The organism is Phenylobacterium sp. (assembly GCF_035475775.1).
Classification (GTDB): Bacteria; Pseudomonadota; Alphaproteobacteria; order Caulobacterales; family Caulobacteraceae; genus Phenylobacterium.
In genome coordinates, this window is record NZ_DATIMC010000105.1 from 1 (window position 1) to 51,708 (window position 51,708).

Annotated in this window: 58 protein-coding genes, 1 tRNA gene, 2 pseudogenes and 1 riboswitch (1 of these 62 only partly in view); of the genes and pseudogenes, 29 read left to right on the top strand and 32 right to left on the bottom strand. The window is 70.4% G+C overall.

Annotated features, from left to right (window positions below):
- The 4 genes and pseudogenes from VLI41_RS13035 to VLI41_RS13050 form a co-directional block, all read right to left on the bottom strand.
- Nucleotides 1-735 (bottom strand): annotated as a pseudogene (locus VLI41_RS13035) (NADH:flavin oxidoreductase/NADH oxidase); the annotation flags it as partial.
- Between the two features lie 156 nt (nt 736-891).
- Nucleotides 892-2,772, bottom strand: coding sequence for an excinuclease ABC subunit UvrC (gene uvrC / locus VLI41_RS13040; RefSeq protein ID WP_325268516.1), 1,881 nt, complete (start codon nt 2,770-2,772; stop codon nt 892-894).
- Between the two features lie 193 nt (nt 2,773-2,965).
- Nucleotides 2,966-4,753, bottom strand: coding sequence for a long-chain-acyl-CoA synthetase (locus tag VLI41_RS13045; protein WP_325268517.1), 1,788 nt, complete (start codon nt 4,751-4,753; stop codon nt 2,966-2,968).
- A 316-nt stretch (nt 4,754-5,069) separates the two neighbouring features.
- Nucleotides 5,070-5,205, bottom strand: a pseudogene (locus VLI41_RS13050) (ClpX C4-type zinc finger protein); the annotation flags it as partial.
- A gap of 343 nt (nt 5,206-5,548) precedes the next feature.
- Here VLI41_RS13050 and VLI41_RS13055 point away from each other — a divergent pair.
- Nucleotides 5,549-6,367 (top strand): hypothetical protein, encoded by an 819-nt coding sequence (locus VLI41_RS13055; RefSeq protein WP_325268518.1) that lies wholly within the window; start codon nt 5,549-5,551, stop codon nt 6,365-6,367.
- Nucleotides 6,368-6,538: 171 nt separating this feature from the next.
- Nucleotides 6,539-6,745: a hypothetical protein gene (locus VLI41_RS13060; RefSeq protein WP_325268519.1), complete on the top strand. Its 207-nt coding sequence runs from the start codon at nt 6,539-6,541 to the stop codon at nt 6,743-6,745.
- Here VLI41_RS13060 and VLI41_RS13065 read toward each other — a convergent pair.
- The gene (locus VLI41_RS13065) at nt 6,723-7,091 is read right to left on the bottom strand and encodes a tetratricopeptide repeat protein (protein WP_325268520.1); all 369 of its coding nucleotides are present in this window, start codon (nt 7,089-7,091) and stop codon (nt 6,723-6,725) included. The genes VLI41_RS13060 and VLI41_RS13065 overlap by 23 nt on opposite strands.
- A 1-nt stretch (nt 7,092) precedes the next feature.
- Nucleotides 7,093-8,928 (bottom strand): phosphomethylpyrimidine synthase ThiC, encoded by a 1,836-nt coding sequence (thiC, locus tag VLI41_RS13070; RefSeq protein ID WP_325268521.1) that lies wholly within the window; start codon nt 8,926-8,928, stop codon nt 7,093-7,095.
- Nucleotides 8,929-8,983: 55 nt separating this feature from the next.
- Nucleotides 8,984-9,091: riboswitch (TPP riboswitch) on the bottom strand.
- 98 nt (nt 9,092-9,189) lie between these two features.
- Here thiC and VLI41_RS13075 point away from each other — a divergent pair.
- The 4 genes from VLI41_RS13075 (at nt 9,190) to VLI41_RS13090 (ending at nt 11,826) form a co-directional block, all read left to right on the top strand.
- On the top strand, nt 9,190-9,639 hold the full coding sequence (locus VLI41_RS13075) for a DUF6491 family protein (protein WP_325268522.1): 450 nt from the start codon (nt 9,190-9,192) through the stop codon (nt 9,637-9,639).
- 82 nt (nt 9,640-9,721) lie between these two features.
- Nucleotides 9,722-10,741 (top strand): D-cysteine desulfhydrase, encoded by a 1,020-nt coding sequence (locus tag VLI41_RS13080; protein WP_325268523.1) that lies wholly within the window; start codon nt 9,722-9,724, stop codon nt 10,739-10,741.
- Entirely contained in the window at nt 10,738-11,439 is a 702-nt protein-coding gene (locus VLI41_RS13085) for an aspartate/glutamate racemase family protein (protein WP_325268524.1), read from the top strand. The genes VLI41_RS13080 and VLI41_RS13085 overlap by 4 nt, the downstream gene beginning before the upstream one ends.
- 111 nt (nt 11,440-11,550) lie before the next feature.
- Nucleotides 11,551-11,826 (top strand): hypothetical protein, encoded by a 276-nt coding sequence (locus VLI41_RS13090; protein WP_325268525.1) that lies wholly within the window; start codon nt 11,551-11,553, stop codon nt 11,824-11,826.
- Nucleotides 11,827-11,851: 25 nt separating this feature from the next.
- On the opposite strand, the gene ypfJ is transcribed toward VLI41_RS13090, so the two are convergent.
- The 4 genes from ypfJ to VLI41_RS13110 form a co-directional block, all read right to left on the bottom strand.
- Entirely contained in the window at nt 11,852-12,706 is an 855-nt protein-coding gene (gene ypfJ, locus VLI41_RS13095) for a KPN_02809 family neutral zinc metallopeptidase (RefSeq protein ID WP_325268526.1), read from the bottom strand.
- Between the two features lie 67 nt (nt 12,707-12,773).
- Complete coding sequence (locus VLI41_RS13100) at nt 12,774-13,148, bottom strand: hypothetical protein (protein ID WP_325268527.1); 375 nt, start codon at nt 13,146-13,148, stop codon at nt 12,774-12,776.
- Nucleotides 13,149-13,199: 51 nt separating this feature from the next.
- On the bottom strand, nt 13,200-13,766 hold the full coding sequence (locus VLI41_RS13105) for a tetratricopeptide repeat protein (protein ID WP_325268528.1): 567 nt from the start codon (nt 13,764-13,766) through the stop codon (nt 13,200-13,202).
- 123 nt (nt 13,767-13,889) lie between these two features.
- On the bottom strand, nt 13,890-14,276 hold the full coding sequence (locus tag VLI41_RS13110; protein WP_325268529.1) for a cupin domain-containing protein: 387 nt from the start codon (nt 14,274-14,276) through the stop codon (nt 13,890-13,892).
- Here VLI41_RS13110 and VLI41_RS13115 point away from each other — a divergent pair.
- Nucleotides 14,275-14,598, top strand: coding sequence for a hypothetical protein (locus VLI41_RS13115; protein WP_325268530.1), 324 nt, complete (start codon nt 14,275-14,277; stop codon nt 14,596-14,598). The genes VLI41_RS13110 and VLI41_RS13115 overlap by 2 nt on opposite strands.
- A 76-nt stretch (nt 14,599-14,674) precedes the next feature.
- Here the strand turns inward: VLI41_RS13115 and VLI41_RS13120 are convergent.
- A tRNA-Leu gene (locus VLI41_RS13120) sits at nt 14,675-14,760 on the bottom strand.
- Nucleotides 14,761-14,924: 164 nt separating this feature from the next.
- Between VLI41_RS13120 and VLI41_RS13125 the strand changes: the two genes are divergently transcribed.
- The 3 genes from VLI41_RS13125 (at nt 14,925) to VLI41_RS13135 (ending at nt 17,540) form a co-directional block, all read left to right on the top strand.
- Nucleotides 14,925-15,257 (top strand): FeoA family protein, encoded by a 333-nt coding sequence (locus VLI41_RS13125; RefSeq protein WP_414692558.1) that lies wholly within the window; start codon nt 14,925-14,927, stop codon nt 15,255-15,257.
- Nucleotides 15,258-17,129 carry a ferrous iron transporter B gene (gene feoB, locus VLI41_RS13130; protein ID WP_325268531.1) on the top strand — a complete coding sequence of 624 codons (1,872 nt, stop codon included), beginning with the start codon at nt 15,258-15,260 and terminating at the stop codon, nt 17,127-17,129.
- Nucleotides 17,130-17,216: 87 nt separating this feature from the next.
- The gene (locus tag VLI41_RS13135; RefSeq protein ID WP_325268532.1) at nt 17,217-17,540 is read left to right on the top strand and encodes a hypothetical protein; all 324 of its coding nucleotides are present in this window, start codon (nt 17,217-17,219) and stop codon (nt 17,538-17,540) included.
- Here the strand turns inward: VLI41_RS13135 and VLI41_RS13140 are convergent.
- The 6 genes from VLI41_RS13140 to hppD form a co-directional block, all read right to left on the bottom strand.
- Nucleotides 17,537-18,043, bottom strand: a complete 507-nt coding sequence (locus VLI41_RS13140; protein WP_325268533.1) for a MarR family winged helix-turn-helix transcriptional regulator — start codon at nt 18,041-18,043, stop codon at nt 17,537-17,539. The genes VLI41_RS13135 and VLI41_RS13140 overlap by 4 nt on opposite strands.
- Nucleotides 18,040-19,044, bottom strand: a complete 1,005-nt coding sequence (locus VLI41_RS13145) for a fumarylacetoacetate hydrolase family protein (protein ID WP_325268534.1) — start codon at nt 19,042-19,044, stop codon at nt 18,040-18,042. Before VLI41_RS13145 ends, VLI41_RS13140 begins: the two co-directional genes overlap by 4 nt.
- The gene (locus VLI41_RS13150) at nt 19,041-19,316 is read right to left on the bottom strand and encodes a hypothetical protein (RefSeq protein WP_325268535.1); all 276 of its coding nucleotides are present in this window, start codon (nt 19,314-19,316) and stop codon (nt 19,041-19,043) included. Before VLI41_RS13150 ends, VLI41_RS13145 begins: the two co-directional genes overlap by 4 nt.
- Nucleotides 19,317-19,382: 66 nt before the next feature.
- Nucleotides 19,383-20,516 carry a homogentisate 1,2-dioxygenase gene (locus VLI41_RS13155; protein WP_325268536.1) on the bottom strand — a complete coding sequence of 378 codons (1,134 nt, stop codon included), beginning with the start codon at nt 20,514-20,516 and terminating at the stop codon, nt 19,383-19,385.
- A complete protein-coding gene (locus tag VLI41_RS13160) occupies nt 20,516-21,520 on the bottom strand; it encodes an isoaspartyl peptidase/L-asparaginase (RefSeq protein WP_325268537.1) in 1,005 nt (334 codons plus the stop codon). Before VLI41_RS13160 ends, VLI41_RS13155 begins: the two co-directional genes overlap by 1 nt.
- Before the next feature lie 51 nt (nt 21,521-21,571).
- On the bottom strand, nt 21,572-22,672 hold the full coding sequence (hppD, locus tag VLI41_RS13165) for a 4-hydroxyphenylpyruvate dioxygenase (RefSeq protein WP_325268538.1): 1,101 nt from the start codon (nt 22,670-22,672) through the stop codon (nt 21,572-21,574).
- A 114-nt stretch (nt 22,673-22,786) separates the two neighbouring features.
- Here hppD and VLI41_RS13170 point away from each other — a divergent pair, with 114 nt between their 5' ends.
- From VLI41_RS13170 to VLI41_RS13185, 4 genes are all read left to right on the top strand, one after another.
- Nucleotides 22,787-23,353, top strand: coding sequence for a DedA family protein (locus tag VLI41_RS13170; protein ID WP_325268539.1), 567 nt, complete (start codon nt 22,787-22,789; stop codon nt 23,351-23,353).
- 29 nt (nt 23,354-23,382) lie between these two features.
- Nucleotides 23,383-23,946, top strand: coding sequence for a demethoxyubiquinone hydroxylase family protein (locus VLI41_RS13175; RefSeq protein WP_325268540.1), 564 nt, complete (start codon nt 23,383-23,385; stop codon nt 23,944-23,946).
- 106 nt (nt 23,947-24,052) lie between these two features.
- Complete coding sequence (locus VLI41_RS13180) at nt 24,053-24,337, top strand: hypothetical protein (RefSeq protein ID WP_325268541.1); 285 nt, start codon at nt 24,053-24,055, stop codon at nt 24,335-24,337.
- Nucleotides 24,338-24,401: 64 nt separating this feature from the next.
- The gene (locus VLI41_RS13185) at nt 24,402-25,055 is read left to right on the top strand and encodes a sulfotransferase family protein (RefSeq protein WP_325268542.1); all 654 of its coding nucleotides are present in this window, start codon (nt 24,402-24,404) and stop codon (nt 25,053-25,055) included.
- Here the strand turns inward: VLI41_RS13185 and VLI41_RS13190 are convergent.
- On the bottom strand, nt 25,052-26,050 hold the full coding sequence (locus VLI41_RS13190) for a mechanosensitive ion channel family protein (protein ID WP_325268543.1): 999 nt from the start codon (nt 26,048-26,050) through the stop codon (nt 25,052-25,054). The two genes, VLI41_RS13185 and VLI41_RS13190, sit on opposite strands and share 4 nt — an antisense overlap.
- Before the next feature lie 86 nt (nt 26,051-26,136).
- A complete protein-coding gene (locus VLI41_RS13195) occupies nt 26,137-26,697 on the bottom strand; it encodes an HNH endonuclease (RefSeq protein ID WP_325268544.1) in 561 nt (186 codons plus the stop codon).
- A gap of 807 nt (nt 26,698-27,504) precedes the next feature.
- Between VLI41_RS13195 and VLI41_RS13200 the strand changes: the two genes are divergently transcribed.
- Genes VLI41_RS13200 through VLI41_RS13210 form a run of 3 tightly spaced genes read left to right on the top strand, consistent with a single transcriptional unit; the run spans nt 27,505 to nt 29,888 of the window.
- Nucleotides 27,505-28,134: a TetR/AcrR family transcriptional regulator gene (locus VLI41_RS13200; RefSeq protein WP_325268545.1), complete on the top strand. Its 630-nt coding sequence runs from the start codon at nt 27,505-27,507 to the stop codon at nt 28,132-28,134.
- 10 nt (nt 28,135-28,144) lie between these two features.
- Nucleotides 28,145-28,990, top strand: a complete 846-nt coding sequence (gluQRS, locus tag VLI41_RS13205; RefSeq protein ID WP_325268546.1) for a tRNA glutamyl-Q(34) synthetase GluQRS — start codon at nt 28,145-28,147, stop codon at nt 28,988-28,990.
- Nucleotides 28,983-29,888: a DMT family transporter gene (locus VLI41_RS13210; RefSeq protein ID WP_325268547.1), complete on the top strand. Its 906-nt coding sequence runs from the start codon at nt 28,983-28,985 to the stop codon at nt 29,886-29,888. The genes gluQRS and VLI41_RS13210 overlap by 8 nt, the downstream gene beginning before the upstream one ends.
- Before the next feature lie 129 nt (nt 29,889-30,017).
- On the opposite strand, the gene VLI41_RS13215 is transcribed toward VLI41_RS13210, so the two are convergent.
- The 3 genes from VLI41_RS13215 to VLI41_RS13225 form a co-directional block, all read right to left on the bottom strand.
- A complete protein-coding gene (locus VLI41_RS13215) occupies nt 30,018-31,457 on the bottom strand; it encodes a protein adenylyltransferase SelO (protein ID WP_325268548.1) in 1,440 nt (479 codons plus the stop codon).
- A gap of 45 nt (nt 31,458-31,502) precedes the next feature.
- Nucleotides 31,503-32,030 carry a hypothetical protein gene (locus VLI41_RS13220; protein ID WP_325268549.1) on the bottom strand — a complete coding sequence of 176 codons (528 nt, stop codon included), beginning with the start codon at nt 32,028-32,030 and terminating at the stop codon, nt 31,503-31,505.
- Between the two features lie 78 nt (nt 32,031-32,108).
- A complete protein-coding gene (locus tag VLI41_RS13225) occupies nt 32,109-33,125 on the bottom strand; it encodes an SDR family oxidoreductase (protein WP_325268550.1) in 1,017 nt (338 codons plus the stop codon).
- 129 nt (nt 33,126-33,254) lie between these two features.
- On the opposite strand from VLI41_RS13225, the gene VLI41_RS13230 reads away from it, so the two are divergent.
- From VLI41_RS13230 to VLI41_RS13240, 3 genes are all read left to right on the top strand, one after another.
- Nucleotides 33,255-33,719 carry a DUF2231 domain-containing protein gene (locus tag VLI41_RS13230; RefSeq protein WP_325268551.1) on the top strand — a complete coding sequence of 155 codons (465 nt, stop codon included), beginning with the start codon at nt 33,255-33,257 and terminating at the stop codon, nt 33,717-33,719.
- 61 nt (nt 33,720-33,780) lie between these two features.
- Nucleotides 33,781-35,535, top strand: coding sequence for a family 1 glycosylhydrolase (locus VLI41_RS13235; protein ID WP_325268552.1), 1,755 nt, complete (start codon nt 33,781-33,783; stop codon nt 35,533-35,535).
- Complete coding sequence (locus tag VLI41_RS13240) at nt 35,532-36,080, top strand: hypothetical protein (protein ID WP_325268553.1); 549 nt, start codon at nt 35,532-35,534, stop codon at nt 36,078-36,080. Before VLI41_RS13235 ends, VLI41_RS13240 begins: the two co-directional genes overlap by 4 nt.
- On the opposite strand, the gene VLI41_RS13245 is transcribed toward VLI41_RS13240, so the two are convergent.
- Complete coding sequence (locus VLI41_RS13245) at nt 36,077-36,877, bottom strand: SDR family NAD(P)-dependent oxidoreductase (protein WP_325268554.1); 801 nt, start codon at nt 36,875-36,877, stop codon at nt 36,077-36,079. The genes VLI41_RS13240 and VLI41_RS13245 overlap by 4 nt on opposite strands.
- 1 nt (nt 36,878) lies before the next feature.
- Nucleotides 36,879-37,442: a carboxymuconolactone decarboxylase family protein gene (locus VLI41_RS13250; protein WP_325268555.1), complete on the bottom strand. Its 564-nt coding sequence runs from the start codon at nt 37,440-37,442 to the stop codon at nt 36,879-36,881.
- A gap of 94 nt (nt 37,443-37,536) precedes the next feature.
- Here VLI41_RS13250 and nhaA point away from each other — a divergent pair, with 94 nt between their 5' ends.
- The 6 genes from nhaA to pheT all read left to right on the top strand — a co-directional run bounded on the left by nhaA (nt 37,537) and on the right by pheT (nt 43,461).
- Nucleotides 37,537-38,724, top strand: a complete 1,188-nt coding sequence (gene nhaA / locus VLI41_RS13255) for a Na+/H+ antiporter NhaA (protein WP_325268556.1) — start codon at nt 37,537-37,539, stop codon at nt 38,722-38,724.
- 115 nt (nt 38,725-38,839) lie between these two features.
- Nucleotides 38,840-39,040 (top strand): 50S ribosomal protein L35, encoded by a 201-nt coding sequence (rpmI, locus tag VLI41_RS13260; RefSeq protein WP_325268557.1) that lies wholly within the window; start codon nt 38,840-38,842, stop codon nt 39,038-39,040.
- 17 nt (nt 39,041-39,057) lie between these two features.
- Entirely contained in the window at nt 39,058-39,414 is a 357-nt protein-coding gene (rplT, locus tag VLI41_RS13265; RefSeq protein WP_325268558.1) for a 50S ribosomal protein L20, read from the top strand.
- A 167-nt stretch (nt 39,415-39,581) separates the two neighbouring features.
- The gene (pheS, locus tag VLI41_RS13270) at nt 39,582-40,691 is read left to right on the top strand and encodes a phenylalanine--tRNA ligase subunit alpha (RefSeq protein ID WP_325268559.1); all 1,110 of its coding nucleotides are present in this window, start codon (nt 39,582-39,584) and stop codon (nt 40,689-40,691) included.
- Nucleotides 40,691-41,095, top strand: a complete 405-nt coding sequence (locus VLI41_RS13275) for an ASCH domain-containing protein (RefSeq protein WP_325268560.1) — start codon at nt 40,691-40,693, stop codon at nt 41,093-41,095. The genes pheS and VLI41_RS13275 overlap by 1 nt, the downstream gene beginning before the upstream one ends.
- Complete coding sequence (pheT, locus tag VLI41_RS13280; RefSeq protein ID WP_325268561.1) at nt 41,092-43,461, top strand: phenylalanine--tRNA ligase subunit beta; 2,370 nt, start codon at nt 41,092-41,094, stop codon at nt 43,459-43,461. The genes VLI41_RS13275 and pheT overlap by 4 nt, the downstream gene beginning before the upstream one ends.
- A 135-nt stretch (nt 43,462-43,596) precedes the next feature.
- Here pheT and VLI41_RS13285 read toward each other — a convergent pair whose 3' ends face one another.
- Genes VLI41_RS13285 through VLI41_RS13300 form a run of 4 tightly spaced genes read right to left on the bottom strand, consistent with a single transcriptional unit; the run spans nt 43,597 to nt 45,671 of the window.
- On the bottom strand, nt 43,597-44,037 hold the full coding sequence (locus VLI41_RS13285; protein ID WP_325268562.1) for an SRPBCC domain-containing protein: 441 nt from the start codon (nt 44,035-44,037) through the stop codon (nt 43,597-43,599).
- Entirely contained in the window at nt 44,034-44,456 is a 423-nt protein-coding gene (locus tag VLI41_RS13290; RefSeq protein WP_325268563.1) for an SRPBCC domain-containing protein, read from the bottom strand. Before VLI41_RS13290 ends, VLI41_RS13285 begins: the two co-directional genes overlap by 4 nt.
- Complete coding sequence (locus VLI41_RS13295) at nt 44,453-44,770, bottom strand: metalloregulator ArsR/SmtB family transcription factor (RefSeq protein ID WP_325268584.1); 318 nt, start codon at nt 44,768-44,770, stop codon at nt 44,453-44,455. The genes VLI41_RS13290 and VLI41_RS13295 overlap by 4 nt, the downstream gene beginning before the upstream one ends.
- 49 nt (nt 44,771-44,819) lie before the next feature.
- On the bottom strand, nt 44,820-45,671 hold the full coding sequence (locus VLI41_RS13300) for a sterol desaturase family protein (RefSeq protein ID WP_325268564.1): 852 nt from the start codon (nt 45,669-45,671) through the stop codon (nt 44,820-44,822).
- Nucleotides 45,672-45,732: 61 nt separating this feature from the next.
- Between VLI41_RS13300 and VLI41_RS13305 the strand changes: the two genes are divergently transcribed.
- On the top strand, nt 45,733-47,229 hold the full coding sequence (locus VLI41_RS13305; protein ID WP_325268565.1) for a hypothetical protein: 1,497 nt from the start codon (nt 45,733-45,735) through the stop codon (nt 47,227-47,229).
- 47 nt (nt 47,230-47,276) lie between these two features.
- Nucleotides 47,277-47,729 (top strand): VOC family protein, encoded by a 453-nt coding sequence (locus VLI41_RS13310; protein WP_325268566.1) that lies wholly within the window; start codon nt 47,277-47,279, stop codon nt 47,727-47,729.
- Here VLI41_RS13310 and VLI41_RS13315 read toward each other — a convergent pair.
- The gene (locus tag VLI41_RS13315) at nt 47,726-48,415 is read right to left on the bottom strand and encodes a DUF1134 domain-containing protein (RefSeq protein WP_325268567.1); all 690 of its coding nucleotides are present in this window, start codon (nt 48,413-48,415) and stop codon (nt 47,726-47,728) included. The genes VLI41_RS13310 and VLI41_RS13315 overlap by 4 nt on opposite strands.
- A 206-nt stretch (nt 48,416-48,621) precedes the next feature.
- On the opposite strand from VLI41_RS13315, the gene lepA reads away from it, so the two are divergent.
- Nucleotides 48,622-50,427, top strand: a complete 1,806-nt coding sequence (lepA, locus tag VLI41_RS13320) for a translation elongation factor 4 (RefSeq protein WP_325268568.1) — start codon at nt 48,622-48,624, stop codon at nt 50,425-50,427.
- Here lepA and VLI41_RS13325 read toward each other — a convergent pair.
- The 3 genes in view from VLI41_RS13325 to VLI41_RS13335 are tightly spaced (at most 60 nt apart) and all read right to left on the bottom strand, a layout consistent with a single transcriptional unit that may run on beyond the window.
- The gene (locus VLI41_RS13325; protein WP_325268569.1) at nt 50,424-51,329 is read right to left on the bottom strand and encodes an EamA family transporter; all 906 of its coding nucleotides are present in this window, start codon (nt 51,327-51,329) and stop codon (nt 50,424-50,426) included. The two genes, lepA and VLI41_RS13325, sit on opposite strands and share 4 nt — an antisense overlap.
- A 60-nt stretch (nt 51,330-51,389) precedes the next feature.
- Nucleotides 51,390-51,569 carry a hypothetical protein gene (locus VLI41_RS13330; RefSeq protein ID WP_325268570.1) on the bottom strand — a complete coding sequence of 60 codons (180 nt, stop codon included), beginning with the start codon at nt 51,567-51,569 and terminating at the stop codon, nt 51,390-51,392.
- Nucleotides 51,570-51,628: 59 nt separating this feature from the next.
- Nucleotides 51,629-51,708, bottom strand: partial view of a DUF2784 domain-containing protein gene (locus VLI41_RS13335; RefSeq protein ID WP_325268571.1) — the 3' portion only. It continues 310 nt past the right edge of the window; 80 of the gene's 390 nt are visible here — the last part of the coding sequence; its start codon lies beyond the right edge, outside the window — the gene reads right to left on this strand; the stop codon is at nt 51,629-51,631.

A 51,708-nucleotide genomic window follows, 5' to 3' on the forward strand; every position in this document is an offset into this window, starting at 1 on the left:
GTCGAACTGGACGCCGTCCTCGTGCAGGTCGTCGGAGCCCAGGCGCATGGAGAGCGGCAGGCGCTCCGGCCACACCTCGCGCACCGCGTCGAGCGCCTCGAGGTGGAAGCGCAGGCGGTTGTCGAACGAGCCGCCATACGAGTCCGTCCGCCGATTGGCCAGCGGCGAGAAGAAGCTCGCCCCGAGGTAGCCGTGCGCGAAGTGCAGCTCCAGCCACTCGAATCCCGCCTCCAGGGCGCGGCGCGCGGCGTCGCGGTAGGCGCGGTGGATGGCCTTGATCTCGCCCACGCTTAGCGCATGCACCGGCTGGACCGCCTTGCCGCCATAGGGGACCGCCGAGGGGCCCACCACCTGCCAGCCGTCGGGATCGTCCGGCGGCAGCTGGGCGCCGCCTTCCCAGGGCTTGCGCTCGCTGCCCTTGCGGCCGGTGTGGCCGAGCTGGATCGCCGGGACCGCGCCCATGTCCTTGACGATGGCGGTGACGCGGGCGAGCCCCTCGATCTGGGCGTCGTCGTAGATGCCGCCGCAGCTGACGCTGGTCCGGCCCGTGGGCGTGATCGCCAGCTGCTCGGGGAACACCATGCCGAAGCCGCCGGCCGCGCGCGAGCCCGCCAGCATCACGTGGAAGTCGTTCATCAGGCCGTCGCGCGAGCGGTACATGGTCATCGGCGACATCACGATGCGGTTGCGGAGCGTGACGCCCTTCAGCGTGTAGGGCGTGAACAGGTCCGGCATGCCGATCTCCGCGAGGCTCGAGGCTGTACTGCGGGGATTTGCTAGAGCCTCGCGCGATGTGGCGCCAGCCTGGGCCAGCCGGAGCAATCGATCCGGGGCCTGCGCCGCCCTCTCCCGGCCTCTCCCTTGGCGCTGCGCGCCAGGGAGAGGAGCAGCTCATGATTTCCGGAAGAAGCCGTGGATGCGCTGGGCCAGCGCTTCGGAGACGCCTTCGACCTTGGCGAGGTCCTCGACCGAGGCGCGGCTGACGCCGCGGGCCGAGCCGAACGCGTGCAGGAGGGCGCGCTTGCGCGACGGACCGACGCCCTCGATCTCGTCGAGCGGGTTCTTGCGCATGTCCATGGCGCGGCGCGTGCGGTGGCTGCCGATCGCGAAGCGGTGCGCCTCGTCGCGCAGGCGCTGCAGGTAGTAGAGCACCGGCGACTTCGGCTCGAGCATGAAATAGGGCTTGCCCGGGATGTAGAACCGCTCCAGGCCGGCGTCGCGGTCGGGCCCCTTGGCGACGCCGACGACGGGGATGTCGTCGACGCCGAGGTCGGCCATGATCTCCACGACCGCGCTCACCTGGCCCTGGCCGCCGTCGATCAGCACCAGGTCGGGACGGATCGCCTCGCCGCCCTCCTCTTCCTCCTTGATGAGGCGACCGAACCGGCGGCGCAGCACCTCCTTCATCATCCCGAAGTCGTCGCCCGGGGTGAGCTCGCTCGAGCGGATGTTGAACTTGCGGTACTGGTTCTTCTGGAAGCCCTCGGGGCCGGCCACGATCATGCCGCCCACCGCGTTCGTGCCCATGATGTGGGAGTTGTCGTAGACCTCGATGCGCTCCGGCTGCGCCTCCAGGCCGAAGGCCTCGCAGACGCCGGCCAGCAGCTTCGACTGGGCCGAGCTCTCGGCCATCTTGCGGCCCAGCGCCTCGCGGGCGTTGGTGAGCGCCGCCTCGACCAGCTCGCGCTTCTCGCCGCGCTGCGGGCGGCTGATCTCCACCTTGCGGCCGGCCTTGATGGCGAAGGCCTCGCAGATGAGGTCCTTGTCGGAAGGCTCGATGTTGAGGAGGATCAAGCGGGGGATCGGCTTGTCTTCGTAGAACTGGCCGAGGAAGGCCGCCATGACATCCGGATCCTCGTCGGCCTTGTCGACGCCCCCTTGCGGTATCTTGGGAAAATAGGCGCGGTTGCCCCAGTTCTGGCCGGCGCGGAAGAAGAACACCTGCACGCAGGCCTGCCCGCCCTCGGCGTGGAGGGCGAAGACGTCGGCCTCGTCGACGGTCTCCGGATTGACCTTGGTCTCCTGGGCGATGGAGGCCAGCGCGCGGATGCGGTCCCTGAGGCGCGCGGCGCGCTCGAACTCCAGGTCGTCGGCGGCGGCCTGCATCTGCTGGCTCAGGGTCGCCATCACCGCCCGGCTCTTGCCGCGCAGGAAGAGCTGGGCCTGGTCCACCAGGCCGTTGTAGTCCTCCAGGCTGACCAGGCCGGTGCAGGGCGCCGAGCAGCGGCGGATCTGGTGCAGCATGCAGGGCCGCGTGCGGGTTTCGTAGACGCTGTCGGTGCAGGAGCGGAGCAGGAACGCCTTCTGCAGGGTGTTCAGCGTGCGGTTCACCGCCCAGGCCGAGGCGAACGGGCCGTAGTAGTCGCCGGGGATGGCGTGGGCGCCGCGGTGCTTCTTGAGCTGCGGCGCGGGATGGTCGCGGCGGATCAGGATCTCGGGGAAGCTCTTGTCGTCGCGCAGCAGCACGTTGAACCGTGGCTTCAGCTGCTTGATCAGGTTGATCTCCAGCAGCAGCGCGTCGGTCTCGGTGCGGGTGACCACGAACTCCATGGCCCGCGTCAGGTCGACCATGTGGGCGATGCGCTGGGTGTGGAAGCGGCCCTGGGCGTACTGCACGACGCGTTTCTTCAGCGAGCGCGCCTTGCCGACGTAGAGCACCTCGCCCTCGTCGCCGACCATGCGGTAGACGCCCGGCCTGTCGGGCAGCCGCTTGACCTCGTCCTTGATCAGCGCCGCGCCGCTGAGCGGCGCCTCGGCGGGGGTGTCGAGCATGCGCCAGATATAGGCCGCTTCGCGCCCCTCCGGCAGGCGCCTGCGGCGTCCTCCCTCCCTTGATGGGGAGGGGCAGACCGCGAAGCGGTCGGGGTGGGGGAGTCCGGGCCAAACTCAGACGTCGGTGATGATCGCGACCTCCCCACCCTGCCGTCGCTCCGCTCCGGCTGTCCCTCCCCATCGAGGGAGGGAGTCACACCTTCGCGAGGCCGCCGGCGATCTTCTCGTGCACCGCCTTGGTGAGCTTGACGTAGCCGCGGCGGGGGTCGTGGAAGTAGAGCGGGCCCTTGATCCTGGCCGGATCGTAGCCGTCGGCGACCAGGTCCATCTTGCGCAGCTTGAAGGTGCCGGTGGTCTCCATGGCCGGCAGGATGCGCACGAACAGCGGCTGGGCGTAGGCCGGCAGGTCGCGGGCGATGTGCTCGCCGAACGCCTTGATGTCGAACTCCGGCCCGACCACCAGGGCGGCCATGCCGGCCCGGCCCTCGGCGCCCTCGACGGCCACGCCATAGACGTTGGCCTCGCGCACGCCGGGCGCCGCCTGCAGCCGCTCGGCGACCTCATTGGTGGAGACGTTCTCGCCCTTCCAGCGGAAGGTGTCGCCGATCCGGTCGACGAAATAGAAGTAGCCGTCGGCGTCGGTCTTCATCAGGTCGCCGGTGGCGAACCAGGCGTCGCCCTTGGCGAACACGTCGCGCAGCACCTTCTTCTCGGTGGCCGCCTTGTCGACATAGCCGGAGTACTCGGCGCGGGCGTCGCCGCCGATCCGGCCGATGCACTCGCCGATCTGGCCCGGGCCGCACTCGATGCAGAAGCCGTCGGCGCCGCGGATCGGCTGCTCGCGCTCGACGTCGAACTGCACCAGGCGGATGTTGAACCGGCCCCGGAGCCACTTGGGCGCGCGGCCGATCGCGCCTTCGCGGCCATCGAAGTTGAACATCGAGACGTTCCCCTCCGTCGCGCCGTAGAACTCCAGGATCTCGGGGATGTTGAAGCGGCTCTTCATCAGCGGCCAGATGTCGGGCCGAAGCCCGTTGCCGAAGGCGAGGCGGATGCTGTGCTTGCGCTCGTCCTCGGCCGGCGGCTGGTTGACCAGATAGCGGCAGAGCTCGCCGATGTAGACGAACATCGTGCAGCCTTCCTCAGCCACCTCGCCCCAGAAGTGGCTGGCCGAGAAGCGCCGGCGCAGCACCACCGAGCCGCCGTTCAGGAACGCGGCCCCCAGCGCGCAGAGCCCGCCGGTGGCGTGGTAGAGCGGCAGGGCCACGTAGATGCGGTCGCTCGCCCTGGCGCCGGTCGCGCCGGCGAAGCCGCGCATGTAGAGTTGCGCCCGCACGTGGGTGATGCGCGCCGCCTTGGGCATGCCCGTCGTGCCCGAGGTGAAGATCAGCAGCGCGGTGTCGTGGGCCCTCAGGTCGTCGCGCACGCCGCGGTCGGGCGGCAGTTGGCTGCAGCTCTTCAGCGCCTGCACGAGATCGCGCTGATCGCCGTGCGCCGGCCCCAGCACCCACTCGCGGACGGTCTTTTCCAGCAGGGGCCTCGCCGCCTCGAAGGCCGGCGCGGTCTCGGGGTCGACGATCACGTGGCTCGCGCCCGAGATGTTGAGGCAATGCGCCAGCGGCAGCCCCGCCAGCTGGTTGTTGATCAGCGCGGTGACCACGCCGATCTTCGAGAGCCCGTACCAGACCGCGAAGTATTCCAGCCGGTTGGGCATGAACAGCGCCACCGTCTGGCCGCGGCGCAGGTTCAGGCCCTTGGCCCAGTGGGCGAAGCGGTTGGCGATGGCGTCCAGCTCGCCATAGGTGACCGTGCGGCCCTCGAAGGTGAGCGCCGGCCGCTCACGCCACTTCTCGACGGCGTCCTGCAGGTCGTCACAGATCAGATTCCGGGACTCGGGGTCGATCGACTTGACGCGGGCCAGGGTGCGATTGAGGCCGCGCGCGAAGCGCCACTCCCGCTGGAGCTTGGCCTTCAGGCTCATCCGATTCTCCGACTTGCCGCGCAAGCTTGCGGGCGCGGGGAAGCGGCGGTCAAGCCGCCGGTGTCGCGCGATTGGTCACACTTCGGCGTGGCTCAGGAGAACCGCTCCCACGCCGACTGCCGCGATACGCCCAGCGGCTCGGCGATCGCCGCCCAGCTGACCTTGCGGGCCCGCAGAACCTCGACCAGAGACTGCAGGAAATCGCGGTTCGATTCCGAGGCGAAATCGACGGAGGGCAGCAGCTCGATGAGCTCCTCCGTGGGCCGCTTGAGCGGTTCGAAGGCCTTTTCCGCCGCGGGCGGCTTCCAGGTTCCGGCGATGATCTGGTCGCACAGGCCCACGCATTCGTTGCAGATGAAGACGCCGCGGGGACCGGCGATCAGCTTCTCCACCTTCAGCTGCGACTTGCCGCAGAAGGAGCAGTGCAGGATGTCCGGCAGCTTGCGGCCGATGGCGCGCTCGGTCTTGCGTCGCGCCTTGCGCTCGGCGGGCGACATCTTGCGGGCGGGCAGGGCCATGGCGGACTCCATCAGTCAGGGAATGCCTGACTGTCAGGTATGACCTGACGATCCGCCTGTCAAGGCCAACCTGACGTGTCCGTTGCTCCCGCTCAGCGCGGGACGCCGGTCAGAATCCGGTTGTGTATAGGTTCAATATAATTCTCCCAAAGGCGGTTCTTGCGCGAGCTTACCCATAGGCTGCGCTGCGCAAGGCAACGCTGCTCGTCGCGAATTTTGGAACTGCGGCCAGCCCGCCCCGTTCTGATCCCCGTGACACTCCGAGGAGAGACAGCGCATGTCTGTTGATTACACCCAGGGTTCGGGCAGCGAGCCGGCGAATACCCAGTCCGACGCCTCTATGTTCGCGCCGACCCCGATCTGGGAAAAGCAGAACCGCAGGCGACGCGGTGGCGCGGCTCGCGCCCGCGGCCCGATCGCGGCCGGCGGAGCAGCCGATGCCGAGGTGGACCGCGAGGCGGCGATGAGCCCGAACGCCGACACCGCCCTGCCGCGCGAGCGCCCTGCGCCGGCGCGCCGCAGCTCGATGGCGCCAGCCGCGATCGTGGTGGGCGTGATCATTCTGGCCGCCCTGGCCGCGGCTGGCTGGTACGCCACCCGCTCGAATTCCGGCATGGCCCAGATCACCCCCGGCGCCCCGGCCGGCACGACGCCGGCGACCGCCATCACGCCGGGCGCCGGGACGCTGGCCGCCAACACCCCGCCGCCGGTCACCCCGCCCGCGGGCGCGACCACGGCGCAGACGACGGTCACTCAGCACGTGACAACCACGCCGCCGGCCAGAACCCCCGTGCGCCGCCACTCCGCGACCCGCTCGAGCGCCATCTCCGCGGCGCCTGAACGTGCGGTGACCTCCACATCCGCCACCGGGGCTGGCGTCAACACCGGTGCGACGGCGCCCGCACCCGCCGCGCCCAGCCTGACCCCGCCGTCGCTGACGCTGGCGCCGCCGGCGCCCGCCACCGCCCAGCCGCCGCCCATCGCGCCGCCGCCGACGAGCGCGAGCCCTGCGCTTCCCAATACCGCGACGCCCGCCTCGCCGACGCCGCCGGGCGACGTCGGAACCACGACGGCGCCTCCGACCGCGCCGCAGTAGCCCTGATCCGCTGGAGTGGGCGGAGGGCGGCTCCCGTCACGGGAGCCGCTCTCTTCGCGTGCGCGCCTGAATGTGCGGCCGTGTCGCATCGCGGCGCAGGGCGGGTTTTGGCATTGGAAGGGGACTCACATCACCTTCCCACCACCACACCAGCCGCCGGGGGCGTGTCGCATGCTCAGCAAGAAGGATCTCGTCGAGTGGGGTTCGGCCGCCCTGGTCTTCGTCTGCGGCGGCCTGGCGGGCCACTATGCGTCGCTCGGCATGTCTCCCATCCAGTGGGCCGGCGCGGCGGCCGCGGTGCTGGGTTCAGTGACCGTCGCGGTCGCGGTCCGCGTCTGGCCCTCGCCGGTGAAGGTCAGGTCCGAGCGCCGCGACTGAGCCCGGCCGCAAGCCCCATCCGCCGGCGGATCCGGCGGTCCAGTCCATCCAGGAACGCCAGCAACGCCGCATCCGAGGTGCGCCGCCGCGCCTCGCCGGCGTGCCGCATGGCGTCGTCGGGCCCGCCGGTCTTCATCAGGCTCGAGGCCAGCCAGGCGCGCGCTTCGGCGGCGACCGGCGTCGGCAGCCCGAGCCTCAGCGCCTCCCGATAGAGCGGAATCGCCTCGGCCTCGCGGCTGTTGTTGTCGTGGAACAGGGCGAGATCGTAGCAGGCCTGCGCCCGCGCCGCCGGACCGGCGGCGGCCGCGACCGCCGCCTCCAGCGCCTGGCGGCTGCGCCGGGGCATGTCACTCGGCCGGCGTGACCGGAACCAGGATCTCGCCGCCCGCCTCGCGGAACCTCCTGGCCATCTCGTCGAGACCGGCCTCCACCTCGTTCTGAGCCCGCGCCGCCTCGCGGATGTCCTGGCTGATCTTCATGGAGCAGAACTTCGGCCCGCACATCGAGCAGAAGTGGGCGGTCTTCATCGCCTCCTTCGGCAGGGTCTCGTCGTGGAACTCGCGCGCCGTCTCCGGGTCGAGGCCGAGGTTGAACTGATCCTCCCAGCGGAACTCGAAGCGGGCGCGCGACAGCGCGTCGTCCCACAGGCGCGCGGTGGGGTGGCCCTTGGCGAGATCGGCGGCGTGGGCGGCGATCTTGTAGGCGATCACCCCCTGCTTGACGTCGTCGCGATCCGGCAGCCCGAGGTGCTCCTTCGGGGTCACGTAGCAGAGCATGGCGGTGCCGAACCAGCCGATCATCGCCGCGCCGATCGCCGAGGTGATGTGGTCGTAGCCGGGGGCCACGTCGGTGGTGAGCGGGCCCAGGGTGTAGAACGGCGCCTCGTGGCAGTGCTTCAGCTGCTCGTCCATGTTGGCCTTGATCTTGTGCATCGGCACGTGGCCGGGGCCCTCGATCATGGTCTGGACGCCATGCGCCCAGGCGATCTTGGTGAGCTCGCCCAGCGTGCGCAGCTCGGCGAACTGCGCCTCGTCGTTGGCGTCGGCGATGGAGCCCGGGCGCAGGCCGTCGCCCAGGCTGAACGAGACGTCGTAGGCCCGCATGATCTCGCAGATGTCGGCGAACCGCTCGTAGAGGAAGTTCTCCCGGTGATGCGCCAGGCACCACTTGGCCATGATCGAGCCGCCGCGCGAGACGATGCCGGTCACCCGCCTGGCGGTGAGCGGGATGAACGGCAGCCGGACGCCCGCATGGATGGTGAAGTAGTCCACCCCTTGCTCGGCCTGCTCGATCAGGGTGTCGCGGAACACCTCCCAGGTGAGGTCCTCGGCGACCCCGTGCACCTTCTCCAGCGCCTGGTAGATGGGCACGGTCCCGATCGGCACGGGCGAGTTGCGCACGATCCAGTCGCGGATGTTGTGGATGTTGCGCCCCGTGGAGAGGTCCATGACCGTGTCCGCGCCCCAGCGGATCGCCCAGACCATCTTGTCCACCTCGTCGGCCACGGTGGAGAGCACGGCGGAGTTGCCGATGTTGGCGTTGACCTTGACCAGGAAGTTCCGGCCGATCGCCATCGGCTCGAGCTCGGTGTGATTGATGTTGGCCGGGATGATCGCCCGGCCACGGGCCACCTCGCCCATCACGAACTCCGGCGTGCAGAAGTCCGGGATCTCGGCGCCGAACCCCTCGCCGTCGCGGATGGCGCGATCGCCGGCCTGGCGGCGCAGGTTCTCGCGGATGGCCACGAACTCCATCTCCGGCGTGACGATCCCGCGCCGGGCGTACTCGAGCTGGGTCACGGCCGCGTCCGGCCTGGCGCGATAGACGCGGCGCGGCGCGTCGAACCGCGGCGCGAGACCGGCGCCCTGGGCGAAGCCGTTGTCCTCCGGCTTCACGTCGCGGGGGGTCCCGACCAGCTCCACGTCGCCGCGCGAGACGACCCACGGCTCGCGAGTTTTCGAGAGTCCCTTCTCGATGTCGATGGCGGCCGTGGGATCGGTGTAGGGGCCGGAGGGATCGTAGAGCGTCAGCGGCGGCTCGCCCGCCGAAGGATGCACGGCAACCTCGCGGAACGGCACGCGGATGTCGGGCCAGATGACCCCGGGCTGATAGACCTTGCGCGATCCGGGCCGCTCGCCCGTGGGGACGGCGGCGGGGTCCAGCTGGCCGGCAGGCTTGTTCATGGCGCGGCTCCTAGGTTCGGGCGGGCCATGTCAACGAACGACGCGGGCGTCAGGTCAGGAGCCGAGTTCCCTTCCCTTCGCCGGCATGACCCGGATCAGGTTCGACGGGTCGCGGGGAAGAACCCGCCTCTCAGCCGCTCCGGCGGCGCCCCGAGGATGGCCGGACGTTAGGCCCGCGCGCACCGGGCCGCCAACCACTTTTCCTAAGGCGCCGGAACAGGCGCAAGCGTGCTAGGTTCACCCGTCCAGAGGAGTTACGTCATGAAGACTCTTGCTGTCCTTGGCGCGCTCAGCGCCGCCGCCTTGGCCCTGGCCGCCTGCGAAGACTACTATCCGGCGCCGCCGCCGCCGCCCGGCGCGGTGGCCGTCGCCCCCGCCTACGGCGTGCCTGCGGTGGCGGTGGCGCCCGCCTGCTTCCGCACCTACGACATCAAGAACCACACGGTGGCCGACGACCACACGCTCTACATCAACGTGTACAATCGTGCGGTCTATCGGATCGATCTCGCCGGATCGTGCCTGGCCGGCGCCACCTCGAGCGACCCGATCATCATGCGCGAGCCGCCGGGCTCGAGATACGTCTGCCATCCGATCGACCTGGACGTCGGCGTGCAGGTGGGCGGCGGCCCGCCCAACCATTGCATCGTGAGCGCGATCACCCCGCTCACCCCGGACCAGGTGGCCGCCCTGCCCCCGCGGCTCCGGCCGTAAGGGCCTACTCCATGCCTCTGCCTCTCGCATCGCGGGGGAGAGGAGGCTTGGAGCCGGTGACCGCGGCTGCTAGGGCGAGGTCATGCACCTCGCCCGCTTCGCGCCCGTGCGCTTTGCGCACCTGCCCACCCCGCTCGAACCGCTGCCGCGCCTGACCGAGGCCCTGATGACCAAGGGCGGCGGCGGCCCGAACCTTTGGGTCAAGCGCGACGACTGCACGGGCCTGGCAGGCGGCGGCAACAAGACCCGCAAGCTCGAGTACCTGCTGGGCGACGCCCTGGCCAACGACGCCGACACCCTCATCACCCAGGGCGCGATCCAGTCGAACCACGTGCGCCAGACCGCGGCGGCGGCGGCCAGGTTCGGGCTCGCCTGCGAGATCATCCTCGAGCACCGCACCGGCTCCAACGCCCAGGACTACAACCATTCCGGCAACGTGCTGCTGGACGAGCTGCTGGGCGCGAAGATCCGCACCGTGGCCGGCGGGACCGACATGAACCAGGCGCTGGCCGAGGTCGCGAGCGAGGTCGCCGAACGCGGCGGGCGGCCCTATGTGATCCCCGGCGGCGGCTCCAACATCATCGGCGCCTTGGGCTACGTGGAGTGCGCCCTGGAGCTGGTCGCCCAGGCCAACGAGATCGGGCTGGAGATCGACCGCATCGTCAGCGCCACCGGCAGCGCCGGCACCCACGCCGGGCTGGTGGCCGGCCTCGCGGTCATGGGGGCGGACATCCCGGTGCTCGGCATCGGCGTGCGCGCGCCCAAGGACGTCCAGGAGGCCAACGTCTTCAGGCTGGCGCAGGATGTCGCCGAGCTGCTCGGGCATCGCGAGCGCGTCACGCGCGAGATGGTCGTGGCCGATTGCGACTACGTGGGGCGCGGCTACGGCCTGGTCGACGAGGCGGTGATCGAGGCCCTGAAGCTCGCCGCCCGCACCGATGGCCTGCTGCTCGACCCGGTCTACACGGGCAAGGCCATGAAGGGGCTGATCGCGCTCGCCCGCAAGGGCGCCTTCGACGGGGAAACGGTGGTCTTCCTGCACACCGGCGGCGCCCAGGGCCTGTTCGGCTATCAGACGGAGCTGGAGGGCGAGCTCGCATGACCCAGAGCCTGACGCTCGGCGTGCTGGGCGGCATGGGCCCGGCGGCCACGCTCGACTTCCTGCAGAAGCTGCAGGCCTACACCCCGGCCGAGCAGGACCAGGACCACCTCCGGGTGCTGGTCGACATCAATCCCAAGGTGCCCGACCGCAACACGCCGGGCTCGCTCGCCGGCCCCGTGCTCGCCGAGATGGCGGGCGCGCTCAGGGGCGCGGGCGCCGACGTGCTGGCCATCGCCTGCAACACCGCCCACGCCTACGCCGGGATGATCCAGCGCGCCTCGGGCCTGCCGCTGGTCGACATGATCGAGACCGCCGCGCGGGCGGCCGCGCGCGGCGGCGCCATGCGGGCGGGCGTGCTCGGCACCCGGGGCGCGCTCAAGCTCTACCGCGAATACCTGGCGGCGCAGGCCATGGGTCTGGTCACCCTGCCGGCCGATCGCCAGGAGGCCTTCATGCAGGCGCTCTACCGCATCAAGGCCGGCGAGACCGGGCCGGAGGTGCGGCGCGAAATGGCGGGCCTCGCCAAGGCGCTGGTCGCAGAAGGCGCCGAGGTGGTGATCGCCGGCTGCACGGAGATCCCTCTGGTCATGGGCGCGGAGGACCTTAGGGTGGAGTTCGTCGAGCCCTCGGCGCTGCTCGCCAAGCGCTGCGTCGCGGTCTGCCTCGGCATGGAGGCCCTCCCCGTGCTGCCGGTCTAGCTCGTCTTCCGGGCGGAAGCGCTCGGCTGGAGCCTCAATGGAGGGCGGAAACCGATCCTTGCCGCTTGCGGTTCAGAGTCTAGTCTTCTCCCAGGGTAGTGGATCAAAGCCATGAGTGATGCTGTCGGCCCTGGCGATCTGGTTCTATGCGTCAACGCCGCCCCGAACCACGCCACCGGGAGGCCGGTGCCGCTCCGCGCCGGAGAGACCTATCGGGTCATCGCGGTCATGGAATTTGCCTGCCCCTGCGGACGTTCCGACGCCTTGCTCGATGTGGGCGTCGACTTCGCCTGGTGCCAGACGCGCTTCCGGCTTCTGCCCAAGCCCAAGGCCCAGGCCAGGACGCGCCGGGTCTCGGCGCCCAAGGAGAAGGAGACCATCCGCTGAACAGCGGGAGAGGCGCCGCTCGACGCTACAGCGTCGCGGCGTGGAAGGTGTCGCAGGCGGCGGGATCGCCGGTGGTCACGCCGGTGCGGAACCAGCGCATCCGCTGGGCCGAGGCGCCGTGGGTGAAGCTGTCCGGGACGACCTGGCCCTGCGTCTCCTTCTGCAGGGTGTCGTCGCCGACCGCCGAGGCGGCGCGCAGGCCGTCCTCGACGTCCTTGGGGTCCAGCGCCACCTTGCCGCCGGAGACCTCCGCGGCGTGGGCCGCCCAGACGCCGGCGTAGCAGTCGGCCTGCAGCTCCAGCCGCACCGAGCCGCTGGTCGCGCCATGCGCGCCGAGGCGCTCGGCCTCCTGGGTTTCGCCCAGCAGGTTCTGCACGTGATGGCCGATCTCGTGGGCGATCACATAGGCCCGCGCCGCATCGCCCTGCGCCCCGAAGCGGCCGGAGAGCTCCTGCCAGAACGAGAGGTCCAGATAGACCTTCCGGTCGTTCGGGCAATAGAACGGGCCCATGGCCGACTGGCCGAGCCCGCAGCCGGTGCCGGTTGATTCGTCGTAGAGCACCACCGCCGCGGGCGGCTGGTAGGTGCGGCCCTGCTGGCGGAAGATCTGCGTCCAGACGTCGTTCACGGACGTGGAGACGACATCCACGAAGCGGCCGGCCTGGTCGGCGGGCGTGCCGCGGACGCCCTGCTGCTGCTCGACCGGCTTGCCGCCGCCGCCCGAGAGCGCGCTCAAGGTGCTGGACGGGCTGATGCCGAAGACGAAGTAGCCGATCAGCGCGAGCACGACCCCGCCCGCGCCGATGCCGCCGATGTGGGCGGGCCGGAGCCCGCGCCGGTCCTCGACATCGCCGGATTCGCGGCCGCTTTCCCACTCCATGCCCGGTCTCCGCTGCGCAAGCCTCAGGCGAGGATAAACGCAGAGCCCCGCGCGGCGCTCCGAAGGCTCAGCGGCGGTTCTGGGCGGCGTCGAGGACGCGCTTGTTCGACTCGGCGAGCGCGCTGTCGGGAATGGAGGCCAGCGCGCCCGTGTCGATGCTGGGCGGCGGAGCCCCCTCGGTCACGTCCGGCAAAGGCAGGCGCGGATTGATCCGCTGCGCCTGGACATTGGCGATCGCCTCATCGGTGCGCTGCTGCGCCTCGATCGCGGTGAGCTGGTTCTGCAGGGCGATGGACTGCTGGCGCGCCATTTCCTGCTGCGCCCACAGCTCGTTGTACTGTGGCTGGATCGGGGTCTGGGGCGGCAACGGGTGGAAGGCCTGGGCCAGCGCGGGCGAGCCGGCGGCGGCGAGCAGGACGGCGAAAATGGCGGCGGGGCGCATGCAACGACTCACAAGGACGTCCTCCCAGATGGGGAAGATCGACCCCCGCCGCTATTCGCGGCGGGTGACGTGGAAACGCGTGAGCTCCTGTTTCGGGGCGTCCCAGTTGGGCGCCAGCTCCAGCGCCTTCTGGTAGTCGAAGTAAGCGGACTTGACGTCGTCCAGGCCTTCGTAGGCGAGCGCCCGGTTGTAATAGGCCTTCTCCGGCTCCTCGACGCCCAGGCTGATGCCCTTGTTGAGGTCCGCCAGGCCGTCGGAGTAGCGGTGCTCGGCGATGAACACCGCGCCGCGGTTCACATAGATCTCGCCGAGATCCGGCTTGTACTTGAGGGCGATGTTGAGGTCCTTCATCGCGCCATCCCACTCCATCCGGCGCAGTTTCATGATCCCGCGGTTGACATAGGTGCCGGCCCGATCGCGCGGGCTCAGGAACTCGGTGTCCAGCGCGCTGGTGCAGAGCTGTTCGTCGCGGTAGCTGGAGGCGCCGTGCATGGCCGCGTGCGAGCAGGCCTCGGCGAGCCCGCCCCCGATCACCGTCACGGACGCCCGCGCCGACCCTGCGGCCGCGAGGACCGCCGAGGCCGCCAGCACGCTCAAGGAAAGGTTCAGCCGGTTCATGGGCCTTCTCCGCAAGTCGGCGCAGCTTCCCCGGACCGCGTACCGATGTTCGGGAAAAGACTCCTCCCGGGGCGGCGGGCTGTCAACGCACAGCTTCCGTGAGGTCAATCTGAGGTCCCGACGCTATTTGTCGGCGGTGGTCAGCACGGCCTCGGGCGGGCCCACGAAGACGACCAGCATGCTGGCAGGCGCGGTCCGGCTGGCGTTGCCGCTCACCAGGTGATGCGCCCCGGCCGGCTCGAACCAGCTCTCGCCGGCCTTGTAGACGCGCGGCGCGGGCTCGCCCTCGACCTGGCTGCGGATCTCGCCTGAGAGCACATAGACGTACGCCGCCGCGCCGTGCCGATGCGGCCCGGAGCTCTCTCCGGGCGCATAGGAGACGGTGAGCGCCGTCAGCACCTGACCGTCGGCAAGCGGATGGCGGCCCTTCGGCGCCACCGTCGCCGCAGCCTGGGCGGCGCCCGCCAGGAGCCCCGCGGCCAGGCCTGCGATCACGGCGTGCTTCACCATGACGACCCTGTTCAAGGCTATTTTCATACCTGGACGGATAGGGACCTTGGGCTTGCGAGGCAATTCGGCATCGATGACCTCCTATCAGGCGCTTTTCGACGTGGGCGCGCCGGTTCGCATCAAGCCGCTCAGCGCGCTCGAGGCGTTCCGCAGATCCTGGACGCTGCATCATCCGCTGACGGAGGAACAGCTCGCGTTCGCCGGGCGGCCAGCAACGGTGGCGGCGGTCGGCTTCTACCACGGTGGAGATGTGCTCTACACGCTCGAGGACGTGCCCGGCACTTGGCATGAGCGGTGCTTGGGACAGCCCGGCGATCGCTGAAGCGGCCGGTTCGATCGCGAACGCAGAGCCGCAAGCAGATCTCCGGAGCTCCGCCGGGCGGCGAGCGGAACCTCTATGGTGCCCCAGGTCGGACTCGAACCAACACGTCCTTGCGGACAACAGATTTTGAGTCTGCCGCGTCTACCATTTCGCCACTGGGGCCAGGGCGGCCGGCACTCTAGCCATGGAGGCCTGAGGGTCAACGCGGCGGCGCCGTTTGAGGAGCGTCAATACCTGCGGCGCCAAGGTGGACCAGGCGACTTGTATTCGGGCCCCGCGAAGCGTAAATGATAATCAGTCGCAAGAGCGCGAAAGACCGCCCCTCCATGCACGACATGATCGCCGAGCCGATCGTCGAGACCGCGCCGCAGGCGCCGGGCGAGGCCGCGGGCCAGCTGGTGCGGCTGTCGCAGGCCAGGCCTGGACACCGCGGGATCATCGCGGAGGTGCGCGCCGAGACCCATCCCGGCGACCACGGGGTCGGCGTCGAGGAGCTGCAGCGGCGGCTCTTGGAATTCGGCTTCGTCGAGGGCGCCGAGATCGAGGTTCTGCACGAAGGCGCGATCCGCCGCGATCCCATCGCCGTGCGGCTCGACGACATGCGCGTCGCGCTGCGCCGCCGCGACGCGGAGGACATCTGGATCCTGCTGGGCCCGTAGATGAGCGAAGCGGCCTTACGGACCGCGCGCATCGCGCTGGTCGGCAACCCGAATTCCGGCAAGACGGCGCTGTTCAACGCGCTCACCGGCGCGCGCCAGAAGGTCGCCAACTACGCCGGGGTGACCGTCGAGCGCAAGGAAGGCCAGCTGCTCACGCCTGACGGGCGGAGCCTCTCGGTGCTCGACCTTCCCGGCACCTATTCGCTGCGCGCCCGCAGCCCCGACGAGGCGGTCACCCGCGACGCGGTGCTGGGCAAGCTGGCCGGCGAGCAGGCGCCGGACGTGCTGGTCTGCGTGGCCGACGCGACGAACCTCAGGCTGGTGCTGCGGCTGATCCTCGAGCTCAAGGCGGTCGGCCGGCCGATGGTGCTGGCGCTCAACATGTACGACATCGCCCAGCGGCAGGGGCTGCGGATCGACCTGGAGGGCCTGGCCCACGAGCTTGGCTGTCCGGTGGTCACCACGGTGGCGACGCGCAAGCGCGGCATCGAGGACCTCGTCGCCAAGGTCGACGCCCTGGCCCGCGCGGGCGAGCTGCCTGCGGAGAGCCGCTGGCGCGAGCCCTCCGCCCAGGAGATCCGCCAGGCGCACCGGCAGGCGCAGCGCATCCTCAAGAGCTATGTCCGCCCGCCCGAGCGGCCCGACACGCTCACCGCCAAGATCGATGCGGTGCTGCTGCATCCGGTCGCGGGGCTCGCCATCCTGCTCGCCGTGCTGTTCCTCATGTTCCAGGCGGTGTTCACCTGGGCCGAGGTCCCCAAGGACCTGATCGACAACGGCTTCCAGGAGACGGGCGCGTTCCTTGCGGCCCACATGCCGGACGGCCTGCTGCGCGGCTTCCTGGTGGACGGGGTGATCTCGGGCGTGGGCTCGGTGCTGGTCTTCCTGCCGCAGATCCTGGTGCTCTTCCTGTTCATCATCCTCCTGGAAGACTTCGGCTACATGGCCAGAGCCGCCTTCCTGATGGACCGGATCATGGGCGGCGCCGGCCTGCACGGACGGGCCTTCATCCCGCTGCTCTCGAGCTTCGCCTGCGCCATCCCGGGGATCATGGCGACGCGGGTGATCGACAACAAGCGCGACCGGCTGACCACCATCCTGGTCGCGCCGCTGATGACCTGCTCGGCCCGGATCCCGGTCTATACGCTGATCATCTCCGCCTTCATCCCCGACCGCGCCATAGGCGGGGTGATGAGCCTGCAGGGCCTGGTCATGTTCGGGCTCTATGCGGCCGGCATCGTCTCGGCGCTGGCGGTGTCGTTCGTCACGCGCCGGTTCCTGTGGCGCGGCGCGGTCGAGCCGTTCCTGATGGAGCTGCCGACCTACAAGGCCCCCGACCTGGAGAACGTCGTCCGCAGCCTTTATCTGCGCGGCAAGATCTTCGTGAACCGCGCGGGCCGGATCATCTTCCCGCTGATGATCGTGGTCTGGTTCCTGGCCAACTTCCCGGCGCCGCCGCCGGGCGCGCCAGGGCCCGCGATCAACTATTCGCTGGCTGGCATGATCGGCCACGTCATCCAGCCGGCGCTCGCGCCGATCGGCTTCAACTGGCAGATGACGGTGGCCCTGATCCCCGGGTTCGCGGCGCGCGAGGTGGCGGTCGCCGTGCTCGGAACCGTCTACGCCGTCGGCGGCGGCAACGCGCCGGGAACGCTCGCCACCACGCTGGCCCACCACTGGTCGATCGCCACGGGGCTGGCCTTCCTCGCCTGGTACGTCTTCGCCCCGCAGTGCGTCTCGACGCTGGGCGTCATCAAGCGCGAGACCAACTCCTGGCGTTGGCCGCTGATCGCCTTCGGCTACATGACCGCGCTCGCCTATGTGGCCGCCTACGCGACCTACCATCTGGCGGCCGGATTCGGCCTCGCCTGAACGTCACCACCCAAGGCTGCATTAACCACTCATTCAACTTGAGCCTTAACTCGGCGCTAAACGAGTCCGAGTCAGAGTGACCCCGCCATGGGAAAAATCCTGGAACAAGCCTCCGACCACGCGCACGGCAAAACGCCGAGCAAGGGCAAGCAAGTGCTCGCCAAGCGCGTCCGTGAGGTCCTGCTGGCGCTCGGCGGCGAAGCGCACCGCGCGTTGGTGATTGAGCAAGTGGCCCGCTCGATGGGCCACGATGTCCGACAAATCCCCGAGGAGCTGCAGACCGCGCTCATCGTCACTTTCGAGGAGACGTGGCGCGACGAGCGCAGGCGGGCCGCCTTCGGCTTCCATCTGCCGTTCGGCGAAGGCTCGCATCGCTGGAGCATCAGGCCGGAGCCCGCGCTCCTCCACTAGGCGGTCTGGGCGAGCGCCGTCGCGGCGGCCTGCAGGGCCAGCAGCAGGCGCTTCAGGTGCTCGACCTCTCCCGGCGAAAGCCCGGCGATCAGCGCCTGCTCATAGGCGAGCGCCATGGGCGCGATCTCGGCGTAGAGCCGTGCGCCCTGCGGCGACAGCGTCAGCACATGGCTGCGGCCATCGGCGTGGTGCGCCGCGCGCCGCACCAGATCTCGCCCGAGCAGCCCCTGGGCCGCGCGGCTGATGGCCACCTTGTCCATGACTGTGCGGGCGACGATCTGGCCCTGGGTGAGGTCGCCGTCCTCGGCGAGAACGCAGATCAGCCGCCATTGCGGGACGGTGAGGCCGAAGCGGTCCTGGTAGGCCCGCGCGATCAGGCCCGAGACGGCGTTCGAGGCCACCGACAGGCGATACGGCAGATAGGCGTCCAGCTCCAGCCGCCCCGCCTCGGGCTCGGAGCTTCGCAGGCCCTGGCCTGGGGAGCCTTGGCGAACGAGGGTCATGCGGCGACCACCTCCTGCTCGATCGCCCCGAAGATCGAGCGCCGCCTGGCGTCGCGCATCTCGATGCGCACCGTGTCGCCGACGGTCAGGAACGGCGTCTCGGGCTGGCCGCGCAGGATCGTCTCGACCGTCCGCACCTCCGCCAGGCACGAATAGCCGACGCCGCCTTCGGCGATCGGCTTGCCCGGTCCGCCATCGGCGCCGCGGTTGGAGACGGTGCCGGAGCCCACGATGGACCCGGCGCCCAGGGATCGCGTCTTGGCGGCGTGGGCGATCAGGATCCCGAAGTCGAAGGTCATGTCGACGCCGGCGTCGGCGCGGCCGAGCGGCTCTCCGTTCAGCTCGACCTCGAGCGCGCCGTTGAGCCTGCCATCCTGCCAGCCCGCCAGCTCGTCGGGCGTCACCGCCACCGGCGAGAAGGCCGAGGCGGGCTTGGCCTGGAAGAAGCCGAAGCTCTTGGCGAGCTCGCCCGGGATCAGGTTCCTGAGGCTCACGTCGTTGCAGAGCATGACCAGCCTGACGTGCGCCAGCGCCGCCTTGGGATCGGCGCCCATCGGCACGTCGCCGGTGATCACCGCCACCTCGCCTTCAAAGTCGCAGCCCCAGGCCTCGTCCCTCAGCGGGATGGGATCGCGCGGGCCGAGGAATCCGTCCGAGCCGCCCTGGTAGATCAGGGGATCGGTCCAGAAGCTCTCCGGCAGCTCGGCGCCGCGCGCCTTGCGGACGAGCTGGACGTGATTCACATAGGCCGAGCCGTCCGCCCACTGATAGGCGCGCGGCAAGGGGCTCGCCGCGGCGTGCTCGTGGAAGCGATCGCGCGGCGCCGCCCCGTGCTCCAGGCTTTCGGCGAGGCCCCGCAGCTCCGCCTCGCAGCGGTCCCAACGATCCAGCGCCGCCTGCAGCGTGGGCGCGATGTGGCCGGCCTCGGCGCACCAGGCGAGGTCCTTCGAGACCACCACCAGGCGCCCGTCGCGGCCGCCCTTCAACGAGGCGAGCTTCACTGCGCGGGCTCCCGGCGGATGGCGCGCGTCAGGCGCACGCCCGCCTCGTAGGCCCGCGGGTGATAGACGTGAACCTCCACGCGGATGTCGCCGCCCGGCTCGCCCTCCCACAGGTAGCTGCGCTCGAAACACACGGCCCGGCCCTCGGGCGTGAAGCCCTCGAAGGTGTCGCCCCAGGGGGTGTGGCGGCGAAGCTCGCGCCAGCCGAGGGTGCAGGCCCGCTCCATCTCGTCGCGGGCGGCTTCGGCCAGGTCGTCGTCGAGGCGGCTCATCCTACTTCGCTCCTTCGGAGCTACGAAGGATCGGGGCGCGCGCTCCGAAGCCTTGGCCAGGCAGCCTCATGCGCCCTTCCAGCTGTCGACATAGGCGGGGTTCTCCACCGAGGCCGCAGCCTCGCCCACCTCGAGCGGGTCGCGGGCGTCGACCATGACGGCGTATTCGTCGGTCGCGGGCTTGGGCTGCTCGAGCATGTTCTTCAGCGCCTTCGGATGCGGCCCGTGGGTGAAGCCCGAGGGATGGAAGGTCATCATTCCGGCCTCTATGTGGTCGCGGCTGAAGAAGTCGCCGGCGTGATAGAACAGCACCTCGTCGTAGTCGTCGTTGTTGTGGAAGAACGGCACCTTCAGCGCGCCGGGATCGGTCTCGAACGGCCGCGGCGCGAAGGTGCAGACCACGAAGCGGTCCGAAACGAAGGTCGAGTGGGCGGAGGGCGGCAGGTGATAGCGATGGCTCATCACCGGCCGCAGGTCGGTCACGTTCAGCCGCACCGGCGCGAGATCGCCATGCCAGCCCACCGCGTCCAGCGGATTGTACGGATAGGTCACCCGGCTGACCTCGCCCCGCTTCTTGATCTCCACCGTGAAGTCGCCGGCCTCCTCCTGATGCGCGCGGAACGCCTCGTCCATCGCCGGCGTCTCCAGCATGGCCGGATCGAACAGCGCGTGGCCGCCCAGCAGACCCCTGTCCGGCAGGCCGAAATGGCTGTTGGTCGCCTGGATCATCAGGATGGCGGCCGGCGTGGCGGGCTTCAGCCGCCACATGGTGCCGCGCGGCAGGTACAGGTAATCCCCCGGCCGCCAGGCGAGCCGCCCGTAGTCGCAGAACAGCTCGCCCTCGCCTTGGTGGACGAACAGCAGCTGGTCGCCGTCGGCATTGCGCGCGAGATCGGGCATCGCCGAGGCCAGTTTCCAGAACCGGATCTCGACCGCGGCGTTGAACAGCACCTGGCCCGCCGCCCAGGGCGAGGGCTCCGCCGCGTTCAGCCGCGCGAGATCGAACGCCCGCGGCCGAAGCGGCCCCTCGAACTTCGCCCAGCCGGTCGGCGGATGCTTGTGGTGCAGGAAGGCCGCCGGGCCGAAGAAGCCCTCCTTGGAGACCTCGCGCTCGTAGGTGCCTTCGGGAAGGTCGGCGTGGGCCTGGCGCGAGTGAGCGCCCTGCGCGGCGCGGATCGGGATCCAGTTGCGGCTGGCCATTACGGATCGTCCTTGTAGATGCCGACCACCAGCGGCTGGCCGTCGGCGAGCCTGGCCCGGTACATGCCCGGGGTGTTGAAGCTCCAGGCCATCTGGCCGTCAGGGGCGATGGCGATCACCCCGCCGTCGCCCTTCATGGCCGTGAGCTGCTTCTGGATGACCTCGTCGGCGGCGGCCTGCAGGCTCATGCCCTTGTACTGCACGAGCGCGCAGATGGTCCGCGCGACGGTCAGCCGGATGAAGTATTCGCCCGTGCCGGTGGCCGAGACCGCGCAGGAGGCGTTCGAGGCGTAGGTCCCGGCTCCGATGATCGGGCTGTCGCCCACCCGGCCCCAGCGCTTGGCGGTGGTGCCCCCCGTGGAGGTGCCGGCGGCGACGTCCCCGTGCTCGTCGAGGGCGACGACGCCGACGGTGCCGTGCTTGCCCTCGTCGTGCGCCAGGGCGGCGCGGGGTTCGGGCGCCTGCGGCGCGCCGGCCGGACGCGGCGGGATCGGCAGGCTTTCCTTCTGCAGCGCCTTCACCAGCGAACGCCAGCGCCGCTCGGTGAAGAAGAACGACGGGTCGACCTGTTCGAGACCGCGCGACCTGGCGAAGGCGTCGGCGCCGTCGCCGACCAGGAAGACATGCGGCGAGTGCTCCATCACCGCGCGGGCCAGCGAGATCGGGTGGCGCGTGCGGGTGACGTCGGCCACCGCCCCGGCGGCCAGCGTCTTGCCGTCCATGATAGAGGCGTCGAGCTCGTTGCGGCCGTCGGCGGAAAACACCGCGCCGCGCCCGGCGTTGAACAGCGGGTCGTCCTCCATGATGCGGATGGCCGCCTCGATCGCGTCGAGCGCCGAGCCGCCCTTGCGCAGGACCGCGGCCCCGGATTCGGCGACCCGGGCCATCGCGGCCCGGTAGGCCTTGTCCTGCTCGGGCGTGAGGTCCTTGTGCTCGATGACCCCCGCGCCGCCGTGCACCACGATCGCCCACCTGGGTCGGGCTTCAGCCTTCGTCGAACCCATCGCCACCGCCAGAACCGCCGCAACAACCGCGAGGAACGCCCGCACCGAGCCTTACGCCTTCTTCGCCGGAAGCACCCCGCGCCGAATCTGGTCCAGCTCGATGGACTCGAACAGCGCCTTGAAGTTGCCTTCGCCGAACCCCTCGTTGCCCTTGCGCTGGATCAGCTCGAAGAAGATCGGGCCGATCATGTTCTCGGTGAAGATCTGCAACAGCAGGCCCTGGCCTTCGGTGGGCGCGCCATCCAGCAGGATCCTGTCGGCCCGCAGGCGCTGCTGGCTCTCGCCGTGCCCGGGCACCCGCGCGTCCAGCTGGTCGTAGTAGGCGTCCGGCGTATCTTGGAAGGCGACACCCGCCTCGCGCATCCGCTCGACGGACGAGAAGATGTCGTCGGTCCCGAGCGCCACGTGCTGGATGCCCTCGCCGCGGTACTCGCGCAGGAACTCCTCGATCTGCGAGTGCTCGTCCTGGCTCTCGTTGAGCGGGATGCGGATCTTGCCGCACGGGCTGGTCATGGCCTTCGAGATCAGGCCGGTCTGCTGGCCCTCGATGTCGAAATAGCGGATCTCCCGAAAATTGAAGATCCGCTCGTAAAAGCCGGCCCAGGCCGCCATGCGCCCGCGATGCACGTTGTGCGTCAGGTGGTCGATGTAGGTCAGCCCCATGGCGTTCCCGGCCATGGCGTCGGCGGCGCCGGGAATCGGGACGAAGTCGACGTCATAGATCTCCTGCGCGCCGTAGCGATCGACGAGATACAGGTTCGAACCGCCGATCCCTTCGATCGCCGGGATATTGAGCTCCATCGGCCCCACGGGCCCGGTCACCGGCTTTGCGCCGCGCTCCACGGCGAGCCGGAACGCCTGGGCGGCGTCCTTGACCCGGAAAGCCATGGCGTTGGCCGAAGGACCGTGCTGCTCGCGGAACGCCGCCGGCTGACCCACCGGCTCCATGTTGAGGATGAAGTTGATGTCGCCCTGCCGGAAGTGCAGCACGTTCTTCGAGCGATGCCGGCCGATGGCGGTGAAACCCATCAGCTCGAACAGGCCCTTCAGGCGTTCCGGCTCCGGCGAGGTGAACTCGACGAACTCGAACCCGTCGGTCCCCAGGGGATTTTCGAACAGGTCGCGGCTCTTGGGCTTGGCTTCGAGGTTCATGGCCCGATCTCCCATAGGCCAATTGGTATCATTTGAAACTAATTCGCGATAGCGGCGAGACAAGCGCCCCCACTCTTGATAGCTGAACGCCCGAACCTCCCCGCCGGATCGCCGATGCTCCGCAAGACATACGACTGGGTCATGGGCCTGGCGGGCTCGCGCCATGCGGGCGTTGCGCTGGGCGCCATGGCCTTTGCCGAGGGCCTGTTCTTCCCGATTCCGCCCGACGTGCTGCTGATGCCGATCGCGCTGGCGAACCGCGAGCGCGCGCTGCGCTATGCGGCGCTGACGACGGTCTGCTCGATCGCCGGCGGTTCGACCGGCTACGCGGTGGGATTCTTCCTGCATCCGGTCGGTCAATGGCTGCTCTCGCTGACCGGCCACGGCGATGCGATGGAGGTTTTCCAGCGCTGGTACCAGCAATGGGGCGCGCTGCTGATCGCCCTGCCGATCCCCTACAAGATCACGGCCATCGCCTCAGGGCTCGGCAAGCTCGATCTTGCGACCTTCATCGGCGTCTCGATCCTGGTCAGGGGGCTTCGCTTCTCGCTGGAGGCGGTGCTCCTCAAGCGCTATGGCGCGCCGATCCAGGCCTTCGTGGAACGCCGGCTGGCGCTGATCGCCAGCGCCGTCGCGGTCGTGATCGTCGCGATCGTCCTGGCGTTCGAGCTCCTGCATTGACCGCCGCGCAGCCTGAAAGGGAGAAGGCCATGAGCGACAAGCCCGTCCCGCCGCGGCCCGGGCAAGGGGCCATGGCCGCAAGACTGGCCGAGATCCTGCGCGTCGACCACGCCGGCGAGCTGGGCGCCGTGCACATCTACCGCGGCCAGCGGGCGGTGCTGGGGCAAGCGCCGGGCCGCGAGCGGATCGCCGGCCAGCTCGCCGAGCTGGAAGCGCACGAGGCCGAACACCTGGCCCGCTTCGACCGGCTGCTCACCGAACGCAGGGTGCGCCCGACCGCGCTCGCGCCGATCTGGCGGCTGGCCGGTTTTGCGCTCGGCGCCGGCACGGCCTTGCTGGGCGAGAAGGCGGCGCACGCCTGCACCGAGGCGGTGGAGACGGTGATCGAGCGGCACTACGCCGGCCAGATCGCCGAGATCGCCGAGCGCGAGCCGCAGCTCGCCGCCGAGCTGGCGAAGTTCCGCGACGAGGAGCTGGCGCACCGCGACCTCGCGATCGGGGAAGGCGCGCGCGAGGCGCCGGGCTACGGGCTGCTCGCGGCGGTGATCCGCAGCGGCTGCCGCGCGGCGATCAAGCTCAGCGAAAAGCTCTAGGACCGCGCCGTCGCCGCCCGGTTGCGGAGACCCTTGCGATACAGCCGCAGCGGAGTCGCGCCGAGGCTAGAGTTCTGCTTATGTTCCTGACGAAACGGAGTCGGACATGGCGGACGACGCATCCTTCGGCGGCGCAAGAGCGTGGCCCTTCGCGCCGCGGCTCGATCAGGCGCTGCGGGCGCGGGCCAGCGTCTGGGCGAGCTGCGCCTGCGGCCGCCAGGCGGCGATCGATCCGGCGCCCTGGCTCGGCCAGGGGCTGGCGCGGCAACGGCTCGGCGAGCTGGAAACCCGACTGCGCTGCCTGTGCGGGTCGCGACGGGCGCGCCTGGAAGTCCGCGGGCTGTCCGAAGCGCCGCCCGGCGCCAGCGGCGGCATCTATATCTTCCGCTGAGGGCTTGAGCGCGCGCACCGGCTGGCGCAGGCTCGCCGAGAGGGTTCGTCAGGAGGATCAGCGCATGCCGCTGAAGGTGATCGGAGCCGGCTACGGCCGCACGGGGACGATGTCGCTGAAGCTGGCCCTGGAGCAGCTGGGCTTCGGGCCCTGCCATCACATGGTCGAGGTGTTCGCCCATCCGGAGCAGATCCCGCTGTGGACCGCGGCCGCGGAGGGCCGGCCGGAGTGGGACAAGCTCATGGCCGGCTACGTCTCGGCCGTCGATTGGCCGACCGCCAGCTTCTACAAGGAGCTCGCCGACCATTATCCGGACGCCAAGGTGATCCTGACCGAGCGCGACCCGGAGAGCTGGTTCAAGTCCACCCAGGCCACCATCTTCGCCCAGTTCGGCGCCCCGCGACGCGGTCCTGGGGGCGGACTCCCGGACGGGTGGGTCGACATGGTCATGAAGGCGGTGGGCGACCTGTTCGACCGCCGGATGGACGACCACGACAGGCTCGTCTCGGTGTTCAAGGCGCACAACGCGCGGGTCCGGGAGGTCATCCCGCCGGAGCGGCTGCTGGTCTACGAGGTGGCGCAGGGCTGGGAGCCGCTCTGCAGCTTCCTGGGCGCGCCCGTGCCGGCAGGCCCGATGCCGAAGGTGAACTCGACCGAGGAGTTCCAGGCGCGCGTCGCGCCCGAGATCGCGAGCCGCAGCCAGCCCGCCGAGGCCTAAGACCTGCGGGTTGCGCCGGAGCGGCCCTCGACCTGCACCTTGAGCGCGGGAGCCTGGACGATGGCGTAGGTGCCCGAGGCGACGCCGATGCCGGCGGCCTTGAGGCTGGCGAGGATGTCGCGGCTCATGGCGTCCTTCAGTGCGCGCGCGCCGTGATCGCGCACCACGAAGCGCAGCGTCATCTCCAGCCAATTGTCGGTGATCCGCCAATAGACCCGCGGGCCGGGGCTCTCGTCGTGCAGGAAATAGCGACGCCGGAGCTCCTGCATGACATCCTCTTCGAGGTCCGCGATCTCGACGGTGTGCTTGCGGGCGACCTCCAGCAGGATGTTCTCGACCGCCTGCCAGTCGTCTTCGTAGCGCACCGGCAGATGGATCTCCTCGAAAATGAACGGGAACTCGCGGCTATAGTTGTAGACCGGCTTCTCGAAGATCTGGGCGTTGGCGACCGTGACGATCCGGCCGGTGTACTGGCGGCCCTTGACCCAGAGCGCCGGCGCGTCGGCCTGTTCCGGACCGCTCTCGCCCATCTCCATGATCGTGGTCTGCAGCAGGCCCAGGGCCGCCACGTCGCCGCGCACGCCGCCAATGACGATGCGGTCGCCGACGTTGAAGACGCTGCCGCGCAGGATCAGGAAATAGCCTGCGATCGAGGTGATCACGCGCTGCATGGCGACGGCGACGCCCGCCGTGACCAGGCCCGCCGCGGTGGCGAGCCGCGTGGGATCGTCGAACCAGATCGAGATCAGGCCGACGATCAGGAACAGCGTCACCAGCAGGCTCACCACCTGCCGGGTCCAGAAGCCGATCGTCCGGTTTGAGAGCCGGCTGGTCACCGCGCCGGAAAGCTTGGTCAGCAGCCAGCCCAGCACCGCCGCGATCAGGATGACGGCGAGCGTGATCGCCAGCTTGCGGCCGGTTTGCGGCGTCGCCCCGAGCAGCGTGACGCCGAACAGCTGCAGCGCGCCATGAGGACCGGTGAATGCAGGCGACATGCGCGCGCCCTGCTCGCGGCCCCAGGCTGCGAGGCCGCCGCCGTAACGGCCCCGCCGGGCCGGAGGTTCACGCCGGACGCGGCGCCTCAGGCCTCCAGCTCGATGTCCCAGTAGAGGTAGTCGAGCCAGCTCTCGTGCAGGTGGTTGGGCGGGAACTTGCGGCCGCGGTCCTGCAGCTCGAAGGCGGTGGGACGCCTCGGCCGGTACCGAGGATGCATGGCGGCTTCGTGCGGAGAGCGCCCGCCCTTGGAGAGATTGCAGCGCGCGCAGGCGGTGACGATGTTCTCCCAGGTCGTGCGGCCGCCGCGCGAGCGCGGGATCACGTGGTCGAAGGTCAGCTCCTCGGCCGCCCCGCAGTACTGGCAGGCGAAGGAATCGCGCAGGAACAGATTGAATCGGGTGAAGGCCGGCGGCCGGTCCTGCGCCACGTAGTGCTTGAGCGAGACCACGCTCGGCAGGCGCATCTCGAAGGACGGCGAGTGCACCACCTGGTCATAGGTCGAGACGACGTCGACCCGATCCAGGAACACCGCCTTGATCACATCCTGCCACGGCCACAGCGACAGCGGATAATAGCTGAGGGGGCGGAAATCGGCGTTGAGCACCAGGGCGGGCCATCCCGATGGCGGGCGGCTAAGCACCTGCATCGCCAGGATCCCCGAGGCGCCTGCTCGCGCCTATGACTTGCGAAGCTGAACTGAAGACCAGGCCCTCATTGCGAATGCGCCGGCGGCGGATCGCTTCGGGCGAGCCCCGCTGCAGGGCCACTATACGAATGATTCTGAGACAACTCCATGTCGCCGAGCCCGATCAGGGCCTGCGGCCTCGCCCCGTGTTCAGCTTTGGGGCGAGGCCTGTCGGCGAAGCATCTGGATTCCTAGGCTCCGACGATGGCGACAGCGCCACCGAGCGCGAGACCGAGGAACAGGACGGCGTACGAGGCGACGACGTCGAGGATGCGGTTCACGAGGATCGACATGTTCGAGCTCCTTCTTTCTTGCCGGCGGTCCGGGAGACCGGCGCCGGCGTCCATCTGGACGATGCTTAGATAGCATGTATCTGAACGGTGTCTAGATAGAGGTTTATGTGGTCTCGGTGTTAAATTCTGAATGGGCTGACAGCGCAGCTGATGAGGCGGCGACGACAGACGAAAAGGGGCCCCGCGACCGGGGCCCCTCTCGAGTTCGGCGGTCTTTGAGGGAGCGGCGGTTCAGGCGCCGACGATGGCGAGCGCCGCGGCCGAGGCCACGCCCAGGACCAGGAGAAGCGCCGCACCGACGCGGTCCAGGAGGCGTTCGTAGCGGTGGACTGCGAGAGACATGACACACACCTTTGAGTTTGAACCCCGGGGGAGCGGGGACGTTTATAATTTGAACAGCGCTAAGATAGCTTTAATCTGAGCGGCGTCAAGATATCTTTACGGCGTCCAGATACCGACTTATGGTGATGGTGCGATGAGAGAATCTCAAACCGCCGAGGCCCGGCCCTACCATCATGGCGACCTGCGTCGCGCGCTCCTGGAGGCCGCCCGGCGGATCCTCGAAGCCGAGGGGCCGACCGCGCTCTCGTTGCGGGCGGTGGCCCGCGAGGCGGGGGTGAGCCCAGCCGCCCCCTACCACCACTTCAAGGACAAGGCCGAGCTCCTCGACGCCGTGGCCGAGCAGGGCTGGGAGATGCTGGACAAACGCATGGCCGAGGCCAAGGCCGAGGCCGAGCCCCGCGAGAAGCTCAATTCGCTCGGCATCGCCTATGTCTGTTTCGCGCGCGACAACCCCGCGCTCTACCGCGTCATGTACGACGCCGCGCGCGACAAGGAGGCGCTGCCCGAGCAGATGCTCGCCGACAACGAGGACTCGCCCTACTGTAAGGTGCGCGACACCATGATCGAGCTCGGCGCCGATCCCGACGCGCAGACCGAGCTCGAGCTCGCCACCACCGCCGCCTGGTGCGCCGCCCACGGGGTGGCCGAAATGGCGGGTTTCCGCCAGTTCGATCACCTCAAGCAGGATCTGGGCGGCGAGCGGCCGTTCCTGCACGCCATCTTCGCCCACATGGGCCTGTTCCCGCACGTCCGCCGCAATTAGACCAGGCGGGGTGTTCGTCACCCGCTTCGCCCCTTCGCCCACCGGATTTCTGCACCGCGGGCACGCCTATTCCGCGCTCTGCGCCCAGCGCGCTGCGCGCGAGGCGAACGGCCGCTTCCTGCTGCGCATCGAGGACATCGACCGCACCCGCTGCCGGCCGGAGTTCGAGGCGGCGATCCACGAGGATCTCGGCTGGCTCGGTCTCGCCTGGGAGCGCCCCGTGCGTCGCCAGTCAGACCACATGGACGACTACGCCAGGGCGCTGCAGGAACTCGGCGAGCGGGGGCTGATCTACCGCTGCTTCATGACCCGCAGGCAGGTCGCCGAGAGCATCGAACAGGCCCCGCACGGCGCCATGGAGGCCTACCGCAGCCAGGCCCTGCCGCCGGAGGAGGAAGAGCGCCGCGTCGCCGCGGGCGAGCCCTACGCGTGGCGGCTGTCGCTGGCGCGGGCCGAGGGCCTCCTGGGCGGGTTCGGCGGCCTCGCCATGCGCGAGGAGGGCGCGGGTCCGGGCGGCGAGACGGGGCTGCTCCCGATCCGGCCCGAGCTCGGCGGCGATGTCGTGCTGGCCCGCAAGGACGTGGGCGTGGCCTATCACCTGGCCGTGGTTGTGGACGACGCCTTGCAGGGGATCACGCACGTGATCCGCGGCCAGGACCTGTTCGAGGCCGCCCACGTGCAACGCCTGCTGCAGGCCCTGCTCGGGCTGCAGGCGCCGGTCTATCGCCACCACCGGCTGCTTACCGACGCCTCGGGCCGGCGCTACGCCAAGCGCGACAAGGCCGAGACGCTGCGCGAACTGCGGGCGCGCGGCGTCACCGCCGCCGAGCTTCGCCGCGAGATGGGCTTTGACTGAGGGCGCAAAGGCCGAGGCGCCGCGCTGGCCCGCCCTCGCCGTGCTGGTGTTCGGCGCCTGCGTGATCGGGCTATCGCCGATCCTGGTGCGGCTGACCCAGACGGGCCCCGCGGCGGCAGGTTTCTGGCGCCTGGTCTTCGCCCTCCCGCTGCTTGCGATCATGACCCGGCGGGCCAGCGGACCGCTCGGCCGGCCCTCGCGCATCGCCCTGGTCGCCGGCGTGGTGTTCGCCCTCGACCTCGGCTTCTGGCACTATGGCATCAGGTACACCTCGGTCACCAACGCCACGGTGCTGTCGAACCTGACGCCGGTGGTCGTCACCCTGTTCGCGTGGGCGTTCCTGAAGCAGCGGCCGCGCCCCTTGTTCCTGCTGGCGGTCGCCGTCGCCGTGGCCGGCGCATGGATCATGGCCATGGAGAAGGGCGGCGGTCCGGGACTCGATCCGCCGCTCGGCAACGCCCTCTCCGTCACCACCGCGCTCTGGTACGCGCTCTACTTCCTGGCGATCGGCGAGGGGCGCAGGACGGAGGCGGCCAGCCGGCTGATGTTCTGGTCGAGCGCGGTGGGGGCGCCCCTCCTGCTCATCGCCTCGCGGCTGCTGGGCGAGCCCCTGTTCCCGGCGTCGGGCGCCGGATGGGCGGCTTGCGTGGGCCTGGGGCTGATGCACGTGGCCGGACAGGGCTCGATCGCCTGGGCCATGGGGCGCCTGCCGACGCCCACGGCCTCCGTGGTGGTGCTGGTGCAGCCGGTGGTGGCGGCCTGGCTCGGCTGGATGCTGTTCGCCGAGGCGATCGGCCCGTATCAGGCGGCGGGCGCGGCCGTGGCCCTGGCCGGGGTCGTCCTGGCCCAGTGGGCGTCGCGACCTCGGCCAGGACCGGCGACCTCGCTCAGTGCATGACGCCGAACAGGTAAAGCAGCAGGATCACCGGCAGCGGGATCCCGATCAGCCACAACAGCAGCCCCTTCATGGGCGGTGTCTCCTCTCCTCCGGAGCCCCGCCCGCGGGTGCAGAACCTGCACCGGCGGCTCAGGTTCCGGCGAAGCTCTCCTGCGAGGGCAAGTCCCAGGCCCTGCGGGCGTTCTCGATGGCGGCGAGCTTCGCCGCAAAGGCCGACCAGTCGTCGGCCTCGGCGATCGGCGCCCAGAGCGCCTCGATCTCGTCGTAGAGCAGCTCTTCCGGCTCGCGCCGCGCGAAGTAGGGATCGGCGAGCCGCTCCGGCCGGTCCGGCGCATAGCCGGCGACCAGCTCACGGAACTCGGCAAAGGCCGGTTGGCGGTAGATCTCGCCGCGCGCGCCGGCCAGCGCGCGGGCCTCGTCACCGCAGAACCAGTCGAAGAAGAACGGCTCCCACCGCAGGGGCTCGGACCCGGCGGCGATGGCGCGGAAGGCGGTCTGCACGAAGCCCGCGTCGACCGCCTCGCCGCGGGGCTCGAGCCCCAACCGGTCGAGCATGGCGGCGATCAGCTCGCGCCGGTAGGCCGCGCCGAACTCCTGCAGCTCGGCCACGATCGGCTCCGTCGCGGTGACCAGGCTCAGACAGCCGCCGAGCTGCTGCAGATTCCAGAACACCGCCTCGGCCTGGCGCCCGAACGAATAGAGCCCCGTCTGGTCGAAGTAGGCGGCGACGAAATTCGGGTCGTTCCTGGGCAGGAAGCGATAGGGCCCGTAGTCGAAGCTTTCGCCGGTGATCGACATGTTGTCGGTGTTGAGCACGCCGTGCACGAAGCCCGCGGCCATCCAGCGCGCGACGAGCCGCGCCATCCGGCGCACCACCTCTCCCAGCAGCGCCGCGGCCCGGTCGTTCGATGCTTCCAGGTGCGGGTAATAGTTGGCGACGACGTGGTCGACGAGCATGCCGATCCGGTCGGCCCGCTCGAAGAAGGCGTGGCGCTGGAACGTCCCGAAGCGGATGTGGCTATGCGACAGCCTGACCAGCACCGAGGCGCGGGTCGGACTGGGCTCGTCGGTGCGCATCAGCGCCTCGCCGGTCTCGACCAGCGAGAAGGAGCGCGAGGTGGGAACGCCCAGCGCCTCCAGCATCGCGGTGGCCAGCACCTCGCGGATGCCGCCCTTCAGCGTCAGGCGGCCATCGCCCTGCCGCGACCAGGGGGTCTGGCCCGATCCCTTGGTGCCGAGATCGAGCAGGCGGTCCGTCCCGGCCTCGCGGAGCTGGGCGAACAGGAAGCCGCGGCCGTCGCCGAGCTCGGGGTTGTAAACCTGGAACTGATGGCCGTGGTAGCGCTGGGCGAGCGGCGGGTCGATGTTGTCGGGGAGCGGCGCGAAGCGACCGAAGTGCGCCCTCCACTCCTCGTCGGTCAGCGTCTCCAGGCCCACCGTTGCAGCCGCGCGGTCGTTGCGGAACCGCAGGTGGGTCTGCGGGAAACGCGCCGGCTCGACCGGATCGGCGAACTCGGGACCCAGCTCCGGGAACCTGGGGTCGGGGCGGTAGGCGGGCGAGACCGGCATGGCGGGCCCACATGGCCCCTGCGACGCCGTGAGGCAACCGCCGCGTCAGCCGCCCAGCAGCCTCGCCCCGAGCGCCCCCACGACCAAGCCCGCCGCAAACAACAGGACCCACAGCAGCCCGTCGGCCAGGGCCGGGCCGGCTTTGCGCCGGCCGCGCCTGCGTTTGCGGAGCGCCGCGAGGTGACCCTCCGCGATCGCCAGCAGGCGGGCGCGGAGCTTCGGCGCCTCCTCGCTGAGCAGCGGCTTCCAGGGGTGGTTGGCGGAATCGATGGCGAGGGCCAGCTTCACCGAGGCGTCGGTCGTCTCGCCGATGCGCTGGCGGATCAGCTTCTCCCAGCTCTCGTCAGGCGATATCGGGCGGTTGACTGCGGCGTCGTAGCTCTCCAGGGCTTCCACGACCGCGGGCTTCAGCGCCTCTTCGATCGCCTCCGTCAGCAGGAACGCCATCCGGCGGGTGTCCTGCGCCTGCAGGTTCTCGGTCCGCGCCTTCTCGACGGCGAGCCGGCTCGCCAGCCGTTGCTGGCTCTTGTCAAAGATGCCGCCGAGGGTCGCTTCGAACGCGCCGCCTGGCATGCCGCCCCCGCCCTTCACGCCGCCGAATCAGCTACACGCCGAGCGTGTGGCCGCAGCCCCTGAGCGTCAACCGTGCGCTCAGGCCCGCTGCAGCCGGTCTCTGAGCGCCAGCCCCGCCGCGGCGAGCACGGCGAAGCCGCCGGCGGCGGCCACGGCGGTCCGGTGCATGGTGGCCCAGAGCAGCGGCGAGCGGGTGCGCGCGCCTCGGCCGAAGCGGCCGCGCGCGCCGTGGTCGCCCGCGACCGGCGCGAACAGGTTGTCGGGCCGATCGTGATCGAACGGCTTGCCCTCCTGGGCCTCCACGGCGGTGCGGGCGAGATAGCGATCCATGAGGCCGGACGCGAGCTTGTCGCCCACGATGGCTTCCAGGGCGGGCGCGCCGACCACCACCTCCTTGCGCCTGGAGTGCGCCGCGAACCAGATCGCGCGGGCCGCGACTTCCGGCTGGTAGACGGCGCCCACCGGCCTGGGGTCGCCCGGCACCCTGGCGCGGATCCAGTCGAACTGGGGCGTGTTCACAGCCGGAAGCTGGACCATGCAGAGCCTGACCCGGCTCCGCGCGTGGATCAGCTCGGCGCGCAGCGAGTCCTGGAATCCCTGGATGGCGTGCTTGGCGCCGCAATAGGCCGACTGCAGCGGAATGCCGCGATAGGCGAGCGCCGAGCCCACGAGCACGATCGAGCCGCGGTCGCGCGGCGCCATCCGCTTCAGCGCCGCGCGCGCGCCATTCACCTGGCCCAGGTAGGTGACCTCCGTGACGCGCCTAAACTCCTCGGGCGTGGTCTCCAGGAATGGCGCGAAGATGCCCGCGAAGGCGTCGTTGACCCAGATGTCGATCGGGCCGAGCTCGTCTTCGATCCGCGCCGCGGCCGCCTCCACCTGCTGCGGATCGGCGACGTCGGTCGACACGACGAGCGCGCGCCCGCCCAGCGTCTCCACCTCGCGCGCCGCCGCATGCAGCCCGTCCTCGCCGCGCGCCAGGAGGCCGATCCAGGCGCCGCGGCGTGCAAACTCCCGCACCGTGGCGCGGCCGACCCCGGCCGACGCTCCGGTGATCGCCACGATCTCAGGCTGCGCGTTTCGGCGGTGCGGCATCGTTCAAACCCTGTTCTTTCGGATGTGCTCGGGAAACCCATGGCGGACGGTGGCGGTTGCGCAGGTGAGAGGGAACCTCGACGGCGCCTTCACGTCTAAAGGCGCTGTCCCCAACGGGAGGACTTGAACGTGTCTGACCTCAACCCGCAGAGCACGGCGAAAGTCGCCGGCCACCCCCTTCATCCGATGATCATTCCGTTCCCGATCGTCTTCTTCGTGACGACTTTGGTGACAGACATCGTTTACCTGCAGACCGGACGGCCTGGGTTCGCGGACGCCTCCGTGTGGTTCCTGGGCGCCGGCATAGCCATGGCCCTGCTGGCCGCGGTGCTGGGCTTCACCGATTTTCTCGGCGACCGGCGGATCCGCAGCCTGAGCCACGCCTGGATGCACATGATCGGCAACCTCATCGCCGTGATCCTGGAGATCGTGAACCTTTACCTCCGCACCGGCGGACGCATGGAGACCGCGATCGCCCCGACCGGCGTCACCTTGTCGGTCATCGTGACCCTGCTGCTGGTGTTCAACGGCTGGATGGGCTGGGAGATGGTCTACCGCCACCATGTGGGCGTCGCCGACGTCGCCGAGCGCTGAGGTTCCGTTGCGCCCAGCCGGGCGCGCCCGCAACTGAGCCGAAGAGGGGCCGCGCTCCGCCATGATCCGCGTCATCTCGGTGCGCAAGGCCATCGTGGCGGGCTGCGCCGGCGCGCTCGCCTGGGAGCTCCTGCTGCGCGCCCTGGCCCTTGCGGGGGTTCCGCTGGTCGACATCGTCGGCAGCCTCGGCCTGCTCGTGCTGCCGGGCGGGCGCGGTTGGGCGGTCTGGGGCGCAGGGCTCTTTCTGCACCTGATCGTGGGCGTGCTGTGGGCGGTGTTCTACGCCTACTTCTTCTTCTCGGTGACGCTGCTCAGGCCGGTCTGGCAGGGGCTGGTCTTCTCGGCCCTGCCGGCCGCGCTCGCGATTCTCATCGTCTATCCCCAGCTCAAGCTGATGGGCGAGCCGGCCGCCGTGGCCCACGCCAACGCCTGGACGCTGCTGGTCGCGGTGAGCTGGAAGGAGCGCATCGGCCTCCTGCTGGGGCACGCGGCCTACGGCCTGGCGCTCGGCGCGCTCTACGTGCGGCCCGTGGGCCGCCCGTCGGACAGGGCGTTCCGCCCGCCGAAGCCGGCGCGCGCCCGCACCAAGGTCCATGCGACGGAACGCCCGCCGTTCGCCTTCATCTTCGCCAGCGGGATCGAGTGCAGCTATCCCCGGCTGCTCGGCGGACGCTGGCGGCTCGACCAGATGGAGGTCACCCGCCATTACCGGCGCTGGCCCGAGGACCTGGCGCTCGCCGCCCGCCTCGGCCTGAGCCATCTGCGCTACGGCCCGGCCATCCATCTGACCTATCCCGCGCGCGGGCGCTTCGACTGGTCGTCCGCGGACGGGCCGATGGAGCGGATGCGGGATCTCGGGCTCACGACCATGGCTGACCTGTGCCATTTCGGCCTGCCCAACTGGCTGGGCGACTTCCAGAACCCCGAAGTCCCCGAGGCGCTCGCGGCCTACGCGGCCGCCTTCGCCGAGCGCTACCCGTGGGTGCGCTACTATACGCCGGTCAACGAGATGTATGTCTGCGCTCGCCTGTCGGCCCTGGACGGCGTCTGGAACGGGCAGCGGCGCGACGAACGCAGCTTCGTCACGGCGTCGGCGCATCTGGCCAAGGCCACGGTGCTGATGATGCGCGAGATCCTGGCGCGCCGGCCGGACGCGGTGTTCGTGACCAGCGAAAGCAGCGAGTTCTACCAGGCCTGCTGTCCCGATCCGGAGATCCGGCGGATCGCCGACCTCGAGAACGAGCGCCGTTTCCTGCCCATCGACCTCGCCTACGGCCACCCGGTGAGCGAGCCCGTGCGCCAGCGCCTGGTCGACAATGGCCTGAAGGCGGACGACTACGCCTGGTTCATGGCCCAGGAGCTTCCGCGCCGAACCATCCTGGGCGTCGACTACTACGATTGGAACGAGAAGCTCATCGATACCGAGCGGCACGCCCAGGCGCTCGGCGAGCTGTTCGGCTGGTACGTGATCGCCAGCCAGTACTACGAGCGCTACCGCCGGCCGATGATGCACACCGAGACCAACCACATGGACGCGCGCGAGGCTCCGCGGTGGCTGTGGCGGCAGTGGCACAATGTGCAGCTGATCCAGAAGGCCGGCGTGCCGGTGGTGGGCTTCACCTGGTATTCGCTCAACGACCAGGTCGACTGGGACATCGCCGTCTCCGAGCCGCTGGGCAATGTGAATCCGGTGGGCCTGTTCGACCTGAACCGCGATCCGCGCGCCGTCGCCCAGGCCTATCGGCACCTCATCCGCATCTTCGGCGACACGCCGGAAGTCCGCGAGTGCCCGACGCTGAAGGCGCTGCTCTCATGATGGGCTTCCTGCAGGCGCACGGCATGGACGCGGGGCCGCTGCAGCGCCCGCTGCTCGCCGGCGCGATCACCGGCCTGCTGGCCGCGGCTCCCGCGGGCGCGGTGCTATGGGCCTTCGGCGCCTTCGCCGTCGCCGCGGACGAGGTGATGCGGCTCTCGCGACCGACCAGCGCCGCGATCCTGGCGGCCGCCTTCACCGCGGCGGGGCTGCTCTACGGCCTGGTGTTCCGGCGGGCCGCCAACGACAAGCTCGGCGGATGGCTGTTCGGGGCGGTGTTCGGATTCGTCCTGTGGATGGCGGCGCCCGTCGTCGTGCTGCCGCTGATCAGCGCACACACCATGGCGGCCGGGCGTCCGGCGCAGGGCTTCCTGGCCGCGTTCCTGGTCTGGGGCGTGATCACGGGCGGCCTGTTCCCCTATGTGCACAAGCCGCTGCACGCGCAGATGGACGGCCACCAGCGCGCCTTCGCCCGACTGGGGCCCACGGGCGCGGCGCACCATCACCACCATCCGCTGCTGCGCAGGCGCCCCGGCCAGCGCCGCTAGCCGATCCGCACGCCCATCGCCCCGTCCACCGGCAGGATCGCGCCGGAGATGAACTTCGCCTCGTCCGAGGCCAGGAAGAGCGCGGCGTAGGCGGTGTCCCAGGCGGTCCCCATCTTGCCGCCCAGGGGCACGCGGGCGTTCCGCTGCTCGCGCACCTGGTCCTGGCTCTCCCCGCGCGCCGCGGCGATGCCGGCGACCGCCATGGGCGTATCCATCAGGCCCGGCATGATCGCGTTGCAGCGGATCCCGTGGCGGGCGTTCGCCTGGGCGACCGAGGTGGTGAGCCGGTTCACTCCGGCCTTGGAGACCTCGTAGGCCACCTGGATGCCGCCGGCGGTCGCTGCGAGCGAGGAGATGTTGACGATCGCGCCATGCCCCTGCTCGCGCATCAGCGCGAGCGCCGCCTTGGTCATCAGCCACATGCCCTTGAGGTTGACCGCGAGGATGCGGTCGAAGGCGGCTTCTTCCACCCGGTGCGCCGGCCCGTCGCCGCCGCCGACGCCGACGTTGTTGACCAGGATGTCGAGCCCGCCCCAGCGCGTCTTGGCGGCCGCCACCACCGCCTGGCAGTCTGCGGACCTGGTGATATCGGCCTGCAGGGCGGAGGCCGACCCGCCCTCCTTCCCGATCATCGCGGCGGTCTCCTCGGCGCGCTCGGCGATACGGTCGACGCAGAGCAGGTCTGCGCCCTCGCGGGCGAACAGGATGGCCATGGCCCGACCGTTGCCGATCGTCTCGCCGGGGGTCTGGCCCGCCCCCATGACGACAGCGTGCTTGCCCTGCAGCCGGCCCGCCATCTCAGAAGCCCTTCAGGTCCGGATCGAGGGTCTGGCCCTCGTCGAGCTGCACCCCGAAGGTGTTCAGGAACATCGAGACCTGGGTGTACTGGCCGGCGGTGAACACCACGTCCATGCACTGCTTTTCGGTGAAGTGCCTGGCGAGCTCGGCCCAGGTGGCGTCGCTGACGAACTGATCGGCGTGCAGCTCGTCGGAGGCGCGGATCAGGGCCGCGTCGGCCGGGCTCCAGCCGGCCTCCGCGCCCGACTTCAGGCGGGCGACTTCATCTGCGGTCAGGCCCTCGCGCAGGCCGATGCGGACGTGCTGGGTCCACTCGTAACCGGATTTGCAGAGGTAGCCGGTGCGCAGGATGACGATCTCCCGCTCCCGGGCCGGCAGGTCGTTGCGCCGCGACAGCACGTAACCGCCCCACTGGTTGAAACGGGTGAGCGCCTTGGGCGCATGCACCAGGGTGCGGAAGATATTCAGCACGGGGCCCGGGCGGAACGCCTCCAGCGCCTCGGCCTGCTCAGGGCTGAGCTCGGCGTCGCCCAGGGGGCGTATGCGCGGCCTGGTCAGTCTCATGGCGTCCCTCCGGCTTGCCTCGGTCCGGGCGCCACCATAGCGGCCCAGCGGCGGCGCCGTCGATTGTGCTCGGGCCTCGTGCTAGCCAAGCCGTATGCCGAAGCGGATCACGCTCGACTTCCTGAAGACCGAGAGCGCCTCGGGCCTGATCCTGGCCGGGGCGGCGCTGGCCGCCATTGCGGTCGCCAATTCGCCGGGCGACGGCCTCTACTTCCGGCTGCTGAGCGCGCCCTTCACCATCCAGCTCGGCGGCTTCTCCGAGACCTTGTCGATCTCCGACTGGGTCAAACAGGGGCTGATGGCGATCTTCTTCTTCGTCGTCGGACTGGAGATCAAATACGAGGCGCTGAAGGGCGAGCTCGCCAATCCTAGGCGCCTGGCGCTGCCGATCCTGGCCGCCCTTGGCGGCATGGCCGCCCCGGCGCTGGTCTATCTGGCGTTCAACCTCGCGCCCGGCGGCGCGCCGCAGGCCTGGCCCACGCCGATGGCCACCGACATCGCCTTCGCCATGGCGGCGCTCGCGGTCGCCGGCCCCAGGCTGCCGGCCAGCCTGCGGGTGTTCCTGCTGACGCTGGCGATCGTCGACGACCTGGGCGCAGTGGCGGTGATCGGGGTGGTGTTCACCAGCCGCCTGCACATGGTGGCGCTGGTGGGCGCGCTGGCGGCCCTGGCGCTGATGGGACTGCTCCCCCGCTGGCGCGGCGCGCCCTATCTTCTCTACGCCGTGGGCTTCGCCCTGGTCTGGGGCTTCACCCTGAAATCCGGGGTCTCGACCTCCCTGGCGGGAGTCGCGTCCGCGATGGCCGTTCCGATCGGTCCGCGCAAGCCCGGCCGCCCCGGCGTGCTCGAGGACTTCATGGAGAGCCTGCATCCCTACGTGGCCTTCCTGATCCTGCCGCTGTTCGCCTTCTGCGCAGCGGGCTTCGACTTCGCCGCGCTGAAGCTCGGGGACATGTTCGGGCCGGTCGCGGTGGGAGTCGCGGCAGGCCTCTTGCTCGGCAAGCCGCTGGGGGTGTTCGGCGTCGCCGCGTTGCTCATCGGCCTGAAGGTCTCCCGCCGCCCCACCGGCGCGAAGTGGATCGATCTCCTGGGGGTGTCGCTGCTCTGCGGCATCGGCTTCACCATGAGCCTGTTCATCGGCGAGCTCGCCTTTCCCGCCGACGGCTCGGCCCAGGCCCAGGTGCGGCTCGGCGTGATCGCCGGCTCGATCCTCTCGGCGCTCGCCGGCGTGGGCGTGCTGGCCTGGTCGCAGGGCCGCCGCGCGGCCGCGGCGCAACCTTGATTCTCCGCTGCCATTGACGTAAGAGCCGCCCCTCTTCGGGACCGCCTGGCCGAAGGCATGCCAGGGCGGTCCATCAACACGACCAGAAGGACGGGGCCACGCGCTCCGACGTGAAATGCCGAAACTGAAGACCAAGTCGGGCGCCAAGAAGCGCTTCAAGATGACTGCGACCGGCAAGCTGAAGGCCGGCGTGGCCGGCAAGCGCCACCGGCTGATCAGCCACAACGCCAAGTACATCCGTCAGAACCGCGGCACCAAGGTGATGAGCGAGGCCGACGCCAAGATCATCAAGACCTTCCTGCCGTACGGCCTTTAGCTCGGGAGCTCTGACAGATGGCACGCGTGAAGAGGGGCGTCGTCGCCCACGCCAGGCACAAGAAGGTGCTGGAGCAGGCCAAGGGCTTCTACGGCCGCCGCAAGAACACCATCCGCGCCGCCAAGGCCGCGGTGGACAAGGCCGGCCAGTACGCCTACCGCGACCGCAAGGTGAGGAAGCGCAGCTTCCGTTCGCTGTGGATCCAGAGGATCAACGCCGCGGCGCGCCTGGAAGGCCTGACCTACGCCCGATTTATCCACGGCCTGGAACTGGCCGGGATCGACATGGACCGCAAGGTCCTCGCGGATATCGCGGGCGCCGACCCGGCCGGTTTCAAGGCCATCGCCGACAAGGTCCGCGCCGCGCTGGGCTAGAGAGGCTTTCCTCTCGGCGTCATCCCGGAAGCCGCCACAGCGGCCATCCGGGACCCAGCTTCACCGCCCGCGCGGACGGCCCCTGGGTCCCGGCTCTACGCTGCGCTTCGGCCGGGATGACGGTGGGGATTTGCAATTCGAAGCGCGCTGACCAACACGTGAGCGCGATGGAAGATCTAGCCAAACTCGAGGCCGAGCTTTCCGGCCAGATCGCCGCCGCGGGGGACCTCGCCGCCGTGGAGCAGATCCGCGTCGCAGCCCTCGGCAAGTCCGGCTCGATCTCCGAGCTGTTGAAGGGCCTGGGCAAGATGAGCCCCGACGAGCGCCGCGAGCAGGGGCCTCAGATCAATGGGCTGCGCGATCGCATCGCTTCGGCCATCGGCGAGAGGAAGGCCGCCCTGGAGGCCGCCGAGCTCGACGCCAGGCTCGCCGCCGAGCACGTCGACCTGACCCTGCCCCCGCCCCCCGAGCGCCGCGGCCACGTGCATCCCACCATGCAGGTGCTGGACGAGATGATCGCGATCTTCGGCGAGATGGGCTTCTCGCTCGCCGAGGGGCCCGACATCGAGGACGACTTCCACAACTTCTCCGCCCTCAACTTCCCGGAGAAGCACCCGGCGCGGGACATGCACGACACCTTCTGGCTGACCCCGGACGAGCGGGGCGAGCGCAAGCTGCTGCGCACCCACACCAGCCCCGTGCAGGTCAGGGTCATGCAGCGGACCAACGAGACGGTCCCCGCCTGGGTCGCCAACGGGCAGGCGCCGCCGATCCGGGTGATCGTGCCGGGCCGCGTCTACCGGTCGGATTCCGACGCCACCCACACCCCGATGTTCCACCAGATGGAGGGCCTGGTGATCGACCGGGCGATCCACATGGGCCACCTGAAGTGGACGCTGGAGACCTTCACGCGGCGCTTCTTCGAGACCGAGAAGGTGGTCACGCGCTTCCGGCCGCACTTCTTCCCGTTCACCGAGCCCTCCTGCGAGATGGACGTGCAGTGCGACCGCTCGGGCGGCGCCATCAAGATCGGCGAGGGCTCCGACTGGCTGGAGATCCTGGGCGGGGGCATGGTGCACCCGAGCGTGCTTCGGAACTGCGGCCTCGATCCGGACCAGTGGCAGGGCTTCGCCTTCGGTCTCGGCATCGACCGGCTGGGGGCGCTGAAGTACGGCATGCCGGACCTGCGCGACATGTTCGCGAGCGACGTGCGCTGGCTCGAGCACTACGGCTTCTCGGCCTTCGCAGCCCCGAACCCGGCCACAGGGCTGTCCTGATGGGCGATTCCAACGACTGGCGATCGCTGGAGCGCTTCGCCTTCGGCGATAACCCCGAAATGGCCGACCGGCTGCTGGGCTTCGTGCTGGCGGGCGCGAAGACCGCCACGTGCTGGTCCACGGCGGAGGGCCAGCAGACCGAGCTCGGCAAGCGCATGGTGGTGACGGACGGAGCCGGGCGGCCGCGCGCCGTCGTCGAGACGGCGAGCCTGCAGCAGGTGCGGTTCTGCGACGTCGCCTGGGACTTCGCCGCGGCGGAGGGCGAGGGCGACGCCTCGCTCGAGGCGTGGCGCGCCGGTCACCGCGCCTATTTCACCCGCAACGGCGGGTTCGCGCCGGACATGCTGCTCTGGTGCGAGCGGTTCCGCCTGGTCGAGGTCATCGGCGAAGGAGAGACGCCATGAAGTTCACCCTCTCCTGGCTGAAGGATCACCTGGAGACGACCGCCACGGTGGCTGAGGTCGTCGAGGCGATGACCATGGCCGGCCTGGAGGTCGAGCACGTCGAGGATCCGGCCGCCAAGCTCGCAAAGTTCTCGGTCGCCAAGGTGGTCGAGGCGGCGCAGCACCCGAACGCCGACCGCCTGCGGGTCTGCCAGGTGGACACCGTCGACGGCCGCAAGGAGATCGTCTGCGGGGCGCCCAACGCCCGGGCCGGGCTGACCACCATCTATGCGCCGATCGGCGCCTATGTGCCGGGCTCGGGGATCACGCTGGAGGCGCGCCCCGTGCGGGGCGTGGTCTCCAACGGCATGCTCTGCTCGGCGCGCGAGCTGGAGATCGCCGAGGAGGCGGACGGCATCGTCGAGCTGCCGGGCGCGCTGCCCGTCGGCGCCAGCGCGGCGGAGGCCTTCGGGCTCGAGGCGGTGATCGACTTCGAGGTGACACCCAACCGGCCGGACTGGCTGGGTGTCGCGGGGCTGGCGCGCGACCTTGCGGCGGCCGGCGCCGGGAAGCTGAAGGACCTCTCGGTGAAGCCGGTCCCCGGCAAGTTCGCCGAGCCGATCGAGATCAGGGTGGACGGCGCGGCCTGCGCGATGTTCGCCGGGCGGCTGATCCGCGGCGTGACCAACGGCGCCTCGCCCGCCTTGCTGCAGCGGCGGCTGATCTCAGTGGGGCTGCGGCCCATCAACGCCCTGGTCGACGTGACCAACTTCCTGTCGCTCGACCGTTGCCGCCCGCTGCACGTCTACGACGCGGCGAAGCTCGCGGGCGGCTTCATCGAGGCCCGGCTCGGCCGCGACGGCGAGACGGTCGAGGCGCTGGACGGCAAGACCTATGCGGCGACGCCGGAGATCTGCGTCATCGCCGACGGCTCGGGCGCCATCGGCCTGGGCGGGGTGATGGGCGGCGAGAGCACCAAGGTCACCGAGGCCACGAGCGACGTCTTCGTCGAGTGCGCCTGGTTCGATCCGATCCGCACCGCCCAGGCCGGCCGCACCCTGGGCATCGTCTCCGACGCGCAGTACCGCTTCGCCCGCGGCGTCGACCCGGCGTTCGTCGTCCCCGGCCTGGAGCTGGCGACCAAGCTCATCGTCGAGTTCTGCGGCGGCGAGGCCTCCGAGATCCGGGTGGCGGGCCGCGCGCCGGCCGCTCCCGGTCCGATCGATTTCGACCGCGCCTATGTGAAGAAGCTCTCGGGCCTGACGATCGCGCGCGCGCGGATCGACGAGATCCTGGGCGATCTCGGCTTCATGCTCGAGGGCGGGCAGGTGACGCCCCCCTCCTGGCGGCGCGACGTGGACGGCAAGGCCGACCTCGTCGAGGAGGTCGCCCGCATCGAGGGCTACGACAAGCTGCCCACCGACCCCCTGCCGGAGATCGAGCGGCCGGCCGGCGGGGTGCTGACCCAGCGCCAGGCCCGCATGCGCAATGCGCGCCGTGGGCTGGCGGCGCGCGGCTATGACGAGGCGCTGACCTGGAGCTTCATGCGCTGCGACCTGGCGAGCCTGTTCGGCGGCGGCCAGGCGGCCCTGCGGCTCGCCAACCCGATCGCCTCCGACCTCGACTGCATGCGGCCCTCGATCCTGCCGAACCTCATCGAGGCGGCGGCGAAGAACGCCAATCGCGGCTTCGCTGACGTGGCGCTGTTCGAGATCGGGCCCTGCTACCGGGGCGATGCGCCCGCCGACCAGTGGACGGCGGTCACCGCGCTGCGGGCGCCACACCCGCCGAAGACCTGGGAGCCGGTCGGGCGCGAGCCGCTGTTCGCGCTCAAGGCGGACCTCATGGCGCTGCTCGAGGAGCTCGGCGCCCCGCCCCTGCAGGTCGTCCAGGGCCAGGCCTCGCCGTGGTTCCATCCCGGCCGCTCGGCCAGGCTGCAGCTTGGGCCCAGGACCCTGGTGGCCGAGTTCGGCGAGATCCACCCGCGGATGCTCAAGCGGCTGGACGCGGAGGCTCCGATGCTCGGTTTCGAGATCGCCCTGGAGGCGATCCCCGAGGCCAAGAAGAAGCCGGTGAAGACCAAGCCGGCGCTGACGCTCTCGCCGTTCATGCCGCTCAGCCGCGATTTCGCCTTCGTGGTCGACCAGGCCACACCGGCCGGCGATCTGGTGCGGCCGATCCTGGGCGTCGACAAGCAGCTGATCGAGGCCGCCCGGGTGTTCGACGTCTATGCGGGACCGGGCGTGCCGGAGGGCAAGAAGTCGATCGCCGTCGAGGTGACCATCCAGCCGCGCGAGAAGACGCTCACCGAGGCCGAGATCGAGGCGCTGTCGGCGCGCATCGTCGCCGCGGCGGAGAAGGCCGCAGGCGCGAAGCTGCGAAGCTAGCCGGGAGGTCTCCCCTCGGCACGCCCACGTTTCCGTCATCCCGGCCGTAAGCCCGCGCTGCGTCCCGGATCGGCCTATCGGCCGTCCGGAATGACGGGGAGTCGCGCGACGGGCCACTTCCCCCTGAGGGGGAATCTAGAGCTCGCCGGCCACGCGGCCGAGGCCTTCGACGATCCGCGGCCAGCCGCCGGACATCATCTGGCGACCCATCTCGTCCTGCGGCCGGAAGCCGGTCTGGACCATGCGCACCAGGGTTCCGCCCTCGACGGGCGTGAGCGTCCAGGTCACCACCGTATCCAGGCCGTCGGCCTTCTGGTCGCCGGAGGCCTGCTGGCGCCAGGCGAGCTTGCCGGGCGCCTCGACCTCCAGGACCTCGCAGTCCGAGATGCCGTTCCAGGCCCCGGGAATGGGCGTCGCGCGGAAGTTGAAGCGGTGGCCGACCCGCGGCTCGAAGTCGTTCTGCATCAGCCATTGGCCGATCAGCTCCGAGGTGGTCAGCGCCTTCCAGACCTTGGCGATCGGATGCGGCAGGGTGCGTTCGACGACGATGCTCTTGGTCTCGACGGTCTCGCTCATTGGGCGTCCTCCCCCATCCGCGCGAGCAGCTGCTCCAGCGAGCCGAAGAAGCGCCGCCAGCCGAAGCCAGCGCCCTGGTAGGCCTGCTGCTGATCGGCCCGGAAGCCCGACTGCTCCATCACCAGGCGCGTGCCGCCGCCGACCGGGGTCAGCGTCCAGGTGACGACGCTCTCGAGCCCCATGGCGTCCCACGTGTAGGAGAGCCTGCGGTGCGGCTCGACGGCGAGGACCCGGCAGTCGACGGAGCCCCAGTCCCCGCGAAGGGTGAAGCGGCGGCCGGCGGCGGGTTCGAAGTCGGTCTTCATGAGCCACTCGTCGATGAGGTGCGGCTCGGTGAGCGCGCGCCAGACCTTCTGCGGCGGATGCGGCAGCTCGCGTTCGACAACGACGGAGCGGGTTTCGCTGGAGGCTTCGCTCATGGATCCATCCTCTTCAGAAGGTCTTCCAGCGCGTCGAAGCGATCGCGCCAGAAGACGGCGTAGTGTCCGAGCCAGTCCACCAGCGGCCGCAGCCCCTGCGGATCGACCCGATAGAGCGTGCTGCGGCCGGCGCGCTGCTCAGCGACCAGCCCCGCGCCCCTGAGCGCCGCCAGGTGCTGCGACACCGCCGGCTGGGAGACGCCGGCCCCGCGCGTCAGGGCGGCCACGCTCAGCTCGCCCTCCTCCGCCAGCCGCTCGAACAGGCTGCGCCGGGTGGGATCGGCGAGGACGCGAAAGACGTCGGAGGCGGGCAGGAAGCTCACGTGGCCATTCATAAGTTATGGCTTATGAATGAGTCAACCGCTATTCGGCGGCCAGGATCGCCTTGCGCGTGGCCGGCCGGAGCGCCGCCAGCCAGACCCTGAACGGATGCAGGTACTGGCCGAGCGCACCGCGGCCCATGTCCTCGCTGACGCCGAGCGGCGCCTCGCAGGGACCGGGCAGGTGGAAGGTGCCGAACAGCCGGTCGAACACCGAGAACACCGTGGCGAAGTTCGCGCCTGAGCCCGCGACGTCGCGGGCGTGATGCCAGCGGTGCATGGCCGGCGCATTGAGGAGCCAGCCCGCCTTGCCGAAGGTCCACGGCAGGTCGGCATGGATCAGATAGCCGTAATAGTGGCGCACGAAGACGTTGCCGGCCTGCGCCCAGAAGGGCACTCCCAGGGCCGCCAGGACGACGGTGTCCAGCGCCGAGCCGAGGCGGTCCACCGGATGCATCCGCTCCAGGGAGAACCAGGTCAGCCGGGTGTCGGAATGGTGGATGGCGTGGGCCGGCCAGAGCCATTTCGTGTGCTGGAGGCGGTGGCGCCAATAGCCCACGAAATCACCGAGGAACACCGTCGCGATGAGCGTCGGCGTCGGCCCGAGAAGGGCCCAGACCGGCGCGGCGTGCAGTTGCAGGCCCTGGTCGCGGACCACCGTCGTCAGCCAGGCGATGAACAGCGCCACGATCGGCGAGACGGCGAGCTGATCCAGCGCCGAAAGCACGGCGTTGATGCGCGTCTCGCCCGCCGCGGCTTTGGCGTCGGCCAGCGACCGGCGGCCCTTCACGGCCCAGGCGAGCGCGGCGAAGACGAGGGCGGCGAGCGCAAGCGTCTCCAGCGCGCCCAGGAATGCGCGGGCGTCTTTCGCGAGGAAGGCGAGGACCGTCGACACTCGGCGATCATCGGCGTGCGCGGCAAATCTTGGATTAACGCGGGGCGGCGATGATGCCGCCATGGCTGTCGAGGCGATCAGGCCGGCTGCTGCGCCCCCTCGCGCCCGGGCGGTCCCGGCGCGGGCGTTCGGGCTCGCCGGTCTGGGCCTGGCGCTCCTCGCGCTCGCCGCGGCGCGGGTGTGGCTGGCCGCCGTCCAGCCGCTGTGGTTCGACGAAGCCTGGTCGCTGATGGCCGCCACGACGCCGGACTGGGCGAGCCTCGTCCACGAGGCGCTCACCGACGTGAACGCGCCGTTGGGCTACGTGCTGCTGCGCGCCTGGGTTGGGCTCGCGGGCGCCTCCGACCTCGCCCTGCGGCTGCCGGCCCTGGCGGCGATCGCCGCCGCCGGCGCGCTGCCGCTGCTCTGGGGCGCGGGCCTGCGGCGCGAGGCGCGGCTCGCCTGGGCGGTGATGATCTTCGCCTGGTGGGGCGTGGACGGGTTCCTGGCGGGCCGCGCCTACGGCCTGCTGCTGGCGCTCTCGACCGCCCAGGTCATCGCCTTCGCCGAGCTGCTCAGGAAGCCCCGCCTGGGAACCGCCTTCGCCTGGGCGGCGCTGGGCGCGCTCGCCATCCTGACCCACTACTACGCCCTGATCGTCACCGCCGTTCAGGGCCTGAGCTTCCTAGCGCTCCGGCGGCGCGAGGCGCTGCGCTGCTGGCCCGCCGCGCTGGCCTTCGCGCCCGCGTTCGGCTGGATCGCCGCGCACGCCCCGCGCCTGCAGGCGTTCGCAGGCGCCGAGGTGGCCTGGCACCCGACCGTGGGACCGGGCCTGGCGCTCGCCATGACCGCGGCGACGCTGCAGCCTTCGGCTCCGCTGCTCGGCCTGGCGGTGGCGCTCGGCGTCCTTGCCGCGGCCGGGCTCTCGCGCGCCCCTGCCGCCCGCCTGCCGCCCCCGATGTGGATCGCGGCGGGCGCCTCGGCGGCGGCGCTCGCGCTCACGCTCGTCTCCGGGGCGCTGCACCCCAGCCTGACCGCGCGCTATCTCATCCCGACGGTTCCCGGCCTGCTGCTGGGCCTGGTGCTCTGCGCGGCGCAGACCTCGCGAGCGCGCCTGCTGCTCGCCGGCCTTGCCATGGTCTGGCTGGGCGCCGCGCTGAGGCCGGACGCCTTCCTGCGCGATCTCGCGAGCCCAAGCCCCTACGGCTTCGAGACCGCGTCCGAGGTGCTGATGCGCCACGGCGCACGCGACGTGGTGTTCGCCTGGGACCACGAGGTCACCGCCCTCATGCCGCCCCCGACGCTGGAGCGGCTGGGAAGCGTGTTCTTTCGCCGGGCGGGCTATCCCGTCCGCGTGCGGCCGCTGGTCGTCCGCCCGGGCGACGACGTCAACGCCCTGGCCTTGGCCGCCGCGAGCGGCCCGCACCCGGGGCTGATCTGGATCTACAACCGCGCGGGCCGCACGGCTGCACGAGCCCATCCTCCGGCCATCGCCCGGCTCGACCCGCGCTGGCGCTGCGAGCGCATCGGCGACGACACCGTCGGGAGCCTCGCCTGCTGGCGCACGCCTCGAGCTTGACTTGACCCGGCGCAACTCCGCTCCGATCCGCCATGGGAGGCATTTCCATGGAAGTGAACGGCGTCGCCCACACCTTCATCACCGCCGGCGACTTCGAGGCCTCGGTGGCCTTCTACCGCCAGCTCCTGCCGTTCCTCGGCCTGCGCGAGGTGGCCGACAGCGCCGACACCTACTACTGCGTGGGCGGGCGCACCGGCTTCGGCGTCCGACGGCCCGACCCGCAGCACGCCGGCGCCAGGTTCGAGCAATTTCGCGTGGGCCTGCACCACCACTGCTGGCGGGCCCGCTCGCGCGAAGACGTCGACGAGGCGCACGCCTTCCTGCAATCCATAGGCGCCCCCATCATCCGCGCGCCGGAGGACGGCCCCTGGGCGCCTGGCTACTATTCGGTGCTGTTCGAGGATCCCGACGGCGTGCGGCTCGAGATCAACTTCGTGCCGGGCCGCGGCCTCTTCGACACCGCGACCCAGCGCGTCGGGGCGACGCTCGACGAGCGTTAGAACGGCAGGATGTTGCGGTGGCGGGTGTAGGCCAGGTAGCCGACGTTGGCGCCCAGCCGGAAGCCGACGCCGGCCCGCATCGGGGCCAGCATGATGCCGGAGGCCTCCTGATAGTTCACCCCGATGCCGGCGATGAAATAGGCCGTGCCCTCGACGCCGGGGAAGCGCTGGAAGATCTCTCCCGGGTCGTCGAGGTTGTAGCAGAGGGTGAACACCCGGCTGGCGTTGCCGCCGGTGTCGAAGCCGATCGAGGGACCCTGCCAGTAGACCTCCATCGGCGGCCGGTTCTTCATGTAGAGCAGGCCCTTGCCATACCGCGCGCCGATCCCGATCGCGCCTGAGGCCTCGGTCCCGGCGATGTAGGCGGTGGGGCGGCCGTTCTTGGCGAAGATCCGCTCGACCGCCGCCCCGGCGCTCTCGGCGGTGACGCCCATGAAGTCGGAGACGGAGTTGACGATCTCGTCTTCGCTGTAGGTCTCCACGTGCCCGCTGTCGGCCGGGTAGGCCGGCTGCAGGTTGGGAGACCTCGGCGCCTCGGCAGGGGGTTCCTCCGGCGGCGGAGGCGGCGGCGGGGCGGAACCCGCGGGCCGCGCGGGCGGCAGCGAGCGGCTGCTCGTCTGGCCGTGGGCGACGGCGGCGGTCCCGAGCGTCACGAGTCCCGTGACGATGAGGGTTCGGCGATCCATGGGCGCGTGTTTCCTGAGAGTCCCTTGGTTGAAACCTTCCCCGCCCCTTTGCGGCTCTGTCATGGCGAACTTCGCCTTAACGCGGGATTAACCACGCCCCGAGCGCGTGTCCTCGCCATCGCTCTGCGACGGATGGTCCCCGCCCCGCGGCCCCGAAGGGAAGGCGCGCCTCGCCAGGGCGGGCGAATGTGCTAGACGGGCGCCGCATGACCACCCCGCTCAGTCACATCCGCAACTTTTCGATCGTGGCGCACATCGACCACGGCAAGTCGACGCTGTCGGACCGGCTGATCCAGGAGACCGGCGCGCTGAGCCTTCGCGAGATGACCGAGCAGGTGCTCGATTCCATGGACATCGAACGCGAGCGCGGCATCACCATCAAGGCGCAGACCGTGCGGCTGCACTACAAGGCCGACGATGGCGAAACCTATGTCCTGAACCTGATGGACACGCCCGGCCACGTGGACTTCGCCTATGAGGTGTCGCGCAGCCTGGCCGCGTGCGAGGGCTCGATCCTGGTGGTGGACGCGAGCCAGGGCGTCGAGGCCCAGACGCTGGCCAACGTCTATCAGGCCATCGACAACGACCACGAGATCGTCCCGGTCCTGAACAAGGTCGACCTGCCGGCCGCCGAGCCCGACCGGGTGCGCCAGCAGATCGAGGACGTCATCGGCCTCGACGCCTCCGAGGCGGTGGAGTGTTCGGCCAAGACGGGCCAGGGCGTCCATGAGGTGCTGGAGGCGGTGGTCAAGCGGCTGCCCGCCCCCAAGGGCGACCGCAACGCGCCGCTGAAGGCGCTGCTGGTCGACGCCTGGTACGACGCCTATCTCGGCGTGATCGTGCTGGTGCGGGTGTTCGACGGGACTCTCAGGGCCGGCCAGCGCATCCGCATGATGCAGACCGGCGCCGTGCACCAGATCGACCGCATCGGCGTGTTCCGCCCCAAGCGCACCGACCTGGAGGAGCTCGGCCCCGGCGAGGTCGGCTTCATCACCGCCCAGATCAAGGAGGTGGCCGACGCCGCGGTCGGCGACACCATCACCGATGAGCGCCGGCCGGCCGAAGCCCCCCTGCCCGGCTTCCGCCAGGTGCAGCCGGTGGTGTTCTGCGGCCTGTTCCCGGTCGACGCCGCCGATTTCGAGGATCTGCGCGCCGCGATCGGACGGCTCAGGCTGAACGACGCCTCCTTCACCTACGAGATGGAGACCAGCGCCGCGCTGGGTTTCGGCTTCCGCTGCGGATTCCTCGGGCTCCTGCACCTGGAGATCATCCAGGAGCGGCTGTCGCGCGAGTTCGACCTCGACCTGATCGCCACCGCGCCCTCGGTCGTCTACCGCATCAAGCTCACCGACGGATCCGAGCTCGAGCTGCACAACCCGGCCGACCTGCCCGATCCGGTGCGCATCGAATCCATCGCCGAGCCCTGGATCAAGGCCACCATCTTCACGCCCGACGACTACCTGGGCTCGATCATCAAGCTGTGCCAGGACCGCCGCGGCGAGCAGCGCGAGCTGAGCTACGTCGGCGCCCGCGCCATGGTGGTCTACGACCTGCCGCTGAACGAGGTGGTGTTCGACTTCTACGACCGGCTGAAATCGATCTCCAAGGGCTACGCCTCCTTCGACTACGCCATCGAGGCCTACCGCGAGGGCGACCTGGTGAAGATGTCGATCCTGGTGAATTCCGAGCCGGTCGATGCGCTCTCCATGCTGGTGCACCGCGACCGCGCCGAGACCCGCGGGCGGGGCATGGTGGAGAAGATGAAGGAGCTGATCCCGCCGCACATGTTCCAGATCCCGATCCAGGCGGCGATCGGCGGCCGCATCATCGCGCGCGAGACGGTCCGGGCGCTGCGCAAGGACGTGACCGCCAAGTGCTACGGCGGCGACATTTCCCGCAAGCGCAAGCTCCTCGACAAGCAGAAGGAGGGCAAGAAGCGCATGCGCCAGTTCGGCAAGGTGGAGATCCCGCAGGAGGCCTTCATCGCCGCCCTGAAGATGGACGCCGATTAGTCGGGCGGCGCTTCGGTCACGAGGGCGCGGGTTCCGGGCCTCCGGCCGACCGACCAAGCCGCGCCGGCGGCGGCCGAGATCACCGCCATGAGCCCTGCGAGCTGCGCCGGGGCCAGGCGCTCGTGCAGCAGGATCAGGCCGGAGAGCGCGCCGAAGCCCGGCTCCAGGCTCATGAACACCGAGAAGGTGCGGGCCGGCATGCGCGGCATGGCGAAGAGCTCGAGGCTGAACGGCAGGGCGGTGGCGACCAGCGCCACGAGCAGGCCGAGCGGCAGCACGGCGGGCGAGACCAGCGCCCAGCCCGCATGCGCGATCCCGACCGGGGCCGCGACCAGCGCGGCCAGGGAGGTCGCCCAGGCCGCCGAGGCGGCGCCGAACGCGTGTCCGACAATCCGTCCCGAGAGGATGTAGGCCGCCCAGCTCGCCGCCGCGCCGAGCGCAAAACCGATGCCGACGGGATCCAGCGGCCCGCCGCCGGAGCTCGGCCCGACCAGGCCCCAGACGCCGGCCGCCGCCAGCGCCGCCCAGACGAGATCGGAGGCCCTGCGCGAGCTCGCCAGGGCGATCGCCAGCGGGCCCAGGAACTGCAGGCCGATGGTCACCCCCTGCGGCAGGCGCGCGAGGCCGAGGTAGAACATCATCATGGCCCCGGCGCTCGCGAGACCGAGCACCGCGAGCGCCGCGACCGGCGCAGGCTTGGGCCAGGTGCGCCACGGCCGCTGGATGGCGAGCAGCATGGCCGCGGCCAGGGTGATGCGCAGCGCCGCGGCGCCCTGCGGCCCGACCGCCGGGAACAGCCCCTTGGAGAGCGCCGCGCCAACCTGGAAGCAGGCCATGGCGCCCAGCACCGCCGCGATCGGCAGCGCCAATCCGCCCGCGCCTTTGACCTTCAGATTCGCCAACCCATCCCCCTACGCCGCCAGCATGACCGGCGCGCAGGGCGGAGGGAAGCGGCGGGAAACCTACTTCTTGTCGTTCGACTTGCTGATCACCGTGCCGACACCGGCGCCGACCGCGGCGCCGAGCGGGCCGGCGATGACCAGGCCCGCGGCCGCGCCGGTGGCGGCGCGCTGCTCGACATTATGGCCGCAGGCGGCGAGGCCAAGCGCCAGGAGGGCCGTGGTGAGGACGATGCTGCGCACGTGCGACTCCATCCGCTATGAGGATCATCCCAGTCTGCCGCGAGTCGCTTAGCCGTTCGCTAACCCGCACGCGCGCGCCGCCTCGGCGGGACCCAGCGCCACAGCGCCGCGGTGTAGGCGAAGATCGCGACATAGGCCG

Excerpts from the sequence above, each read along its gene's own strand:
- VLI41_RS13285 (WP_325268562.1), bottom strand. The coding sequence starts at position 44,037 with ATGAGCGAGACCGTCGAGACCAAGAGCATCGTCGTCGAACGCACCCTG.
- VLI41_RS13275 (WP_325268560.1), top strand. The coding sequence starts at position 40,691 with ATGGGCGATTCCAACGACTGGCGATCGCTGGAGCGCTTCGCCTTCGGC.
- VLI41_RS13315 (WP_325268567.1), bottom strand. The coding sequence starts at position 48,415 with ATGGATCGCCGAACCCTCATCGTCACGGGACTCGTGACGCTCGGGACC.
- VLI41_RS13170 (WP_325268539.1), top strand. The coding sequence starts at position 22,787 with ATGCTCCGCAAGACATACGACTGGGTCATGGGCCTGGCGGGCTCGCGC.
- VLI41_RS13060 (WP_325268519.1), top strand. The coding sequence starts at position 6,539 with ATGCTCAGCAAGAAGGATCTCGTCGAGTGGGGTTCGGCCGCCCTGGTC.
- rplT (WP_325268558.1), top strand. The coding sequence starts at position 39,058 with ATGGCACGCGTGAAGAGGGGCGTCGTCGCCCACGCCAGGCACAAGAAG.
- VLI41_RS13090 (WP_325268525.1), top strand. The coding sequence starts at position 11,551 with ATGAGTGATGCTGTCGGCCCTGGCGATCTGGTTCTATGCGTCAACGCC.
- VLI41_RS13180 (WP_325268541.1), top strand. The coding sequence starts at position 24,053 with ATGGCGGACGACGCATCCTTCGGCGGCGCAAGAGCGTGGCCCTTCGCG.
- nhaA (WP_325268556.1), top strand. The coding sequence starts at position 37,537 with ATGCCGAAGCGGATCACGCTCGACTTCCTGAAGACCGAGAGCGCCTCG.
- VLI41_RS13195 (WP_325268544.1), bottom strand. The coding sequence starts at position 26,697 with ATGCAGGTGCTTAGCCGCCCGCCATCGGGATGGCCCGCCCTGGTGCTC.
- VLI41_RS13185 (WP_325268542.1), top strand. The coding sequence starts at position 24,402 with ATGCCGCTGAAGGTGATCGGAGCCGGCTACGGCCGCACGGGGACGATG.
- VLI41_RS13235 (WP_325268552.1), top strand. The coding sequence starts at position 33,781 with ATGATCCGCGTCATCTCGGTGCGCAAGGCCATCGTGGCGGGCTGCGCC.
- VLI41_RS13100 (WP_325268527.1), bottom strand. The coding sequence starts at position 13,148 with ATGCGCCCCGCCGCCATTTTCGCCGTCCTGCTCGCCGCCGCCGGCTCG.
- VLI41_RS13150 (WP_325268535.1), bottom strand. The coding sequence starts at position 19,316 with ATGAGCCGCCTCGACGACGACCTGGCCGAAGCCGCCCGCGACGAGATG.
- VLI41_RS13115 (WP_325268530.1), top strand. The coding sequence starts at position 14,275 with ATGACGACCCTGTTCAAGGCTATTTTCATACCTGGACGGATAGGGACC.
- VLI41_RS13125 (WP_414692558.1), top strand. The coding sequence starts at position 14,925 with ATGCACGACATGATCGCCGAGCCGATCGTCGAGACCGCGCCGCAGGCG.
- VLI41_RS13160 (WP_325268537.1), bottom strand. The coding sequence starts at position 21,520 with ATGGGTTCGACGAAGGCTGAAGCCCGACCCAGGTGGGCGATCGTGGTG.
- VLI41_RS13045 (WP_325268517.1), bottom strand. The coding sequence starts at position 4,753 with ATGAGCCTGAAGGCCAAGCTCCAGCGGGAGTGGCGCTTCGCGCGCGGC.
- lepA (WP_325268568.1), top strand. The coding sequence starts at position 48,622 with ATGACCACCCCGCTCAGTCACATCCGCAACTTTTCGATCGTGGCGCAC.
- VLI41_RS13055 (WP_325268518.1), top strand. The coding sequence starts at position 5,549 with ATGTCTGTTGATTACACCCAGGGTTCGGGCAGCGAGCCGGCGAATACC.
- VLI41_RS13305 (WP_325268565.1), top strand. The coding sequence starts at position 45,733 with ATGGCTGTCGAGGCGATCAGGCCGGCTGCTGCGCCCCCTCGCGCCCGG.
- VLI41_RS13215 (WP_325268548.1), bottom strand. The coding sequence starts at position 31,457 with ATGCCGGTCTCGCCCGCCTACCGCCCCGACCCCAGGTTCCCGGAGCTG.
- feoB (WP_325268531.1), top strand. The coding sequence starts at position 15,258 with ATGAGCGAAGCGGCCTTACGGACCGCGCGCATCGCGCTGGTCGGCAAC.
- rpmI (WP_325268557.1), top strand. The coding sequence starts at position 38,840 with ATGCCGAAACTGAAGACCAAGTCGGGCGCCAAGAAGCGCTTCAAGATG.
- VLI41_RS13105 (WP_325268528.1), bottom strand. The coding sequence starts at position 13,766 with ATGAACCGGCTGAACCTTTCCTTGAGCGTGCTGGCGGCCTCGGCGGTC.
- VLI41_RS13200 (WP_325268545.1), top strand. The coding sequence starts at position 27,505 with ATGAGAGAATCTCAAACCGCCGAGGCCCGGCCCTACCATCATGGCGAC.
- VLI41_RS13250 (WP_325268555.1), bottom strand. The coding sequence starts at position 37,442 with ATGAGACTGACCAGGCCGCGCATACGCCCCCTGGGCGACGCCGAGCTC.
- thiC (WP_325268521.1), bottom strand. The coding sequence starts at position 8,928 with ATGAACAAGCCTGCCGGCCAGCTGGACCCCGCCGCCGTCCCCACGGGC.
- VLI41_RS13155 (WP_325268536.1), bottom strand. The coding sequence starts at position 20,516 with ATGGCCAGCCGCAACTGGATCCCGATCCGCGCCGCGCAGGGCGCTCAC.
- VLI41_RS13085 (WP_325268524.1), top strand. The coding sequence starts at position 10,738 with ATGACCCAGAGCCTGACGCTCGGCGTGCTGGGCGGCATGGGCCCGGCG.
- uvrC (WP_325268516.1), bottom strand. The coding sequence starts at position 2,772 with ATGCTCGACACCCCCGCCGAGGCGCCGCTCAGCGGCGCGGCGCTGATC.
- ypfJ (WP_325268526.1), bottom strand. The coding sequence starts at position 12,706 with ATGGAGTGGGAAAGCGGCCGCGAATCCGGCGATGTCGAGGACCGGCGC.
- VLI41_RS13140 (WP_325268533.1), bottom strand. The coding sequence starts at position 18,043 with ATGACCCTCGTTCGCCAAGGCTCCCCAGGCCAGGGCCTGCGAAGCTCC.
- VLI41_RS13175 (WP_325268540.1), top strand. The coding sequence starts at position 23,383 with ATGAGCGACAAGCCCGTCCCGCCGCGGCCCGGGCAAGGGGCCATGGCC.
- VLI41_RS13240 (WP_325268553.1), top strand. The coding sequence starts at position 35,532 with ATGATGGGCTTCCTGCAGGCGCACGGCATGGACGCGGGGCCGCTGCAG.
- VLI41_RS13245 (WP_325268554.1), bottom strand. The coding sequence starts at position 36,877 with ATGGCGGGCCGGCTGCAGGGCAAGCACGCTGTCGTCATGGGGGCGGGC.
- VLI41_RS13075 (WP_325268522.1), top strand. The coding sequence starts at position 9,190 with ATGAAGACTCTTGCTGTCCTTGGCGCGCTCAGCGCCGCCGCCTTGGCC.
- VLI41_RS13190 (WP_325268543.1), bottom strand. The coding sequence starts at position 26,050 with ATGTCGCCTGCATTCACCGGTCCTCATGGCGCGCTGCAGCTGTTCGGC.
- VLI41_RS13225 (WP_325268550.1), bottom strand. The coding sequence starts at position 33,125 with ATGCCGCACCGCCGAAACGCGCAGCCTGAGATCGTGGCGATCACCGGA.
- hppD (WP_325268538.1), bottom strand. The coding sequence starts at position 22,672 with ATGAACCTCGAAGCCAAGCCCAAGAGCCGCGACCTGTTCGAAAATCCC.
- pheS (WP_325268559.1), top strand. The coding sequence starts at position 39,582 with ATGGAAGATCTAGCCAAACTCGAGGCCGAGCTTTCCGGCCAGATCGCC.
- pheT (WP_325268561.1), top strand. The coding sequence starts at position 41,092 with ATGAAGTTCACCCTCTCCTGGCTGAAGGATCACCTGGAGACGACCGCC.
- VLI41_RS13220 (WP_325268549.1), bottom strand. The coding sequence starts at position 32,030 with ATGCCAGGCGGCGCGTTCGAAGCGACCCTCGGCGGCATCTTTGACAAG.
- VLI41_RS13110 (WP_325268529.1), bottom strand. The coding sequence starts at position 14,276 with ATGGTGAAGCACGCCGTGATCGCAGGCCTGGCCGCGGGGCTCCTGGCG.
- VLI41_RS13135 (WP_325268532.1), top strand. The coding sequence starts at position 17,217 with ATGGGAAAAATCCTGGAACAAGCCTCCGACCACGCGCACGGCAAAACG.
- VLI41_RS13310 (WP_325268566.1), top strand. The coding sequence starts at position 47,277 with ATGGAAGTGAACGGCGTCGCCCACACCTTCATCACCGCCGGCGACTTC.
- VLI41_RS13080 (WP_325268523.1), top strand. The coding sequence starts at position 9,722 with ATGCACCTCGCCCGCTTCGCGCCCGTGCGCTTTGCGCACCTGCCCACC.
- VLI41_RS13065 (WP_325268520.1), bottom strand. The coding sequence starts at position 7,091 with ATGCCCCGGCGCAGCCGCCAGGCGCTGGAGGCGGCGGTCGCGGCCGCC.
- VLI41_RS13290 (WP_325268563.1), bottom strand. The coding sequence starts at position 44,456 with ATGAGCGAAGCCTCCAGCGAAACCCGCTCCGTCGTTGTCGAACGCGAG.